The organism is Streptococcus sanguinis SK355 (genome assembly GCF_000212855.1).
Taxonomy (GTDB): domain Bacteria; phylum Bacillota; class Bacilli; order Lactobacillales; family Streptococcaceae; genus Streptococcus; species Streptococcus sanguinis_A.
Genome location: NZ_GL890993.1, coordinates 653,580 through 697,089 on the forward strand (window position 1 = coordinate 653,580; position 43,510 = coordinate 697,089).

Below are 43,510 nucleotides of genomic sequence, written 5' to 3' on the forward strand. Positions count from 1 at the left end.
GGCCATGGCTTTGCCTAAGCAAGTAGTGCTGGTACCACTAGTGCGTATTGTGAATTTCATGGGAATTCACGATACCTTGGCTGCGGTAATCTTACCGTTAGTTGGCTGGCCTTTCGGAGTTTTTCTAATGAAGCAGTTCAGTGAAAACATTCCGACAGAACTTCTTGAGTCTGCTAAAATCGACGGTTGTGGCGAAATTCGGACTTTCTGGAGTGTTGCTTTCCCGATTGTCAAACCGGGCTTTGCGGCTCTAGCTATTTTTACCTTTATCAATACTTGGAACGACTACTTTATGCAGTTGGTTATGTTGACATCTAGACAGAATCTGACAATATCTCTCGGGGTTGCGACCATGCAGGCTGAAATGGCAACCAACTATGGTCTAATTATGGCTGGAGCTGCTTTGGCTGCAGTGCCAATTGTGGCAGTCTTCCTCATCTTCCAAAAATCCTTCACACAAGGAATCACTATGGGAGCTGTTAAAGGATAGAAATATGATTTTTGATCAATTAGAGAATCTCGTTCGCTATCGAGGGATTCACAAAAATATCGATACAGCCATTGATTATCTCCTGAGTCACGATGTATCTAATCTAAACTCAGGGCGCTATGAAGTAGATGGTGATAGGGTCTTCTTCTTTTTGCAGGAAAATACTCTCAGTCAGCAGCAAGAGGAAAGCTTTGAATTTCACCAGAAATACTTGGACTTGCACTTTCTTTTGGAAGGGCATGAACTAATCCAATATGGCTGTCAGATTAGAGAAGTTCAGGAAGCCTATGATGAAGGTCGAGATATTGGTTTTGTTGTTTGCGAACAGACTTATCCGCTCTTATTAGACGGTTTCAATTTTGCTGCTTTTTTGCCAGAAGAAGCCCACCAGCCTAATCAATTTGCTGGCAGAGAAGAGACAGTTAAAAAGTGTGTATTTAAAGTTTTGTTGGATTAATATTTGAAAAGGAGGCTAGCAATGGATAAAAGAGGTACCCGATTGATAGAGACTATTTTTGATACGGATAATTTCTTTATGCAGATTTGTGAGAAAATCCTTGATTTAGCGACAGTAAACTTGCTTTTTCTGCTGACATCTCTGCCTCTTCTAACCATCGGTATTGCTAAGCTAAGCCTCTATCAAACTCTTTTTGAGATCAAAGGCGGTCGTCGTGTAAAAGTAACGGCTGTCTATATCAAGGCCTTCCGAGAAAATTGGCAGTTGGGTTTCAAACTTGGCCTGTTGGAGCTGATGCTGTCTGCTATCAGTATTTTTGACCTTCTTCTTATCTGGGGTCAGGAGGCTCTGCCTTTTCAAATACTGAAAGTTGCCTGCTTTGCTCTTCTTATCTTTACAACAGCGCTCTTTCTGTGTGTTTATCCACTGGCTGGCCGATTTGAGCAGTCTCTTATAGGTGGGTTACAGACTAGTCTAGTTTTGCTCAGTCTTAACTTTCCCTGGTTTTTCCTGATGATAGCCATTCTAGTAGCAATTTTGACAGTGCTTCTTAGTTCAGGACTTCTACTTTTACTAGGGTTATCGCTCTTTGTTTTAATCGGTTTTGCTGGATTGGCCTTCACGCAGATTACTGTTTTAGAGAAGATTTTTGCCAAATACGAAAAGCCTTAATTTATAGAAATTCTAGATTTGGAGATAAAAGAAAATGAAAAATATGACCAAATACCAAGGTGTCATTCCTGCTTTCTATGCCTGCTATGACGAGGGAGGTGAAATCAGCCCGGAGCGGACTCGCGCTTTAGTGGAATATTTCATCGCCAAGGGCGTGCAAGGTCTTTATGTCAACGGTTCTTCGGGCGAGTGTATCTATCTGAGCGTGGAAGATCGAAAACGGGTTCTAGAAGAAGTGATGAAAGTTGCTAAGGGGCGTCTGACCATCATTGCCCATGTGGCTTGCAACAATACTAAAGACAGCGTGGAGCTGGCTCGTCATGCGGAAAGTTTGGGAGTCGATGCTATTGCAGCTATTCCGCCGATTTATTTCCGTTTGCCAGAGTATTCGGTTGCCCAGTATTGGAATGACATCAGTGCGGCGGCGCCTAATACTGATTTCGTGATTTACAATATTCCTCAGCTGGCTGGTGTAGCATTAACTCCTGGCCTTTATAAGGAAATGCTCAAGAATGAACGTGTGATCGGTGTGAAGAACTCTTCAATGCCAGTGCAGGATATTCAGACCTTTGTAGCTCTTGGGGGAGAAGATCATGTAGTCTTTAATGGTCCAGATGAGCAATTCTTAGGTGGCCGTATTATGGGTGCTGCAGCCGGTATCGGTGGTACATACGGAGCTATGCCAGAGCTCTTCCTCAAACTCAATCAACTGATTGCTGACAAGGAATTGGAACGTGCTAAAGAGTTGCAATATGCGATTAATGAGATTATCGGAAAATTAACTAGTGCGCATGGCAATATGTACGCTGTTATTAAAGGTGTTTTGGAAATTAACGAAGGCTTGACCATCGGATCTGTCCGCTCTCCTCTGACACCGCTGCAGGAAAGTGATCGGCCGATTGTGGAAGAAGCAGCTCAGTTGATTAGACAAACCAAGGAGCAATTTTTATAAGCAACAGGATAAACACTAGAGAGAAGGTGTGCTATGAAACACTATGTTGCTATTGATATTGGCGGTACCAATATCAAGTATGGCTTAATCAACGAGGCGGAAACCTTGGTGGAAGCACATGAAATGCCGACAGAGGCCCACAAAGGCGGCCCGGGAATTATGCAAAAGGTTAAAAGCATTGTTGCAAGCTATTTAGAAAAAGGACCTCTGGCTGGAATTTGTATTTCTTCGGCTGGTATGGTGGATCCAGACAAGGGTGAAATTTTCTATGCTGGGCCGCAGATTCCTAATTACGCCGGGACCCAGTTCAAAAAAGTGTTGGAAGAAAAATTTTCCTTACCTTGTGAGATTGAAAATGATGTCAACTGTGCTGGTCTGGCGGAGGCTATGTCGGGCAGTGGCAAGGGAGCGAAGATCGCCCTTTGTTTGACGATTGGTACAGGTATTGGAGGCTGTCTGGTAGTAGATGGTCAAGTCTTCCATGGCTTTAGTAACTCCGCCTGTGAAGTTGGCTACCTGCATCTACCGGATGGAGCTTTCCAAGATGTGGCATCGACAACTGCTCTGGTCAATTATGTGGCTGAGCTACACGGAGAAGACGCTGAGCATTGGAATGGCCGTCGGATTTTCAAAGAAGCAACTGAGGGCAATAAGCTCTGTATCGAGGGCATCGATCGCATGGTTGGCTATCTGGGTCAAGGAATTGCCAATATCTGCTATGTCGTTAATCCGGAAGTTGTTATTCTAGGAGGCGGTATCATGGGACAAGAAGCAATTCTTAGACCGCGTATTCAGGCGGCTTTGCAGGACGCCTTGGTTCCAAGTATTGCTGATAAAACCAAACTAGCCTTTGCTCATCATCAAAATACTGCGGGTATGTTTGGAGCCTATTATCATTTCAAAAATAGACAAGTTTAACCTGAGATTTTTCTCAGGTTCCTTGTCTTTCAAGAGGAAAATCAAATGACAGAAAGAAGTTTCATTCAGGACGCCGCTCAGCTTCTAGGTTCTTTGATGGAAGATTTTCAAAAGAAGGCAATTCGGTCAAGAGATGAAATCCGCTTTTACGAGTGCTTAGAAGAAGTTTTGAGGAGTTTGGAGAAAACCAAAGTCCTGGATAATCGTCTATTAATTGCTCTTGAAAGCTTCCATAAAAGCGCTAGTTTTTTAATTGGTCTTAGTAGCCTCAAACTGGAGCAGACTACGTATCAAAAGTGGCGTGCCTACGATACCTTTCATATGGAAAAAGTTCAGCCCCAATTAGAAATCTACGGGCCAATCCTTCCCTTGTGAAAGAAAAAGGAAAAAGTTAGACCAAAAAAGAAAACGAGTCAGAAAATCCTGATTCGTTTTTATCTTTTGTGGGTATTGCGACGGTAGTAGCCATTTAGTTTCTGATTCTCCCAATAGCTGTTAAAGATTCTTTCTTTCTTCTCGCGGTTAATCTCGAGGAAAAAGGCATAGATGAGGTCAATCATAAGAAGCATGGGGAATTGTGCGGAAATCCGCAAGATAAACTCAGGCTTGCTTTGAAGAGCAACAGGAACGACTTCAGTGAAGTCTTCTTGAATCTTTTCGGGCTGTCCTGTCACCAAGATGGTTTTTGCTCCCATATTTTTAGCGTCAATCAAGCTGTCAATGATGGACTGGGTCTGTCCGGATAGAGAAAATCCGATAACGAGGCAGTTCTTGTCCAGAATACTAGTTGTCCAAGCGAAGCCATCTTGGTCAGTTAGGGCTTCACAAACGACTCCCAGTCTCATGAAGCGTAGCTTCATATCACGTGCTACTAAGCCTGAGCTCCCTGTTCCAAAGAAATAAACACGGTCTGCCTCTTCTATGATTTGAGCTACTCGCTCCAGCTTTTCCTCATCTATCAGTTCTTTCGTCTGTTGGTGGATTTGGTTGTAGTTGTACAAGACATGACGGGATAAGCTGCTTTGCATATTATCCGCCTCGGTTTGCGCCTTTTGTAGATCCTGTAAATATTGAAAGCTAAATTCCCGATAACCTTTAAAGCCGCATTTTTTGGCGAAACGGGTCAAGGCTGCTTGAGAAATGTGCAAGGTTTGAGCGACTTGCAAAGAGGATAAATCCTCTTGAATACTATTTGGATCCAAAAAATAGTGACCAATCCTCTGTTCCAAGTCGGTCATCTTGTCAAGATGGCTCTCAATGATGGCCAAGATATTCTGCTGACTCATAAAATCACTTTCTTCATGGGATAATGTTTAGTAAAAGTTTAAGGGCTGTTCTGGCTGGAAAGTACATTTGAAGCCACTTTTACTTTTCTGCTATTCTATATTTGTCTTAGAATTTGTTTATATTATAACATAGTTATAGACAAATAAACCGTTTGCAAGACTGAAACTTATCAAGAGTGTACAGCTGAGACTGATTTGTAAGTATTGAAATGAATCAAATCTATATCGGCTTTTCCTATCAGTTTGAGATAGATGTTTAGCAATCTCTGACTGTTTTTCTGAAAATATGTTATAATTTATGCAAGTACGAAGCTGTACTCCAGAAGATGACTTGCCAGAAGGTTGGCTAGTTAGCTAGGAATGCAGATTTTAAAATCCGTTTTCGAAGGTTTTTGAAAACGAGGGGGTGAATAGATGGCCAATGAAACACTTGAAAAAATGCAGGAAATTGAAACTGCTGCAGAAGAAGTTTTGATGGGCTACAGGACGCAGGCTCAGGAGCTGCGGCAGCAGGTAGATGAAAATCTCAGGCAGCTAGGTCTGACTTATGACGATGAAACGCAGAAGCTGGCAGAGGAATTAACCTCGACTTCCCAGCAAAAGTTGGTGCACCTGCAGCAAGGCTTGGAGCAGACAACCCAGCAAAATGAGGACAAGGTTGCGGCTGCGCTGACGGACAAAAAAGCAGACTTGGCGCGAGCCATTGTAGAGAAGGTGGTAGAAGCCTATGGCCATTAGTCAAATGCGGCAGCTGTCTATGCTTCTGCCCAAGGAACTGCTGGATCAGCTTCTCTTTTACCTACAGGGTTTAGAGTCGGTTCAGATTCATGACTTGCGGCAGGAAGAGGACTGGCAGGCAGCCTTTGAGCAGGCTTTAGTCGGCCGGCCAGATCAGCAGCTATCTCAGCAAGATTTGCTCAGTCGTCAAGAAAAGCTTGAGAAACTGATTGCAGATCTAGAGCCTTTTATGCCCAAAAAGAAACTGCTGGAAGCCTTAAAAGAAGAGCCTTTGGAGTTGTCCTTTACTGCTTTGGAGCAGGCGGGGAAAGCCCGAGATGAGATTGCGCTCTTAGAAGGAATCAGCAAGCAGCTCAAGGTCTTGCAAGAGGCCAAGGATCAGATAGAAGACGACCGCTTGGAAGTGGCTGCGCTGGAGAAGTGGGAGCCGCTGGAGCTAACACCGCAATCGGCTGCGACTTTCAGTCATCTGGGAGCGTTGATTGGGACGATTCCCAATACAGACGACGATGCTCTGCGCCTGACTCTGGGAGCACATCCTGACCTGAAGTTTCAGGAAGTCTTTACCGATGATACCGAGCATGGGGTTCTTATTTTTTACAAGGCAGGCTCTCTGGAAGAAGTCCGCAAAATCTTGAAAGAGTACGGCTTTAAGCCTTTTGAGTATGACCATGAGGAACTGCCTGCTGATCGGGTAGCCCAGCTCAAGGCCAATATTCGACAGCAGGAGGCTGTGGCAGAAGCTATGACAAAGAGTCTGGCAGCTTCTAAGAATGAATTGGACCAGCTCAAGGTTCAGCTGGACTATCTCTGCAATCTCTCCTCCCGCCAAGAAAGTAAAAATCAGTTAGCCAGCACGCAAAATCTGGCAGCTTTGGAAGGTTGGATCGAAAGCAATCAGGTTCAAGATCTTGAAGCTTGCTTGAAGGAGCAGTTTGGCCAGAGCATTCTCATCCAGACCAGAGAGATTAGAAAGGACGAGGAAGATAAGGTTCCGACCAAGCTAAAAAACAATGCCTTGGTGGAGCCTTTCGAGCTAGTGACGGAGATGTATTCCTTGCCTAAGTACGGTGATAAGGATCCAACCCCTGTCGTTTCCCTCTTCTATTTTGTATTCTTTGGCATGATGGTTGCCGACATTGGTTACGGCCTCTTACTCTTTGTGGGCACCAGTCTGGCGCTGCACTTCTTGCATGTCAAGCCAGGATTGGCTAAGAATCTGCGATTCTTCCGCTTGCTGGGTGTGGCAGTCATCATCTGGGGACTGGTTTATGGTTCTTTCTTTGGCTTTGAACTGCCCATCGCTCTGATTAGCACCAGCTCCGACGCCATGACGATTCTGGTTATTTCGGTCGTCTTTGGCTTTGTTACAGTGCTGGCGGGCCTCTTCCTCAGCGGTCTGAAAAATATCCGCCTCAAGGATTATGCAGAAGCTTATAATGCAGGCTTTGCTTGGGTGCTGATTTTGCTGGGGCTGCTACTCTTGGCCTTGGGAAATTTCTTCCCATCCTTGGCCTTTGCAGCAACGATTGGTCAGTGGCTGGCCATCATCAATGCTCTAGGCATACTGGCAGTGTCTATTGTCAGTGCTAAGAGCTTGGCAGGATTGGGGTCAGGTCTCTTTAATCTCTACAATGTTAGCGGCTATGTAGGAGACCTTGTCAGCTTTACACGGCTGATGGCTCTGGGACTTTCTGGGGCCAGCATTGGCTCGGCTTTTAACTTGATTGTCAGCCTCTTTCCACCTGTCGCTCGCTTTAGCATTGGCATTCTGCTCTTTATTGCCCTGCATTTGGTCAATATGTTTCTATCTTTTCTGTCCGGTTATGTGCACGGAGCGCGTTTGATTTTTGTGGAATTCTTCGGAAAATTCTACGACGGCGGCGGCAAGCCTTTCACTCCGCTCAAGCCTAGTGAAAAATACGTTCAGCAAAGCAAGAAATAAAGATTAGGAAGCTGTGTTTAACGAGCAGAAATTCATCTTTTAAGATACAGTTTCTACAACATCAGAACAAGCAACATTCATTAAACTAGCTGTTGGTTTTACGACGATTACAGCATTTTCATAGGAGTAAATCATGGAACATTTAGCATCATATTTTGGAACTTATGGCGGCGCCTTTTTTGCAGGTCTGGGAGTAGCTTTGGCGGTCTTTCTCAGCGGAATGGGCTCAGCTCTGGGTGTCGGAAGCACGGGTCAGGCAGCGGCAGCCCTTTTGAAAGAGCAGCCGGAAAAATTCGCTCAAGCATTGATTTTACAGCTTTTGCCAGGTACCCAAGGTCTCTACGGCTTTGTTATCGGGATTACCGTCTTCTTTAATATCAAGCCAGAATTGGCTCTGCAATCAGGCGTGGCTTATTTCCTAGCAGCTTTGCCAGTTGCGATTGTTGGTTACTTTTCAGCCAAGCATCAAGGACGAGTTGCGACAGCTGGTATTCAGATTTTGGCCAAGCGCCCGGAAGAGGTCATGAAAGGGGTTATCCTAGCGGCCATGGTTGAAACCTACGCCATTTTGGCCTTCGTTGTTTCCTTCATCATGGTTCTGAATGTGAAGTAAGGAGGCTTTTATGTCTGACATATCAGATCTCAAAGCTTCTGTCTTGGAGCAGGCTCACGAGAAGGGGCGTTTGCTTTTGGCCGAGGCTACTGAGAAAATAGAACAGGAAGCCAAGGAACGTGAGACCCAGCTGGTTCGGCAAAAGCTTGGACAGCGGGAGCAGCAGCTGAAAGAAATCAGCCGGCGCAGTCAGCGTGAAATCCAGCAATTGGAAAATCAAAAACGTCAATCTACCTTGGTCATCAAGCAGCGGGTTCTCAGAGAGCTTTTTGAGGAAGCCTATGCTCAGATGGCGGCTTGGTCACAGATTGAGGAAGAGCATTTTCTGAAGAGTGTCCTGGCTAAATACCCAGAGGAAGAGATGACACTGGTTTTCGGTGCTCTATCAGCTGAGAAATTCAGCTCCAGCCAGTTAGAAGGCTTGAAAAAGGCCTTTCCAAAAGTGTCTTTTTCAGACCAGTCCATAGCCGGTCAGGCAGGTTTTGTACTAAGCCAGGGACGGGTGGATGACAGTTATCTCTATCGTGACTTGCTGGACTCTGTCTGGCAAGAGGAAAGCTACCGTCTGGCTCAGGATATTTTCAAAGACCAGGCAGAATAGGAGGCGGACCATGGGTGAAACAAGCTTCTCTCAAGTCAATACAGCCATTAGTGTACAGGAGGCTTCCTTTTTGACGCCCCAGCAATATGAACAGTTGCTGCAGGCTGACAATCCTGCCAGCCGCTCTGCAATCTTGCAGGGAACGGTCTATGCCATGGATGCTGAAGCTATCAAGGATCTCAATGCCATTGAGCAAGTACTGATGAAGCATTTGTATTCCGTTTATAATTGGGCGCTTGAGATTAGTCCAAGTAAGGAGCTGGTGGAGATTTTCACGCTCCGCTACACCTACCACAATCTCAAAGTTTTTCTCAAGGGTCGGGCGACAGCTCAGTCCTTGGAGCATTTGCTGATGCCGGTGGGGACTTATTCGCTGGAGGTTTTGGAGCACTTGGTCATGGCCTTTTCGGCTGAGTATTGTCCAGATTTCATGCTGGACGAGGTGCTTGCGACTTGGCAGGAATACCAGGATTATCAGGATGTGCGCGTGCTGGAGATTGGCATGGACATGGCTTACTTCCAGCATCTCAAGCGTCTGACACAGGAGTTGGAAGATGAGAGCCTGCTGCAGCTGGTGAATCTGACTATTGATTTTTATAATGCCATCACCGTCAAGCGGGCTGTTGGTTTGGGCAAACCGCGCAGCTTTATGAGGCAACTCTTGTCTGATGAAGGAAGTCTTTCTGCTGCCAACTGGATTGCCATGGCAGAGCAGGGAGATTTCTTGACTTGGTTTAGCCAGATCAATCCCTGTGGTTACGATCTGGAACTGCGCTCCTATGAGGAAAAAATGCGGAACCAGACCTTGACGACAGTAGAGTTAGAATATCTAGCGGACCTCTTGCAGGCTAAGTTGCTGGCGGCTGGTCAGTTTGAGACAGATGGCCCGCTTCCTCTCGCCCGCTATCTGCTGGGTAAGGAGCTGGAAGTCAAGAATCTGCGGTTGATTTTGACCGGAATGGACAATCAGCTGCCCGTAGAGCTTATCAGAGAAAGGATGCGACCGATTTATGGACAAGACTAGCTACAAGATTGCGGTCGTGGGGAATCGCGATACCATTCTCCCTTTTAAGCTGATTGGTTTTCAGACCTTTCCAGTGAAGGAAGCTCAGGAGACAATCAATACTCTGCGTCGGCTCGCCCGCGAAGATTTCGGCATTATCTATCTGACGGAGGATATGGCTGCGGATATTCCAGAAACCCTGGCCTACTATGACCAGCTGGAGATTCCTGCTCTTGTGCTCATTCCTACTCATAAGGGGAGCACGGGACTGGCTCTTTCGCGGATTCATGAAAATGTCGAAAAGGCTGTCGGACAAGATATATTGTGAGGTTTTTATGCGAATCAATCAACTAGGTCAGCCCATTGGGGATGCTCTGTCGGATTTTCAACCGGGAGACTTTCCCAACTTGGAGCGAATCGAAGGCCAGTATGTTATTATCGAGCCTTTGTCCAAGGACAAGCATGGAGCGGATTTGTATGAAGTGTATGGCCCGGAATCTCCTGCGGATATGTGGACCTATCTTTTTCAAAATCCTGCCCAAAGTCAAGAGGAATGGTCCCAGAAGCTAGATCAGATGCTGGCGGCTCAGGATCGTTTTCACTATGCGATTGTGGACAAGGAGAGCGGTAAGGCTCTAGGAACTTTTGCCTTGATGAGAATAGATCGGGGCAACCGTGTCATCGAAGTGGGAGCTGTGACCTATTCGCCCAAGCTGAAGCGCACCAGACTGGCTACGGAAGCCCAGTACTTGCTGGCACGCTATGTCTTTGAAGAGCTGGAGTATCGCCGCTATGAATGGAAATGCGATGCACTCAATCAGCCGTCAAGGCGGGCAGCAGAGCGGCTTGGTTTCACCTATGAAGGCAGATTTCGTCAGGTCCTTGTCTATAAGGGGCGCAACCGAGATACTGACTGGCTATCTATGATTGACAAGGATTGGCCGGCCGTCAAGAGCCGTCTAGAAAAATGGCTCAGCCCAGATAATTTCGACGAAAAGGGCCAGCAAATAAAATCCTTATCTGATTTTTAAAATAAAAAGAAACAATCCTTGCCCTAGAGTTAGCTAAGAAGGATTTCAAACTCGCGGCAAGGATCAAAAAATACTCTTTGGAAATGAAATTCAAACTACTACTTGGTTTGAGCTTTGATTTTCATTGAGAAACAACAAAAATCTCCCAAGAATGGAGGAAGATTGTGAGTCAAGGAAAGATTGTCAAAGTTTCTGGTCCTCTGGTGTTGGCATCGGGGATGCAGGAAGCGAATATTCAGGATATCTGCCGGGTTGGCGATTTGGGGTTGATCGGTGAAATTATTGAAATGCGGCGGGACCAAGCCTCTATTCAGGTTTATGAAGAAACTTCTGGCTTGGGGCCAGGAGAGCCGGTCATCACGACTGGAAGCCCTCTGTCTGTTGAACTGGGACCAGGTCTGATTTCTCAGATGTTTGACGGGATTCAGCGGCCTTTGGAGCGTTTCCAGACCATCACGGCGAGTGATTTCCTCGTCCGCGGTGTCCAATTGCCAAATCTAGACCGTGAGATAAAGTGGGATTTTGTTCCAGGTCTGTCTGTCGGAGATGCGGTTGAGGCTGGCGATATTCTGGGAACGGTCCAGGAGACCAATCTGGTGGAGCACCGCATCATGGTGCCAGTCGGCGTCAGTGGACGCTTGGCCAATATCTCAGCTGGCAGTTTCACTGTTGAAGAGACTGTTTACGAGATTGAGCAGGCGGATGGGTCTATTTTTAAAGGGACTCTGATGCAAAAATGGCCGGTCCGTCGTGGGCGTCCTTTTGCTCAGAAGCTGATTCCGGTTGAGCCTTTGGTGACAGGTCAGCGGGTCATTGATACCTTCTTCCCAGTGACCAAGGGTGGAGCAGCTGCCGTACCAGGACCATTCGGGGCTGGTAAGACTGTGGTTCAGCACCAGGTGGCCAAGTTTGCCAATGTTGACATCGTTATCTATGTTGGCTGTGGTGAGCGTGGCAATGAGATGACTGACGTACTCAATGAATTCCCAGAACTAATTGACCCTGCTACTGGCCAATCCATCATGCAGCGGACGGTGCTGATTGCCAACACCTCCAATATGCCGGTGGCGGCCAGAGAAGCATCAATTTACACAGGGATTACGATCGCCGAATACTTCCGTGACATGGGCTACTCCGTGGCTATCATGGCAGATTCTACCTCTCGCTGGGCAGAAGCATTGCGGGAAATGTCCGGCCGTCTGGAAGAAATGCCGGGTGATGAAGGCTATCCAGCCTATCTTGGCAGCCGGATTGCGGAGTATTACGAGCGGGCGGGTCGGGTCAAGACGCTCGGTTCGACTGCGCGAGAAGGATCTATTACTGCTATCGGGGCCGTATCACCTCCGGGTGGAGATATTTCTGAGCCGGTGACGCAAAACACCCTGCGGATTGTCAAGGTCTTCTGGGGCTTGGATGCCCAGTTGGCTCAACGCCGGCATTTCCCAGCTATCAACTGGCTGAGTTCTTACTCTCTCTACCTAGACGAAGTGGGAGCCTATATTGACCAGCATGAGAAGATTGCTTGGGCAGAAAAGGTGACTAAGGCCATGAATATCCTGCAAAAGGAAAGCGAACTACAGGAAATCGTTCGTTTGGTGGGCTTGGATTCCTTGTCTGAGAAGGACCGGCTGACCATGAATGCGGCTAAGATGATCCGCGAGGACTATCTGCAGCAGAATGCCTTTGATGATGTGGACACCTATACTTCTTTCAAAAAGCAGGTGGCTTTATTGAGCAATATCCTGACCTTCGATGCGGAGGCCAATCGTGCCTTGGAGCTGGGGGCTTATTTCCGAGAAATCATGGAAGGAACGGTGGAGCTGCGTGACCGAATTGCCCGCAGCAAGTTTATCCATGAAGACCAGTTGGAAAAAATTCAGGATCTCAGTCAGACCATTGAGGAAACCCTGCATCAGATTCTTGCCCAAGGAGGACTAGACAATGAGCGTCATTAAAGAATACCGCACCGTCAGTGAAGTTGTCGGCCCTCTGATGATTGTCGACCAAGTTGCTGGCGTGCATTTCAATGAATTGGTAGAAATCCAGCTGCATGACGGCAGCAAGCGTCAGGGCCAGGTTCTGGAAGTCCAAGAAGACAAGGCTATGGTCCAGCTTTTTGAAGGCTCCAGTGGGATCAATCTGGAAAAAGCCAAGGTTCGCTTTACTGGGCGTCCGCTAGAGTTGCCAGTGTCAGAAGACATGGTGGGACGGATTTTCAATGGAATGGGCAAGCCAATTGATGGCGGCCCAGCTATCTTGCCAGAAAAATATCTGGATATTGACGGTCAAGCTATCAATCCAGTTGCTCGCGACTATCCGGATGAGTTTATTCAGACTGGAATTTCAGCCATTGACCACCTCAATACCTTGGTTCGGGGACAAAAACTGCCAGTATTTTCTGGCTCTGGTCTGCCCCACAAGGAATTAGCTGCTCAAATCGCCCGTCAGGCCACAGTGCTTAACTCTGATGAAAACTTCGCCGTGGTCTTTGCGGCCATGGGGATTACCTTTGAAGAAGCCGAATTCTTCATGAATGACTTGAGAGAAACAGGCGCTATTGACCGCTCGGTGCTCTTTATCAATCTAGCCAATGACCCAGCCATCGAGCGGATTGCGACGCCTCGGATTGCCCTGACAGCAGCCGAGTATCTAGCTTATGAAAAGGACATGCACGTTCTGGTCATCATGACCGACATGACCAACTACTGTGAAGCCCTGCGGGAAGTTTCCGCAGCTCGTCGTGAAGTGCCGGGCCGTCGCGGGTATCCGGGCTATCTATATACTAACCTGTCCACCCTTTATGAGCGGGCTGGACGTCTGGTTGGCAAGAAAGGCTCGGTGACGCAGATTCCGATCCTGTCCATGCCAGAGGATGATATCACCCATCCGATTCCGGATTTGACGGGTTATATTACGGAGGGGCAGATTATCCTTTCGCGTGACCTTTATAACAGCGGCTATCGTCCGCCCATCAATGTCCTGCCATCTCTGTCTCGTCTCAAGGACAAGGGCTCAGGTGAGGGCAAGACTAGAGGAGACCATGCCGCCACCATGAACCAGCTATTTGCCGCCTATGCCCAAGGCAAGCAGGCCAAGGAGCTGGCTGTCGTTCTGGGGGAATCCGCCCTGTCCGAAACGGACAAGCTCTATGTGCGCTTTACTGACCGCTTTGAGCAGGAATACATCAATCAAGGTTTCCAGACCAATCGAACCATCGAGGAAAGCTTAGATCTAGGCTGGGAACTCCTATCCATTTTACCTAGAACAGAGCTTAAGCGGATCAAGGACGATATGATTGACCAATACCTGCCGCAGACCAAGGAGGAAGAAAGATGACACGACTCAATGTCAAGCCGACTCGGATGGAGCTGAATAACTTAAAAGCCCGTCTCAAAACGGCTGTTCGTGGGCATAAGCTGCTCAAGGACAAGCGGGATGAGCTGATGCGGCGCTTCATTGAGTCGGTCCGTGAGAATAATCAGCTCCGCCAAAAGGTCGAAGCAGCTCTAGTCGGTCACCTACAGGATTTTGTCATGGCCAAGGCATTGGAGAGTGATCTCATGGTCCAGGAAATCTTTGCTGTGCCCATGCGGGAAGTCAATCTGCATGTGGAGACGGAGAATATCATGAGTGTGCGCGTGCCCAAGATGCATGCCCATATTGACAATCCCTACGGTGATGACGAGGGAGACGTAGTTTATAGCTATGTGGCGTCTAACAGTCAGATGGATGAAACCATTGAAAGCATGAGCGATCTGCTTCCTGACCTGCTGAGATTGGCTGAGATTGAAAAAAGCTGCCAGCTCATGGCGGATGAAATCGAGAAAACCCGCCGTCGGGTCAACGGACTAGAGTATGCTACCATCCCTGACCTCAAAGAAACCATCTACTATATCGAAATGAAGCTGGAAGAAGCCGAACGGGCTAGCCTCGTCCGAATGATGAAGGTGAAATAAGATGCGTAGGCGTTAAAAAAACGACTGAAAAATAGGAACTGGACGATGGATTCGATGAATCCAAGTCCAGTTCTCTTTTTTCCGAGTTTTTAGCCGTAGCTCGATTTAGCTAGACTAACCCAGAGTGAATAGATATATTCACAGCAAAAATAGATGAAGAAGCAACAACAACTTCTAGGAGATCTTATCTTTTTTGCCCAGAGCTTAGGTCGGGTTTAGTTCACCAGAGTAGAAAAAATTCAAATAAGTCCAAAAGAAAAAATAGAACCTCTCTAAATGGGGTTCTTTTGCTTGCTACCAGTTTTTATATGTTACAAACAAATCTCCATATTACAGGGGGCAGACAGTTCTGTTAAATAGGTCGAAAAAGGCTTTTTTCTTAGAAAATTTATGGTAAGATGGATTTCGTATCATGAATGATTAGGAAGGTGCATTTTGCATATGAAAATGAATAAGAAATTACTTTTGGCTTCAACTGTTGCTTTGTCAGCATTGCCTTTGTTTACAACAAAAGCTGAGGAGCAGCCACAAAACTGGACTGCCAGAACAGTTGAGCAAATTAAAGCAGATATTACTAGTAATGAAAACCAACAAACATACACTGTTCAATATGGAGATACTTTAGGAAATATCGCTCAAGCGATGAATATTGACCTTGTTGAATTGGCTAAAATTAATCAAATTGCCAATGCAGACTTGATTTTCCCAGGTACTGTTTTGACCGTTACAACAAATGGACAAAATGAAATTGCCTCTGTAGAAATCCAAAGCTACCAAGCAGGAAATAACGCAGGATATGTAACAGAAAGTTATACAGCTGACGAGATTTTTGGTACTGAGCAAGCCGCTCCAGCGGCACCGGCTCAAGCAGCAGAAACTCCAGCTCCAGCTGTTGAGGAAGCTGTTGCAGCTCCAGCAGACCAAGCACCAGCGCCTGCTGAAGAAGCTCCTGCCCCAGCAGCAGAAGTTGCAAGTGAAGCAGCCCCAGCTGCGGAAGAAAATGCAGCAGCTCCTGTAGAAGCAGCGCCACAGCCAGCAGTAGCTGCAAGTCCAGAAGCGCCAGCAGAGGCAGCTCCAGTTGCAGCTGAATTAGGCCAAGACCAGGTCAGTCAAGCAACTGCCGCTGTTGAGCCAACAACTTACAATGCTCCAGCTGTAACAGATGCTGCTAGCGTGGCAACCAACAACTCTGCTAATGCTGGTCTTCAGCCACAGACTGCAGCTCTGAAAGAAGAAATAGCAGCTAAATATGGCATTACAGAATTCAGTCTCTATCGTCCAGGCGATAGCGGAGATCATGGTAAGGGCTTGGCAGCTGACTTTATCGTTGGTGAGAATACTGAATTAGGAAACCAGGTCGCAGCCGATGTTACTTCTAACATGACTGAAAGAGGAATCTCTTACGTTATCTGGCAGCAACAGTTCTATGCACCATTTGAAAGCATTTATGGACCAGCTAATACTTGGAACCAAATGCCAGACCGTGGCAGCGTAACTGAAAACCATTACGACCACGTTCACGTATCAATGAATGAATAATATGAAAACAAGCCCAGAAATGGGCTTTTTCTGATATTCTCTGTGAAAAAGCGAGAATTTTCTGATAAATTTTGGTATAATAAAGCGAACTACAGATAAAGGATGAGAGAGAATGACCTTAGTTTATCAATCAACACGCGACGAAAAGAATAGAGTAACAGCTAGCCAGGCGATTCTGCAAGGCTTGGCAACAGACGGCGGTCTCTTTACGCCCATTACCTATCCGCAGGTCGATTTGGACTTTGCCAAGCTCAAAGACGCTTCCTATCAGGAAGTAGCCAAGCTGGTTTTGTCTGCATTTTTGGATGATTTTTCTGAAGCAGAGCTGGACCACTGTATCAACCATGCCTATGACAGCAAGTTTGATGATGCGGCGATTGCTCCCTTGGTCAAGCTGGATGGTCAGTACAATCTAGAGCTCTTCCACGGAGCGACCATTGCCTTCAAGGATATGGCTTTGTCTATCCTGCCTCACCTGATGACAACCGCAGCCAAAAAGCATGGCTTGGAAAACAAAATTGTCATTTTGACGGCGACTTCTGGCGACACAGGAAAGGCGGCTATGGCAGGCTTTGCGGATGTTCCTGGGACTGAGATTATCGTCTTTTACCCGAAAGACGGTGTCAGCAAGGTCCAAGAATTGCAAATGACGACACAGACAGGTGCCAATACGCATGTTGTTGCCATTGATGGCAACTTTGACGATGCCCAGACCAATGTCAAGCACATGTTCAATGACACAGACCTAAGAGCTCGTCTCTTGGAGCACAAACTGCAGTTTTCATCAGCTAATTCCATGAATATCGGTCGTTTGGTGCCTCAGATTGTCTACTATGTCTATGCTTATGCTCAGCTGGTGAAGACGGGAGAAATCACAGCAGGAGACAAGGTCAACTTTACAGTTCCGACAGGGAACTTTGGTAATATCCTAGCAGCCTATTATGCTAAGCAAATCGGTCTGCCGGTTGGCAAGCTGATCTGTGCATCGAATGAAAACAATGTCCTGACCGACTTCTTCAAAACTCAGGTTTATGACAAGAAGCGGAGCTTCAAGGTGACGTCTAGTCCGTCCATGGATATTCTGGTTTCCTCTAACTTGGAGCGTTTGATTTTCCATCTGTCTGGTAACAGCGCTGAGAAAACAGCTGCTTTGATGGCGGCTCTGAATGAGCATGGACAGTATGAACTGACGGACTTTGACGCTGAGATTTTGGAGCTCTTTGCAGCTGACTATGCGACAGAAGAAGAAACAGCAGCTGAAATCAAGCGGGTCTATCAAGCGTCTAACTACATCGAAGACCCTCATACAGCTGTTGCGTCTGCTGTCTATCAAAAATACGTGGCAGAAACAGCTGATCAGCGCAAGACTGTTATCGCATCTACTGCTAGTCCTTATAAATTCCCAGTTGTGGCCGTTGAGGCTGTGACTGGTCAAACAGGACTCAGTGACTTCGAGGCTTTGAACCAACTGCACGAACTTTCTGGTGTAGCCCTTCCACCAGCCGTGGATGGCTTAGAAACAGCCCCAGTGCGTCATAAAACGACAGTCGCTGCAGATCAAATGCAGGCAGCAGTTGAGGATTACTTAGGATTATAAAGTTTGCTTAGAAAGCCTAAAATCAGCTGGATATCTGGCTGATTTTTTCTTAGGACATCCAATGAAAGAAAGAGAAGTAGCTGATGCTTAAAAGGAAGAAATTTCTCTATGACGACTTATAAAAAAATCATGAATATCGCCTTGCCGGCTATGGCGGAGAATTTTTTGCAGATGCTCATGGGAATGGTCGACAGCTATCTGGTGGCCAGTCTTGGGCTGATTGCCATCTCTGGTGTCTCGGTGGCCGGCAACATCATTACTATTTATCAGGCAATCTTTATCGCTCTGGGGGCTGCTATTTCCAGTCTTATCTCCAAGACTCTGGCTCAGGGAGACAAGGAGCGTCTGGCCTATCATACAGCCGAGGCTATCAAGCTGACCTTGCTTCTGAGCCTTCTGTTGGGGCTGATTTCTCTGCTCTTTGGCAGGCAGATGCTGGATCTTCTAGGGACAGAAAAGGCGGTGGCTGAAGCAGGCGGTCTTTATCTGGCTCTGGTTGGTGGAACTATTGTTCTGCTAGGCTTGATGACTTCTTTTGGAGCTTTATTGCGGGTCACGCGCAATCCTAGATTTCCCATGTATATCAGTCTTCTGACTAATGTCCTCAATGCCCTCTTTTCCGGTCTGGGGATTTACGTCTTTCAGCTGGGTATTGTCGGTGTAGCGCTGGGGGCGGTGCTGGCTCGTTTGGTCGGTGTGCTGATTCTCTGGCGGGAGCTGGATTTGTCCACAATCCGCTGGCGCTGGGGCTTAGATGGAGAGCTCTTGCGCCTGTCTCTGCCGGCTGCTGGAGAGCGGCTCATGATGCGGGCCGGTGATGTAGTTATTATCGCCATTGTGGTCGTCTTTGGGACGGACGCAGTAGCGGGGAATGCTATCGGTGAAGTTCTGACGCAGTTTAATTATATGCCAATCTTCGGGGTCGCAACAGCAACAGTCATGCTGGTAGGACATGCCGTAGGTGAGGGAGATATGCAAGAGGTCGTTCTGATTCGCAAGCGGGTCTTCTGGCTGTCTTTTGCTTGCATATTGCCCGTGGCTCTAGGAATTTTCGTTTTTGGTCGGCCACTGACCTTGCTCTATACGGATAATAGCGGAGCTATCACAGCCAGTCTTTCAGTCATGCTTTTCTCCCTGCTGGGAACTCCCATGGCAGTCGGAACCGTGATTTACACAGCTATCTGGCAGGGGCTGGGCAATGCCAGACTTCCCTTTTATGCCACAACTGTTGGCATGTGGCTGATTCGCATCATTGCCGGTTACTTGCTGGGTGTGACTTTTGGCTTGGGTCTGCCAGGAGTCTGGACTGGGATGCTCTTGGACAATGGCTTCCGCTGGCTGTTTTTAAAGGTTTTATTTGACAGAAAAATGAGGGAAATCACATGACAAAAGCGTTTATTTGGGATTTGGACGGCACCTTGCTGGACTCCTACGATGCTATTTTGGCGGGGATTGAGGAAACCTACGCTCACTATGGTCTGGACTTTGACAGGGCTAGTATTCACAGCTATATCCTAAAGCACTCTGTGCAGAAGCTCTTGGAAAAAGTGGCATCTGAGAAAGGTCTGGACGCTGCCGAGATGAATGTCTTTCGTGGAGCAAGTCTAAAGGAAAAGAATGCTCAGGTCCATCTGATGAAAGGAGCTGCAGAGATTCTGGCCTGGGCTGAAGAGCAGGGCATTGTCCAGTTCGTCTATACTCACAAAGGACTCAATGCCCATCAAATCTTGCAAGACTTGGGAATTCATGACTATTTTACAGAAATCATCACAACAGCCAACGGCTTTGAGCGTAAGCCTCACCCAGAAGGTGTCGACTATCTGCTTGAGAAATACGGTTTGGACAAGCAGGAAACCTACTATATCGGCGACCGGACGCTGGATGTGGATGTCGCCGTCAACAGTGGCATCCAGAGCATTAACTTCTGTGACTACCGGCCAGAAATTAATCAGAAAATAGAGAAGCTGATGGATATCAAGCAATTATTTACAAGATAAAAAGCAGACTAGAACTGATCTACTTTCAGTCTAGCCTGCTTTTTTTACATATGCTCAATGTGAAGTTCCAGCAAGAACTCAAGAGCCTCGGGAGAACAGTTCTTTTTTTCAATAGGGAAGCCGACATTTGGCCCCAACATGATATAAAAATCTTCCTTAGTATGAAAAACTTTGACGATGTCATCATAGCTATAAAGGAACTCTCCTCGTTTGCTTTTCACAGAAAATTTATCTTTCTCAAATATAAGGGTTTGCTCCATATCCTTCCAGAAAGGAGTTTTTTGATAGGCTTTCTTTATCTGAAAGTCCGTACCAAAGTACATTACTGGGAATATAATCAAAGATGTAAATAGCACGGTAAAGAAAGAAAAACGCCTCAGGTTTTCAGGTAGGAAGATTAGATAGAGAGACAGGATTCCTATCAAAATGAACATATTTAGCAAGAATCTTTTCCCACGTAAGAAAACAGACCATGCAAATCGTTGATAGACTTCCTCAGTCACAAGAGTTGGAATACGGATTGGAAACATCTTTTACCTCCAGTTTCTATATTATAACATAGAGGGGTTATTAAAATCACTTTTTATTTTCCACACCGCCTTTTCTGTCTTTGTCTGCCTTTCGTGTTATAATAAACCTATGGAAAAAAAGAATAAGTTATTATTAATCGACGGTTCGTCCGTTGCTTTTCGCGCTTTTTTTGCGCTTTATAATCAAATCGACCGTTTCAAGAGTCCATCTGGTCTGCATACTAATGCTATTTATGGCTTTCACCTCATGCTCAATCATCTCTTGGAGCGCGTGCAGCCGACCCATGTCCTGGTAGCTTTTGATGCTGGTAAGACGACCTTCCGGACTGAGATGTACGCCGACTATAAGGCTGGTCGAGCCAAGACACCGGATGAATTTCGTGAGCAGCTGCCCTTTATCCGAGAAATGCTGCAGCACTTAGGCATTCACTTCTACGATTTAGCCCAGTATGAGGCAGATGACATCATCGGGACCTTGGACAAGATGGCTGAAAAGACAGTTGTTCCTTACGATGTGACCATTGTCAGCGGCGATAAAGACTTGATTCAGCTGACGGATGACAATACCGTGGTGGAAATTTCCAAGAAAGGCGTGGCCGAGTTTGAGGAATTTACCCCTGCCTACCTCATGGAAAAGATGGGTATCACGCCAGAGCAGTTTATTGACCTCAAGGCGCTGATGGGCGATCAGTCAGATAATATCCCTGGCGTGACCAAGATTGGTGAGAAGACTGGTCTCAAGCTCCTCTTAGAGTATGGTTCTTTGGAAAATCTCTATGAAAATATTGATCAGCTCAAGGCTTCCAAGATGAAGGAAAATCTGATCAATGACAAGGACAAGGCTTTCTTATCAAAAACCCTAGCTACCATCAATACTCAGGCTCCGATTGAAATCGGACTGGATGATTTGGTTTATAAGGGTCCGCAGGTAGAGAATCTGAGCAAGTTCTATGACGAGATGGGTTTCAAGCAACTCAAGGCTCAACTAGGAACGGCTCAGGATCCTGTAGAAGTCAAACCAATTGAATTTACCAAAGTGACTGAGGTCACAGAGGATATGCTTGCACCAGAGCAATTCTTCTATTTTGAAATCTTGGGTGACAACTACCACAAGGAAGAGATTGTTAGTCTTGCCTGGGGTGATAGCCGTCAGATTTATGTCGGCACCAGCGATTTACTGCAGCAACCTCTCTTTCAGGAGTTTTTAACAAAAACAGCTCTGAAAACCTACGACCTCAAGCGGACCAAGGTACTGCTCAGTCATTATGGTATCGAACTACCAGCAGCAGCCTTTGATGCGCGCCTAGCCAAGTATCTGCTTTCGACGGTCGAGGACAATGAGCTGGCGACTATTGCTCGCCTCTACGGTCAAACGATTTTGCCGACGGATGACGAGGTTTATGGCAAGGGAGCCAAGCGCGCTCTGCCAGAGCAAGAGCGGCTCTTTGAGCATCTAGCTCGTAAGGTCCAAGTACTGCTGGAAACAGAAGAGCCGATGCTGGAACAGCTCCGCGCTCACGATCAGCTGAATTTGTTGCTTGAAATGGAGCAGCCATTGGCCTTTGTCCTAGCCAAGATGGAGATTGCGGGGATCAAGGTTGAGCGGGAAACCCTGCAGGGCATGCAGGCAGAAAATGAAAAGACGCTGGAAAGTCTAACGCAGGAGATTTATGACCTGGCTGGTCAGGAGTTCAATATTAACTCGCCGAAACAGCTGGGAACTATTCTCTTTGAGGATATGGGGCTGCCGCTGGAGTACACCAAAAAGACCAAGACAGGCTACTCGACAGCAGTTGATGTGCTGGAGCGTTTAGCACCGATAGCACCGATTGTGTCTAAGATTCTGGAATACCGTCAAATCAGCAAGCTTCAGTCCACTTATATCATCGGACTGCAGGAGGCGATTGCGGCTGACAGTAAGATTCACACTCGCTATGTTCAGGATTTGACTCAGACGGGCCGCCTGTCCTCGGTTGACCCTAATCTGCAGAATATCCCCGTTCGTTTGGAGCAGGGGCGCCTTATTCGTAAGGCCTTTGTGCCAGAGTGGGCAGACAGTGTGCTACTCAGCTCGGATTATTCTCAGATTGAGCTGCGGGTGTTGGCTCACATTTCGCAGGATGAGCATCTGATTGCTGCCTTTCAGCATGGGGAAGACATCCACACGGCAACAGCTATGCGGGTCTTTGGCATCGAGAAGGCAGAGGATGTAACGCCAAATGATCGCCGCAATGCCAAGGCCGTTAACTTCGGAGTCGTCTATGGCATTTCTGACTTTGGACTGGCCAATAATCTAGGCATTTCTCGCAAGGCTGCTAAAGATTATATTCAAACTTATTTTGAGCGTTTCCCTGGTATCAAGAATTATATGGAAACCATCGTCCGCGAAGCACGTGATAAAGGCTATGTAGAGACTATTTACCATCGCCGTCGCTCCTTGCCGGACATCAATTCCCGCAACTTTAATATCCGAAATTTTGCGGAGCGCACAGCTATTAACAGCCCAATCCAAGGATCGGCCGCAGACATTCTCAAAGTCGCTATGATTAATCTGGACCGAGCTCTGACAGAGAAGAATTTCAAATCTCGCATGCTCTTGCAGGTGCACGATGAAATCGTGCTGGAAGTGCCAAATGACGAGCTAACAGCCGTCCGCAAGCTGGTCAAAGCCACGATGGAAGCCGCAATAGAACTGGCTGTTCCCCTAGTCGCAGATGAAAATGCCGGCCAAACTTGGTACGAGGCGAAATAAAACAAGATACAAAGAGCGTCAAAACCGACTGAAAATTAGGCAGCCGGACGAAGGACTCATGCTCCTAGAACGGATTATCTATTTTCTAAGGTTTTAGCTCGGATTCAGTTAAGAAGCAAATACTGCAAAACTATCTAGCTTTATTATGAATGAGGAGGAATCCTATGACTTATCATTTTCAAAATCCCAGTGATGCCATTGTCAAGCATTATCTGGGAAACAGCAAGGTGATTGCTGTTGTTGGCTTGTCTGACCGCGAAGAAACGACCAGCAACCGTGTGTCCAAGGAGATGCAGGAGCGGGGCTATCGCATTATCCCAGTCAATCCTCGTGCAGCGGGCGGTCAGATTTTTGGCGAGACTGTTTATGCCAGTCTCAAAGACATTCCTTTCCCAGTGGATATTGTCGATGTATATCGCCGCAGTGAGTTTTTGCCGGATGTGGCACTGGATTTTCTGCAGACGGATGCCAAGATCTTCTGGGCTCAGTTGGGCTTGGAGAATGAGGAAGCTGAGCAGATTTTGCGGGCAGCTGGTCGGGATGACATTGTCATGGACCGCTGCATTAAACGCGAGCACACTCGCTTGATTCTGGGCGAATAAGATGGCTAAGTTAGTCATCATTCGTGGCAACTCGGGCTCTGGCAAGTCTAGCCTAGCCAGGAAACTGCAGACTCACTATGGCCAAGGGACTCTCCTGATAGCGCAGGATACGGTTAGACGGGATATGCTCAAGGAAAAAGTTGAGCTGGGAAATTTGTCTATTGACCTGACGGAAACATTGGCACGATTCGGTTACGAACATGATTTGTTGGTTCTGGTAGAAGGATTTTATGAGACAGACATTTACGGACAGATGCTAGAGCGGTTGAAAAAACTCTTCGCTCCGCAGGTCTTTGCTTACTACTATGACCTATCCTTTGAAGAAACAGTCCGCCGCCATCAGACCAGAGTTAAACAAGAAGAATTTACTCCAGCCGACATGAAGCGCTGGTGGAATGACCGAGACTTCTTAGGCTGGGAAGAGGAATCCTTCTTCACAGATGAGGATTCACTAGAGGCAGCCTATGATAAAATCTGCTCTGCCCTTGAAAGAACAGACTATAATAGTAAATAAAAAAACAACTCACAAGCTTAGGACAAGGAGTTCTATGCCTGTGGGTTGTTTTCGTTTAGAATAGCTTTTTCTTTTTTCAACTCTTCGTAGAAGAGAATGTAAGCAGTCGCAGTATAAGGGAGAACCATAATATTGAGTATACCATAAGTCATTTTGGCCAATAAATTCCAGCCGATGAAGCTCAGGTCCAGCAGAAATAGCTTTCCTTTATAGCCCTTCATTAGTTTCCGACTTTGACGGATAGCAGAGAAAGCTCCCTGGTAGATATCAGTTTCAAGCTGGTCGTAGAGGATGAGCTTTGCTTGAGAATATGCGTAGTACTGAGGAACGGTGATGCCTAGACCAACCAATATCAAGAGGCTTCCCAGTAACATACCAGGGGTGTATTGAAGAATCTGCTGTCCTGCCTCGCTTTGAGCTGTCACCACTGTATGGGCAGGAATTTTTTCCGAAATGTTGAGAATCTTATAAGCATTGAAGACGGACAGAAGACTCCCGCAAAATATAGGAAGATTCCAAAGGAAAAGCAAGAGCTGCTTGAGCAAAACGGTTTTGAAAACAGGTGTGAAGTTCTTGCTCGTAAACAGATGCCCAATATCTGAAAAGCGGACCTCATTCTTTTTCTTACGGATGACGGTTATCATGGTGTAGCTGGCAGAAAGCAGCAGGAGAGACGTGATAAACTGAATGGTCGTCGGAAAAAGAGTCCGGCTAATCAGAAAATATATGAACTGGCTGAAGGTCAGGTCGGAAACGGAGTCTCTTAAATTCCCAATAAGGGAAAGTAAGATGTTTAAGATACCGGCAAGAGTAGGGGCCGCAAACAAAAGAAAAATCCCCCTCGTTTGACTGCGGACGGTACGAGCCTGAGCTCTAATGTTACTTAGATTCATAATTCCTCCATTTGGATTTGTCTGTTACATTATATCATACCCCGTGACAGATAGAAGTTTTTTTGGTAAAATCATACGGTATCTTGTGAGCCCTTGCTGCTCATTATATAGACGAAAAATCGCTGGGACTGTTTTTCCCAGCAGGAGGAAACATGTCAACATCACCGATTCAGTATCGTTTGATTAAAAAAGAAAAGCACACAGGTGCTCGTTTGGGAGAGATTATCACGCCTCACGGGACTTTTCCGACGCCTATGTTTATGCCGGTTGGGACCCAGGCGACGGTTAAGACCCAGTCACCTGAAGAGCTCAAGCAAATGGGTTCAGGTATCATCTTGTCCAATACTTATCACCTCTGGTTGCGGCCAGGCGATGAGCTGATTGCCCGTGCAGGTGGCCTGCATAAGTTTATGAACTGGGACCAGCCTATTCTGACGGATAGCGGCGGTTTTCAGGTTTATTCTCTAGCTGACAGCCGCAATATCACAGAAGAAGGAGTAACTTTCAAGAATCACCTCAATGGTTCCAAAATGTTCCTGTCGCCAGAAAAGGCCATCTCCATCCAGAACAATCTAGGCAGTGACATCATGATGTCCTTTGACGAGTGTCCGCAGTTCTACCAACCTTATGACTATGTTAAGAAGTCCATTGAGCGGACTAGCCGTTGGGCAGAGCGTGGCCTCAAGGCCCACAGCCGTCCGCACGACCAAGGTCTCTTTGGGATTGTTCAGGGTGCTGGGTTTGAAGATTTACGCCGCCAGTCTGCTCAAGACTTGGTCAGCATGGATTTCCCAGGCTATTCGATTGGCGGCTTGGCTGTCGGAGAGTCTCACGAAGAGATGAATGCAGTTCTGGACTTCACAACGCCTATGCTGCCTGAAAGCAAGCCCCGCTATCTCATGGGAGTGGGAGCGCCAGACAGCTTGATTGATGGGGTTATCCGTGGTGTGGATATGTTTGACTGCGTCCTGCCGACTCGCATTGCCCGAAACGGCACCTGTATGACCAGCGAAGGACGTCTGGTGGTTAAAAATGCTCAGTTTGAGGAAGATTTCACGCCGCTGGACCATGACTGTGACTGCTACACTTGCAGCAACTACACGCGGGCTTATATCCGCCACTTGCTCAAAGCGGACGAAACCTTTGGCATCCGCCTGACCAGCTATCACAACCTCTACTTCTTGGTAAACCTTATGAAGAAGGTTCGCCAAGCTATCATGGATGACAACCTGCTGGAATTCCGTGAAGACTTTATTGAGCGCTACGGCTACAATAAATCCAGCCGAAATTTCTAAGAAGCTCCATTTGAAAGGGGAAGCTATGTCTGATGAAGAGAAATTGCTGAAAAGATTGACAGCGTATCTGTCAGACGACCCAAAACATACTATACGTATATATGGTCATGGTGCTTCAGGCAAGTCAACTTTTGCTCGAAAACTCCAGCTAACCTTGGGTGAGGAACGAGCCAATCTGCTAGCAACAGATCCTTACGTAATTGCTGGAGGGTATCGAGATTTGCTCAGTTCCAAAGATTTTCCTCATCAAAAAGTAACAGCCTGTCTCCCAGCTGTTCATGAACTAAGCAGTCTGGAGCGAGATATTTGTGCCTTGCAGTCTGGTCTGGATATTCTGACCATTGGCACAGCTTGGTCGCCTAGCTTGCGTTTATCGGCCCGAAAGCCGGTTTTAATAGTAGAAGGCATGTCGGCTGCCTTTTTGCCTGAAAGTTTATTTGATTTGTCGATTTGTTTTTACACGGATGATCAGACTGAGTTAGAGCGCCGCTTGGCTCGGGACGTGGCTGTGCGAGAGCGCATGTCAGAGTGGATAAAGCAGACACATCTGGCTCGACGAGAGCAATATAGGCACTTCTATCAGCCCTATCTAGCGGCTGCAGACCTTGTCATCTGCCAGTCAGGAAACAGCTTTCGTATCGAAAAGGACAGCACCTTGTTATAAGACAAAGTAGCCAAGAGTAAATTTTCATTTTTGATCTCACTGATGCTCATGTCAGTGAGATTTTGTATTTTCTGAATACAAACTCGAATAAATAGGTGGAAAAGTCTAAATTTTCTTCTAGATAATGACTTACAAGACTTATAAATTGTTTAGAAAACACTTTCATAAAAAATTATCCTAAAAATCTTTAAAAAATTACTCAAATCCCTTGCAATGACTGGTTCTTTGTGTTAAGATACTATGGTGCTGTAAAAATACAGCGTGTAGCTTTGATGCAAGAGGTTGCGACACGCTCGGTTGCATTGCCACGCAATCCCCTGTCGGTTTTCTTGTGGAGCTAGCCTATTATCTTAAATAGACGAAAAGGAGAAAAAGATGGCAAACAAAAAAATCCGCATCCGTTTGAAAGCTTACGAACATCGTACACTTGATACAGCGGCTGCAAAAATCGTAGAAACTGCTACTCGTACTGGTGCTGAAGTTGCGGGTCCAATCCCACTTCCAACTGAGCGCAGCCTCTACACAATCATTCGTGCGACTCACAAATACAAAGACTCTCGCGAACAATTTGAAATGCGTACTCACAAACGCTTGATTGATATCATCAACCCAACTCAAAAAACAGTTGACGCTTTGATGAAATTGGATCTTCCAAGTGGTGTGAACGTAGAGATTAAACTTTAATCTAAAGCTTGATCTAAACCAGAGCATGAAAAACGCTCGTTAAAAACTTTTTGAAAAAAATTATAGAAAAGGAAACATTTTCTCATGACAAAAGGAATCTTAGGGAAAAAAGTGGGAATGACTCAAATCTTCACTGAAGCTGGCGAATTAATCCCTGTAACTGTTGTTGAAGCAGCTCCAAACGTTGTTCTTCAAGTTAAAACAGTTGAAACAGATGGTTACAACGCAGTTCAAGTTGGTTTTGATGACCTTCGTGACGTATTGAGCAACAAACCTGCCAAAGGCCATGTAGCGAAAGCTAACACAGCTCCTAAGCGCTTCATTCGTGAATTCAAAAACATTGAAGGCTTGGAAGTAGGAGCAGAAATCACTGTCGATACATTCGAAGCTGGTGATGTTGTTGATGTAACAGGAACTTCAAAAGGTAAAGGTTTCCAAGGTGTTATCAAACGCCACGGACAATCACGTGGACCTATGGCTCACGGTTCTCGTTACCACCGTCGTCCAGGTTCTATGGGACCTGTTGCACCTAACCGCGTATTCAAAGGTAAAAACCTTGCAGGACGTATGGGTGGTGACCGTGTAACAATTCAAAACCTTGAAGTTGTACAAGTTGTTCCAGAAAAGAACGTTATCCTTATCAAAGGTAACGTACCAGGTGCTAAGAAATCTCTTATCACTATCAAGTCAGCAGTTAAAGCTGGTAAATAATAAGGAAAGGGGAATACAGTCAAAATGGCAAATGTAACATTATTCGACCAAACTGGTAAACAAGCGGGCGAAGTTGTTCTTAACGATGCAATCTTTGGTATCGAACCAAACCAATCTGTTGTGTTTGATGTGATCATCAGCCAACGTGCTAGCCTTCGTCAAGGAACTCACGCAGTTAAAAACCGCTCAGCTGTTTCAGGTGGCGGACGCAAACCATGGCGTCAAAAAGGAACTGGACGTGCTCGTCAAGGTTCTATCCGCTCTCCACAATGGCGTGGTGGTGGAATCGTCTTCGGACCAACTCCACGTAGCTATGCGTACAAACTTCCTCAAAAAGTTCGTCGCCTTGCGCTTAAATCTGTTTACTCAGAAAAAGTTGCTGAAAACAAATTTGTAGCCGTTGATTCTCTTGAATTTACAGCTCCAAAAACTGCTGAATTTGCAAAAGTTCTTGCAGCTTTGAGCATCGATTCTAAAGTCCTTGTTATTCTTGAAGAAGGAAACGAATTCGCAGCTCTCTCAGCTCGTAACCTTCCAAACGTGAAAGTTGCGACTGCTACAACTGCAAGTGTTCTTGACATCGCAAATAGTGACAAACTTCTTGTTACTCAAGCAGCTATCTCTAAAATCGAGGAGGTTCTTGCATAATGAATTTGTATGATGTTATCAAAAAACCTGTTATCACTGAAAGCTCAATGGCTCAACTTGAAGCAGGGAAATATGTATTTGAAGTTGACACTCGTGCACACAAACTTTTGATCAAGCAAGCTGTTGAAGCTGCTTTCGAAGGTGTTAAAGTTGCAAATGTTAACACAATCAACGTAAAACCTAAAGCTAAACGTGTTGGACGTTACACTGGTTTTACTAACAAAACTAAAAAAGCTATCATCACTCTTACAGCTGATTCAAAAGCAATCGAGTTGTTTGCAGCTGAAGCTGAATAATCTAAGGAGGAAATATCGTGGGAATTCGTGTTTATAAACCAACAACAAACGGTCGCCGTAATATGACTTCTTTGGATTTCGCTGAAATCACAACAAGCACTCCTGAAAAATCATTGCTTGTTGCATTGAAGAGCAAGGCTGGTCGTAACAACAACGGTCGTATCACAGTTCGTCACCAAGGTGGTGGACACAAACGTTTCTACCGTTTGGTTGACTTTAAACGTAACAAAGACAACGTTGAAGCGGTTGTTAAAACTATCGAGTACGATCCAAACCGTTCTGCAAACATCGCTCTTGTACACTACACTGATGGTGTGAAAGCATACATCATTGCTCCAAAAGGTCTTGAAGTAGGTCAACGTATCGTTTCAGGTCCAGAAGCAGATATCAAAGTCGGAAACGCTCTTCCACTTGCTAACATCCCAGTTGGTACTTTGATCCACAACATCGAATTGAAACCAGGTCGTGGTGGAGAATTGGTACGTGCTGCTGGAGCTTCTGCTCAAGTATTGGGTCAAGAAGGTAAATACGTTCTTGTTCGTCTTCAATCAGGTGAAGTTCGTATGATTCTTGGAACTTGTCGTGCAACAGTTGGTGTTGTCGGAAACGAACAACATGGACTTGTAAACCTTGGTAAAGCAGGACGTAGCCGTTGGAAAGGTATCCGCCCAACAGTTCGTGGTTCTGTAATGAACCCTAACGATCACCCACACGGTGGTGGTGAAGGTAAAGCACCAGTTGGTCGTAAAGCACCATCAACTCCATGGGGCAAACCTGCTCTTGGTCTTAAAACTCGTAACAAGAAAGCGAAATCTGACAAACTTATCGTTCGTCGTCGCAACGAGAAATAACTTAAAACTAGTCGCTTAAGCGCTAGATAATCCGCCAGCTCGGTAGCGCTCGTTGAGAGCGCAAGCCGCTGTGGTACTATATTTAAAGGAGAAAATATAAAAATGGGACGCAGTCTTAAAAAAGGACCTTTCGTCGATGAGCATTTGATGAAAAAAGTTGAAGCTCAAGCTAACGACGAAAAGAAAAAAGTTATCAAAACTTGGTCACGTCGTTCAACGATCTTCCCAAGTTTCATTGGTTACACTATCGCAGTTTATGATGGACGTAAACACGTACCTGTTTACATCCAAGAAGACATGGTAGGTCACAAGCTTGGTGAATTCGCACCAACTCGTACTTACAAAGGTCACGCCGCAGACGACAAGAAGACACGTAGAAAATAAGGAGAACATAAATGGCAGAAATTACTTCAGCTAAAGCAATGGCTCGCACAGTACGTGTTTCACCTCGTAAATCACGTCTTGTTCTTGACAACATCCGTGGTAAAAGCGTAGCCGATGCAATCGCAATTTTGACATTCACTCCAAACAAAGCTGCTGAAATCATCTTGAAAGTTTTGAACTCAGCTGTAGCTAACGCTGAAAACAACTTTGGTTTGGATAAAGCTAACTTGGTAGTATCTGAAGCATTCGCAAACGAAGGACCAACTATGAAACGTTTCCGTCCACGTGCAAAAGGTTCAGCTTCACCAATCAACAAACGTACAGCTCACATCACTGTAGCTGTTGCAGAAAAATAAGGAGGTAAAATCGTGGGTCAAAAAGTACATCCAATTGGTATGCGTGTCGGCATCATCCGTGATTGGGATGCCAAATGGTATGCTGAAAAAGAATACGCGGATTACCTTCATGAAGATCTTGCAATCCGTAAATTCGTTCAAAAAGAACTTGCTGACGCAGCAGTTTCAACTATTGAAATTGAACGCGCAGTAAACAAAGTTAACGTTTCACTTCACACTGCTAAACCAGGTATGGTTATCGGTAAAGGTGGTGCTAACGTTGATGCACTCCGTGCAAAACTTAACAAATTGACTGGTAAACAAGTACACATCAACATCATCGAAATCAAACAACCTGATTTGGATGCTCACCTTGTTGGTGAAGGTATTGCTCGTCAATTGGAGCAACGTGTTGCTTTCCGTCGTGCACAAAAACAAGCAATCCAACGTGCAATGCGTGCTGGAGCTAAAGGAATTAAAACTCAAGTATCAGGTCGTTTGAACGGTGCAGATATCGCCCGTGCTGAAGGATACTCTGAAGGGACTGTTCCACTTCACACACTTCGTGCAGATATCGATTACGCTTGGGAAGAAGCAGACACTACATACGGTAAACTTGGTGTTAAAGTATGGATCTACCGTGGTGAAGTTCTTCCAGCTCGTAAAAACACTAAAGGAGGTAAATAACCAATGTTAGTACCTAAACGTGTTAAACACCGTCGTGAATTCCGTGGTAAAATGCGCGGTGAAGCTAAAGGTGGGAAAGAAGTAGCATTCGGTGAATACGGTCTTCAAGCTACAACTAGCCACTGGATCACTAACCGCCAAATCGAAGCTGCTCGTATCGCCATGACTCGTTACATGAAACGTGGTGGTAAAGTTTGGATTAAAATCTTCCCACACAAATCTTACACAGCTAAAGCTATCGGGGTTCGTATGGGATCTGGTAAAGGGGCACCTGAAGGTTGGGTAGCACCAGTTAAACGTGGTAAAGTAATGTTTGAAGTTGCTGGTGTATCTGAAGAAGTTGCTCGCGAAGCGCTTCGTCTTGCAAGCCACAAATTGCCAGTTAAATGTAAATTCGTAAAACGTGAAGCAGAATAAGGAGAAGGCATGAAACTTAATGAAGTAAAAGAATTTGTTAAAGAACTTCGTGGTCTTTCTCAAGAAGAACTCGCGAAGCGCGAAAACGAATTGAAAAAAGAATTGTTCGAACTTCGTTTCCAAGCTGCTACTGGTCAATTAGAACAAACAGCTCGCTTGAAAGAAGTTAAAAAACAAATCGCTCGTATCAAAACAGTTCAATCTGAAGCGAAATAATAGACTAGGGAAGGAGAAATTTCAATGGAACGCAATAATCGTAAAGTTCTTGTTGGACGTGTTGTATCTGACAAAATGGACAAGACAATCACAGTTGTAGTTGAAACAAAACGTAACCACCCAGTCTATGGTAAACGTATTAACTACTCTAAAAAATACAAAGCACATGATGAAAACAATGTTGCCAAAGAAGGCGATATCGTACGTATCATGGAAACTCGCCCGCTTTCAGCTACAAAACGTTTCCGTCTTGTAGAAGTTGTTGAAGAAGCGGTCATCATCTAATCAAACCTGAAAGGAGAAAACTGAAATGATTCAAACAGAAACTCGTTTGAAAGTCGCAGACAACAGCGGTGCTCGCGAAATCTTGACTATCAAAGTTCTTGGTGGTTCAGGACGTAAATTTGCAAACATCGGTGATGTTATTGTGGCATCTGTAAAACAAGCTACTCCTGGTGGTGCGGTTAAAAAAGGTGACGTTGTTAAAGCAGTTATCGTTCGTACTAAATCAGGTGCTCGTCGTGCTGATGGTTCATACATCAAATTTGACGAAAACGCAGCAGTTATCATCCGTGACGACAAAACTCCTCGCGGAACACGTATCTTTGGCCCAGTTGCACGTGAATTGCGTGAAGGTGGCTTCATGAAGATCGTGTCACTTGCTCCAGAAGTACTTTAATCAATAAAAACAAACACAGTCCCCTGGCTTAGCCAGGGTGCCCATTGGGCGTAAGAATAAAAGGAGAAAAAAATGTTTGTAAAAAAAGGCGACAAAGTTCGCGTAATCGCTGGTAAAGATAAGGGAACAGAAGCTGTTGTCCTTACTGCCCTTCCAAAAGTAAACAAAGTTATCGTTGAAGGTGTTAACATCGTTAAGAAACACCAACGTCCAACTAATGAACTTCCTCAAGGTGGTATCATCGAGAAGGAAGCAGCTATCCACGTATCAAACGTTCAAGTTTTGGACAAAAATGGAGTAGCTGGTCGTGTTGGTTACAAATTTGTAGACGGTAAAAAAGTTCGCTACAACAAAAAATCAGGCGAAGTGCTTGATTAATCACGAAGGAAAGGAGAAGTATAATGGCAAATCGTTTAAAAGAAAAATATCTTAATGAAGTAGTTCCTGCTTTGACAGAACAATTTAACTACTCATCAGTGATGGCTGTTCCTAAAGTGGATAAGATCGTTTTGAACATGGGTGTTGGTGAAGCAGTATCAAACGCTAAAAGCCTTGAAAAAGCTGCTGAAGAATTGGCGCTTATCTCAGGTCAAAAACCACTTATCACTAAAGCTAAAAAATCTATCGCCGGCTTCCGTCTTCGTGAAGGTGTTGCGATCGGTGCAAAAGTTACCCTTCGTGGTGAACGTATGTACGAATTCTTGGATAAATTGGTTTCAGTATCACTTCCACGTGTACGTGACTTCCACGGTGTTCCAACAAAATCATTTGACGGACGCGGAAACTACACACTTGGTGTGAAAGAGCAATTGATTTTCCCAGAAATCAACTTTGATGACGTTGACAAAACTCGTGGTCTTGACATCGTTATCGTTACTACTGCTAACACTGACGAAGAGTCACGTGCATTGCTTACAGGCCTTGGAATGCCTTTTGCAAAATAATATAGGAGGTATAACTAATGGCTAAAAAATCTATGATTGCTAAGAACAAACGCCCAGCGAAGTTCTCTACTCAAGCATACACTCGCTGTGAACGTTGTGGACGTCCACACTCAGTTTACCGCAAGTTTAAACTTTGCCGTGTTTGCTTCCGTGAATTGGCATATAAAGGTCAAATCCCTGGTGTAACAAAAGCATCTTGGTAATATCGTGATACAAAGAGTGTAACAACCCTAGCAAAAATACGAGATTTGGTGCAGGAGCGGTGCTCCAAGACAAATCTATCTTTTTTGCCCAGGTTGTAGCTCGTGTTCAAATGGGATTATCTTGTTTGAATGTGTCAATACTATCTGAGCCCAGCTCAATCATTAACTAGCAAGTGCAACTTGCAAACTACTAGTAAGAGGAGAAAAATAAAATGGTTATGACTGACCCAATCGCAGACTTCCTAACTCGTATTCGTAACGCTAACCAAGCAAAACACGAAGTACTTGAAGTACCTGCATCAAACATCAAAAAAGGGATTGCTGAAATCCTGAAGCGTGAAGGTTTTGTAAAAAACGTTGAAATCATTGAAGATGACAAACAAGGCATCATCCGTGTATTCCTTAAATACGGACAAAATGGTGAAAAAGTTATCACTGGTTTGAAACGTATTTCAAAACCAGGTCTGCGTGTTTACAAGAAGCGCGAAGATCTTCCAAAAGTTCTGAACGGACTTGGAATTGCTATCCTTTCAACATCTGAAGGTTTGCTGACTGACAAAGAAGCACGCCAAAAGAATGTTGGTGGAGAAGTTATCGCTTACGTTTGGTAATATTTAGCTCCCAATTTCTGTGTGACTCTTCGTTATCGTCCCTTGCCTAACCCAGAGTTATGCCCGCAAGACGATGCCTTGATTCACTTTGAAATTGAGACCTAAATTTCCCTTTAAATTGAGAAATCGATTTAACCCCCGTGAAAACTGGTCGCTTGCGACCTGACAATCTAACAGGAGAATATATACATGTCACGTATTGGTAATAAAGTTATCGTGTTGCCTGCTGGTGTTGAAATCAGCAACAAAGACAACGTTGTAACTGTAAAAGGACCTAAAGGAGAACTGACTCGTGAGTTCTCAAAAGATATTGAAATCCGTGTGGAAGGAACTGAAGTAACTCTTCACCGTCCAAACGATTCAAAAGAAATGAAAACAATCCACGGAACTACTCGTGCCCTTTTGAACAACATGGTTGTTGGTGTATCAGAAGGATTCAAGAAAGAACTTGAAATGCGTGGGGTTGGTTACCGTGCTCAACTTCAAGGCAAAAAGCTTGTACTTTCAGTTGGTAAATCTCATCCAGACGAAGTAGAAGCACCAGAAGGCATCACTTTTGAACTTCCAAACCCAACGACTATCGTTATCAGCGGAATTTCAAAAGAAGTAGTTGGACAAACTGCAGCTTACGTACGTAGCCTGCGTGCTCCAGAGCCATACAAAGGTAAAGGTATCCGCTACGTTGGTGAATTCGTTCGCCGTAAAGAAGGTAAAACTGGTAAATAATCTTGTCTGGCTGATTTTTTCAGCCAAGCAAGCTGTTTTCCAAGGTTGTGCATAAGCACAAGATTAAAATTAAGAGGTGAAAATTGTGATTACGAAACCAGATAAAAATAAAATCCGCCAAAAACGCCACCGTCGCGTTCGCGGAAAACTCTCTGGAACTGCTGATCGCCCACGTTTGAACGTATTCCGTTCTAATACAGGCATCTACGCTCAAGTGATTGATGACGTAGCGGGTGTAACGCTCGCAAGCGCTTCAACTCTTGACAAAGAAGTTTCAAAAGGAACTAAAACAGAACAAGCCGTTGTTGTTGGTAAGCTCGTTGCTGAACGTGCAGTTGCTAAAGGTATTTCTGAAGTCGTCTTCGACCGCGGTGGATATCTCTATCACGGACGTGTAAAAGCTTTGGCTGATGCAGCTCGTGAAAACGGATTGAAATTCTAAGAGGAGGACACTAGAAAATGGCATTTAAAGACAACGCAGTTGAACTTGAAGAACGTTTAGTTGCCATCAACCGTGTTACAAAAGTTGTTAAAGGTGGACGCCGTCTTCGCTTTGCAGCTCTTGTAGTTGTTGGTGACCGCAATGGTCGTGTTGGCTTCGGTACTGGTAAAGCTCAAGAAGTACCAGAAGCAATCCGCAAAGCAGTTGAAGATGCGAAGAAGAATTTGATTGAAGTACCAATGGTTGGCACAACAATTCCTCACGAAGTTCTTTCAGAATTTGGCGGAGCTAAAGTATTGCTTAAGCCAGCTGTTGAGGGTTCTGGAGTTGCTGCTGGTGGTGCGGTTCGTGCCGTCATCGAGTTGGCAGGTGTAGCAGATGTTACGTCTAAATCTCTTGGCTCTAACACTCCAATCAACATCGTTCGCGCAACTGTTGAAGGTTTGAAACAATTAAAACGCGCTGAAGAAGTTGCTGCCCTTCGTGGTATTTCAGTTTCTGACTTGGCATAAGAAAGGGGATAACATGGCTCAAATTAAAATTACTTTGACTAAGTCTCCAATCGGACGCATCCCGTCACAACGTAAAACTGTTGTAGCACTTGGACTTGGCAAATTGAACAGCTCAGTTATCAAAGAAGATAATCCAGCAGTACGCGGTATGATTACTGCAGTATCACACTTGGTAACTGTTGAAGAAGTTAAATAAGCTTTGCTGGTTTAACAACTTTAAATTAAAATACGTTAGGGGATGGGATTTTCTCAGCCCCTAAAACTAAATATATGTATAGGCGAGTTTATATAGGAGACACCTTTTCTCCTATATGAGCGCTAGCATTTTACAAAAGAGGAGAAATAATATAATGAAACTTCATGAATTACAACCTGCTGCAGGTTCTCGTAAAGTCCGCAACCGTGTTGGTCGTGGTACATCATCTGGTAACGGTAAAACATCTGGCCGTGGTCAAAAAGGTCAAAAAGCTCGTAGCGGTGGCGGCGTTCGCCTTGGTTTTGAAGGTGGACAAACTCCATTGTTCCGTCGTCTTCCAAAACGTGGTTTCCTGAACATCAACCGCAAAGAATATGCGATTGTTAACCTTGACCAACTGAACGCCTTTGAAGATGGCGCTGAAGTAACACCAGTTGTTCTCATCGAAGCAGGTATTGTAAAAGCTGAAAAATCAGGTATCAAGATTCTTGGTAACGGAGAATTGACAAAGAAATTGACTGTTAAGGCAGCTAAATTCTCTAAATCAGCTGAAGAAGCTATCACTGCTAAAGGTGGTTCAGTGGAAGTCATCTAAGCGAGGTGACCTATGTTTTTCAAACTATTAAAAGACGCATTTAAAATCAAACAGGTACGGTCTAAGATACTGTTCACGATTTTTATCATCTTAGTTTTCCGTATCGGTACAACCATAACGGTTCCAGGAATTAATGCCAAAGCTTTGAGCAACTTGAATGATTTGCCATTCTTGAATATGCTGAGCTTGGTCTCTGGTAATGCCATGCGCAACTTCTCTGTCTTTGCACTTGGAGTCAGTCCATACATCACAGCATCTATCGTTGTTCAGCTGCTACAAATGGACTTGCTTCCGAAGTTTGTAGAGTGGGGTAAGCAAGGTGAGGTAGGACGCAGGAAGCTGAATCAAGCGACTCGTTATATTGCCCTATTTTTGGCCTTTGTGCAGGCGATTGGGATTACCGCTGGTTTCGATACTCTCTCAAGAGCTAATCTGGTCGCCAATCCTAATGTGCAGACCTACGCTTTGATTTGTGTTCTTCTAGCAACGGGTTCTATGATTGTGACCTGGCTGGGCGAGCAAATCACGGATAAGGGTTATGGGAATGGCGTTTCCATGATCATCTTTGCTGGTATCGTTTCAGCTATCCCTGATATGATTAAAGGTATCTATGAAGATTACTTTGTCAATATCCCTAGTGATCGTTTGACTTCATCCTTCATTTTTGTAGGGATTCTGATTGTGGCAGTCCTGCTTATCATTTACTTTACAACCTTTGTACAGCAGGCTGAATATAAAATTCCAATTCAGTATACGAAAGTAGCTAAGGGTGCACCTTCTAGCTCCTATCTGCCACTGAAAGTCAATCCAGCTGGGGTTATTCCAGTAATCTTTGCCAGCTCCATTACAGCTGCACCGGCGGCGATTTTCCAAGTTGTCAGTGCCATGGGCTATGACGCAGATTGGGTTAAGACAGCTCAGTCACTTTTGGCAACAACGACCATTAGTGGTATGTTCATGTACGCCTTCCTGATTGTCCTCTTTACATTCTTCTATACTTTTGTACAGATTAATCCAGAGAAGACAGCAGAAAATCTGCAAAAGAGCGGAGCCTACATTCCAGGTGTTCGTCCAGGTAAAGGAACAGAAGACTACATGTCTAAGCTGTTGCGTCGTTTGGCAACAGTGGGTTCTCTCTTCCTAGGTTTCATTTCTATCCTTCCTATCTTGGCTAAAGATGTATTTGGATTGACAGATGCCGTTGCTCTTGGAGGAACCAGTCTCTTGATCATCATCTCAACTGGTATTGAGGGAATGAAACAGCTAGAAGGCTACCTGCTGAAGAGAAAGTATGTCGGCTTTATGAATACTTCAGAGTAAGGGAACTTTTGAATTGCTTTTCTAATGAGAAGCTTGTTCAGATAACCTTTCTTGAACCGAAAATAAACAAAATAAAAGGGGACAGAGTAGACTCACCCCCTTCTATTTTGTTTTTAAACGAGTTTATTAATCGGTTTAATAGATTGCTTTAAAAACAAAAAAGGAGACCAATCATGAATCTTTTGATTATGGGCTTACCAGGTGCTGGTAAAGGAACTCAAGCTGCTAAAATCGTTGAGCGCTTCAATGTTGCACATATTTCAACTGGAGATATGTTCCGTGCGGCGATTGCTAACCAAACAGAGATGGGCATTTTAGCCAAGTCTTATATTGACAAGGGCGAGTTGGTGCCAGATGAAGTCACAAACGGAATCGTTAAAGAACGCCTTTCACAGGACGACATCAAAGAAACAGGTTTCTTGTTGGATGGTTACCCACGTACGATTGAACAAGCCCATGCCTTGGACAAAACATTGGCTGAACTTGGTATCGAACTTGAAGGTGTAATCAATATCGAAGTGAACCCAGACTGTCTCTTGGAGCGTTTGAGCGGCCGGATTATCCATCGTGAAACAGGTGAAACCTTCCATAAGGTTTTTAATCCACCAGCAGACTACAAGGAAGAGGATTATTACCAGCGTGAAGATGATAAGCCTGAGACAGTTAAACGTCGTTTGGATGTCAATATCGCTCAGGGTCAGCCGATTATTGATCACTATCGCAGCAAAGGTCTGGTCCATGATATTCAAGGAAATCAAGATATTAATGATGTCTTCTCAGCTATCGAAAAAGTCTTGACAAATTTGAAATAAAAGCGTTTTTCCTGCTTGCAATATTTGACAAGTAGTGATACAATGAATTAGTCTGACTTATAATTGTTACCTCTGTGCTCAGAGGGATCAAATCGAAATTTATGGAGGTACTTTTGCGTGGCAAAAGACGATGTGATTGAGGTTGAAGGCAAGGTAGTTGATACAATGCCTAATGCAATGTTTACGGTTGAACTTGAAAATGGACATCAGATTTTAGCAACAGTTTCTGGTAAAATTCGTAAAAACTATATTCGTATTTTAGCGGGAGACCGTGTGACTGTAGAAATGAGTCCCTATGATTTGACACGTGGACGGATCACATACCGCTTTAAATAATCGAAAAACTTGGAGGGAAAAAATGAAAGTAAGACCATCGGTCAAACCAATTTGCGAATACTGCAAAGTAATTCGTCGTAATGGTCGTGTTATGGTAATTTGCCCAGCAAATCCAAAACACAAACAACGTCAAGGATAAGATAGAAAGGAGAAAAAATGGCTCGTATTGCTGGAGTTGACATTCCAAATGACAAACGTGTAGTCGTTTCGCTGACTTATGTGTACGGTATCGGACTTCCAACTTCTAAGAAAATCTTGGCAGCTGCTGGAGTTTCAGAAGATATTCGTGTAAAAGATCTTACAATCGAACAAGAAGACGCTATCCGTCGTGAAGTAGATGCGATTAAAGTTGAAGGTGACCTTCGTCGTGAAGTAAACTTGAACATCAAACGTTTGATGGAAATCGGTTCATACCGTGGAATCCGTCACCGTCGTGGACTTCCTGTCCGTGGACAAAACACTAAAAATAACGCCCGCACTCGTAAAGGTAAAGCTGTTGCGATTGCAGGTAAGAAAAAATAATATAAGGAGGTAAAAAGTTTTGGCTAAACCAACACGTAAACGTCGTGTGAAGAAAAATATCGAATCCGGTATTGCTCATATTCACGCTACATTTAATAACACTATTGTTATGATTACTGATGTGCATGGTAACGCGATTGCTTGGTCATCTGCTGGAGCTCTTGGATTTAAAGGTTCTCGTAAATCCACACCATTTGCTGCCCAAATGGCATCTGAAGCAGCTGCTAAATCTGCACAGGAACACGGTCTGAAATCAGTTGAAGTTACTGTAAAAGGTCCAGGTTCTGGTCGTGAGTCTGCTATTCGTGCTCTTGCTGCCGCTGGTCTTGAAGTAACAGCTATTCGTGATGTGACTCCTGTACCACACAATGGTGCTCGTCCTCCAAAACGTCGCCGTGTATAATCACCAACCGTTACACTGCTTTTCGTTTAAGAGGGAGTATAGCAAATGATTGAGTTTGAAAAACCAAATATAACAAAAATTGATGAAAATAAAGATTATGGCAAGTTTGTAGTAGAGCCGCTTGAGCGTGGCTATGGTACAACACTGGGAAATTCTCTTCGCCGTGTGCTTTTGGCTTCACTTCCAGGTGCTGCTGTTACTTCAATTAATATTGAAGGTGTTTTGCACGAGTTTGATACGATTTCCGGTGTCCGTGAAGACGTGATGCAAATTATTCTGAACGTCAAAGGGATTGCTGTAAAATCTTACGTCCAAGACGAAAAGATTATTGAACTGGATGTTGAAGGGCCAGCAGAAGTAACTGCCGGAGATATTTTGACAGACAGTGACATTGAAATTATAAACCCTGATCATTATCTCTTTACAATCGGAGAAGGTGCAAGCTTTAAAGCAACAATGACTGTCAACAGCGGTCGTGGTTATGTGCCTGCAGATGAAAATAAGAAAGATGATGCACCAGTGGGAACACTTGCGGTGGATTCTATCTATACGCCAGTGACAAAAGTTAATTACCAGGTTGAGCCAGCTCGTGTTGGTAGCAACGATGGTTTTGACAAACTAACCCTTGAAATTTTAACGAATGGAACAATTATTCCAGAAGATGCTTTGGGACTTTCAGCCCGCATCCTTACGGAACATTTGAATCTCTTCACTAACCTGACAGAAGTAGCTATCGCTGCAGACGTTATGAAGGAAGCAGAAAAGACTTCTGATGACCGCATTTTGGAACGGACCATCGAAGAATTAGATTTGTCAGTTCGCTCATACAACTGTTTGAAACGTGCAGGTATCAATACTGTATTTGATTTGACAGAAAAATCTGAGCCAGAAATGATGAAAGTTCGTAACTTGGGACGCAAGAGTCTGGAAGAAGTAAAAGTTAAACTTGCTGATCTCGGTCTGGGGTTAAAAAACGATAAATAAAGGAGGAATACATGGCTTACCGTAAACTAGGACGCACTAGCTCACAACGTAAAGCAATGCTTCGCGATTTGACTACTGATTTGCTGATCAACGAATCAATCGTGACAACTGAAGCTCGTGCTAAAGAAATCCGTAAAACAGTTGAAAAAATGATTACATTGGGCAAACGTGGAGACTTGCACGCTCGTCGTCAAGCAGCAGCTTTTGTACGCAATGAAATCGCATCAGAAAACTATGATGAAGAAACAGAAAAGTATACTACAACTACTGCTCTTCAAAAATTGTTCTCTGAGATTGCACCACGCTATGCAGAGCGCAACGGTGGATATACTCGTATCCTGAAAACTGAACCGCGCCGCGGAGATGCTGCGCCAATGGCAATCATCGAATTAGTATAAGATCATCAATCTTTGTTGAGTGTTATGATGATGGAATAGAACTTCTATTCTTAGTCTAGCTCTGGTCTACCGCTAGGATTTTTTCCTAGCGGGAACACTCATCATATAGTTGATAATAGGTAGACGCTTGTTTACGAAATTGCTTTTAAGACAAAAACAATTTCGTAAGCAGGCGTTTTTGTATGAAGCTAGGAAAATATCTAAAATTTTGTTATAATACTCTAACACTATCAAAAATTTATAGGAAATGGAAATGATTGATTCAATCCAAATTTTAAAAGAACGCTATTTAAAGAATATTAAAGAAAATCCAACTGTCTACGTTGGCATTGAGTTAGAATTTCCTATTGTCAATAGCCAGTGCGGAGCGACTGATACAAATGTTGCAAAAAATCTCTTGAAACGTCTGTTGGAAGAGTATGATTTTGAGGCAGAACGATTCGATAGAGATGGGAATCCTATCCAACTGAAATCTACTAAAAACGAAGACAGAATTCTTTTTGAGGTCTCTTACAATACTTTGGAATTCGCTTTTGCCAAGGCTAGCAGAATTCAAGAAGTTGAAGAGCGTTTTAAGAACTATCTGAACATTATTCAACCAATTCTTCGCGAAGAAAACCATGAAATTCAAGGAGAAGGTATTCATCCTTTCTGGGCTGAAAATGATAATAGTCCAGTTAAATATCCAAGATATGAAATGTTGATGCAGTATTTAGCTATGGGAAAAAACATGGAAGGTCTGCACAATTATCCGGAATATGGTGCTTTTATTTGTGGGAGTCAAGTGCAGTTGGATGTTTCAAGAGAAAATTATTTAACTGTTATCAATGTCTTCAATCAAATTGAAGCTGCTAAGGCATATCTCTTTGCAAATTCAGAGTTTTCAGATTCTTCTTGGGATACAAAAATAGCTCGGGATATTTTCTGGGAGCAATCGATGCATGGCATTTTACAGGAAAATGCAGGCGTTAATCAGAAAGATTTTCAAACTGAAGATGAATTTTTTGCATATCTTGATAGATCAGCACTTTTTACTGCCGAACGTGAAGGTACATCCTACTATTTCTATCCGATAGCTGCTAATGAATACTTGAGTCAGAAAACTATCGAAGCTTACAGCCTTTCAGGTGAAAAAGTAAACTTGACTCCAAGGGAAGCTGACTTCAGGAATCACAGAAGTTACCAGTATCAAGATTTGACGACACGGGGGACAGTAGAGTTTCGGAGCGTCTGCACCCAGCCTTTTGAAAAAACCTTTGCTTCTGCCGCTTTCCATCTTGGTATTTTAGAAAACTTGGAAAATGTAAAAGCCTGTTTACAAGACGCTCCCTTCTTTCAAGAGGAAGGTCGAGATTACAAAGCTTTAAGAAGAAAGTTTTCCCAAAAAGAGTTGTCTGCAAGTGAAACAGAGCATATTTATGAATTCACAAAGACTTTGCTTCAGTTGGCAAGAGCTGGTTTATTAGCTCGTCAACTAGGAGAGGAAGTATATCTTCCTACACTCTAATAGATGGAAAGACTTTAATGAATAAAAAAACTTCAAAAAAATGTAA

The 43,510-nt window shown here is 44.6% G+C and carries 58 protein-coding genes (1 of these 58 running past the window's edge); 55 read left to right on the forward strand and 3 right to left on the reverse strand.

What is annotated here, in order from left to right:
• The 6 genes in view from HMPREF9389_RS08095 to HMPREF9389_RS08070 are tightly spaced (at most 45 nt apart) and all read left to right on the forward strand, a layout consistent with a single transcriptional unit that may run on beyond the window.
• Nucleotides 1-490, forward strand: partial view of a carbohydrate ABC transporter permease gene (locus tag HMPREF9389_RS08095; RefSeq protein WP_002905745.1) — the 3' portion only. Its footprint begins 341 nt before the window's first position; only the last 490 of its 831 coding nucleotides appear in the window; its start codon lies beyond the left edge, outside the window; it ends in the stop codon at nt 488-490.
• Nucleotides 491-494: 4 nt separating this feature from the next.
• Complete coding sequence (locus HMPREF9389_RS08090) at nt 495-947, forward strand: YhcH/YjgK/YiaL family protein (protein WP_002928726.1); 453 nt, start codon at nt 495-497, stop codon at nt 945-947.
• Nucleotides 948-968: 21 nt separating this feature from the next.
• Nucleotides 969-1,619, forward strand: a complete 651-nt coding sequence (locus tag HMPREF9389_RS08085; RefSeq protein WP_002928728.1) for a DUF624 domain-containing protein — start codon at nt 969-971, stop codon at nt 1,617-1,619.
• A 34-nt stretch (nt 1,620-1,653) separates the two neighbouring features.
• Complete coding sequence (locus HMPREF9389_RS08080; RefSeq protein ID WP_002928730.1) at nt 1,654-2,571, forward strand: N-acetylneuraminate lyase; 918 nt, start codon at nt 1,654-1,656, stop codon at nt 2,569-2,571.
• Between the two features lie 33 nt (nt 2,572-2,604).
• Nucleotides 2,605-3,489: an ROK family protein gene (locus HMPREF9389_RS08075; protein WP_002928732.1), complete on the forward strand. Its 885-nt coding sequence runs from the start codon at nt 2,605-2,607 to the stop codon at nt 3,487-3,489.
• A gap of 45 nt (nt 3,490-3,534) precedes the next feature.
• Nucleotides 3,535-3,864: a hypothetical protein gene (locus tag HMPREF9389_RS08070; protein WP_002928734.1), complete on the forward strand. Its 330-nt coding sequence runs from the start codon at nt 3,535-3,537 to the stop codon at nt 3,862-3,864.
• A 59-nt stretch (nt 3,865-3,923) separates the two neighbouring features.
• On the opposite strand, the gene HMPREF9389_RS08065 is transcribed toward HMPREF9389_RS08070, so the two are convergent.
• Nucleotides 3,924-4,775: a MurR/RpiR family transcriptional regulator gene (locus HMPREF9389_RS08065; RefSeq protein ID WP_002928737.1), complete on the reverse strand. Its 852-nt coding sequence runs from the start codon at nt 4,773-4,775 to the stop codon at nt 3,924-3,926.
• A 414-nt stretch (nt 4,776-5,189) separates the two neighbouring features.
• On the opposite strand from HMPREF9389_RS08065, the gene HMPREF9389_RS08060 reads away from it, so the two are divergent.
• The 14 genes from HMPREF9389_RS08060 (at nt 5,190) to HMPREF9389_RS07995 (ending at nt 19,795) form a co-directional block, all read left to right on the forward strand.
• Nucleotides 5,190-5,513, forward strand: coding sequence for a hypothetical protein (locus tag HMPREF9389_RS08060; protein WP_002928738.1), 324 nt, complete (start codon nt 5,190-5,192; stop codon nt 5,511-5,513).
• Entirely contained in the window at nt 5,503-7,458 is a 1,956-nt protein-coding gene (locus HMPREF9389_RS08055) for a V-type ATP synthase subunit I (protein ID WP_002928739.1), read from the forward strand. The genes HMPREF9389_RS08060 and HMPREF9389_RS08055 overlap by 11 nt, the downstream gene beginning before the upstream one ends.
• A 133-nt stretch (nt 7,459-7,591) precedes the next feature.
• Nucleotides 7,592-8,071, forward strand: coding sequence for a V-type ATP synthase subunit K (locus HMPREF9389_RS08050; RefSeq protein WP_002898768.1), 480 nt, complete (start codon nt 7,592-7,594; stop codon nt 8,069-8,071).
• A 10-nt stretch (nt 8,072-8,081) separates the two neighbouring features.
• Nucleotides 8,082-8,672, forward strand: a complete 591-nt coding sequence (locus HMPREF9389_RS08045) for a hypothetical protein (protein ID WP_002928740.1) — start codon at nt 8,082-8,084, stop codon at nt 8,670-8,672.
• 10 nt (nt 8,673-8,682) lie between these two features.
• Complete coding sequence (locus tag HMPREF9389_RS08040; protein ID WP_002928742.1) at nt 8,683-9,696, forward strand: V-type ATPase subunit; 1,014 nt, start codon at nt 8,683-8,685, stop codon at nt 9,694-9,696.
• A complete protein-coding gene (locus tag HMPREF9389_RS08035) occupies nt 9,683-10,003 on the forward strand; it encodes a V-type ATP synthase subunit F (RefSeq protein WP_002898763.1) in 321 nt (106 codons plus the stop codon). The genes HMPREF9389_RS08040 and HMPREF9389_RS08035 overlap by 14 nt, the downstream gene beginning before the upstream one ends.
• 7 nt (nt 10,004-10,010) lie before the next feature.
• Nucleotides 10,011-10,706: a GNAT family N-acetyltransferase gene (locus HMPREF9389_RS08030; protein WP_002928745.1), complete on the forward strand. Its 696-nt coding sequence runs from the start codon at nt 10,011-10,013 to the stop codon at nt 10,704-10,706.
• Between the two features lie 164 nt (nt 10,707-10,870).
• The gene (locus tag HMPREF9389_RS08025) at nt 10,871-12,661 is read left to right on the forward strand and encodes a V-type ATP synthase subunit A (protein ID WP_002928746.1); all 1,791 of its coding nucleotides are present in this window, start codon (nt 10,871-10,873) and stop codon (nt 12,659-12,661) included.
• The gene (locus HMPREF9389_RS08020; RefSeq protein ID WP_002902006.1) at nt 12,648-14,042 is read left to right on the forward strand and encodes a V-type ATP synthase subunit B; all 1,395 of its coding nucleotides are present in this window, start codon (nt 12,648-12,650) and stop codon (nt 14,040-14,042) included. The genes HMPREF9389_RS08025 and HMPREF9389_RS08020 overlap by 14 nt, the downstream gene beginning before the upstream one ends.
• Nucleotides 14,039-14,662, forward strand: a complete 624-nt coding sequence (locus HMPREF9389_RS08015; protein WP_002928748.1) for a V-type ATP synthase subunit D — start codon at nt 14,039-14,041, stop codon at nt 14,660-14,662. The genes HMPREF9389_RS08020 and HMPREF9389_RS08015 overlap by 4 nt, the downstream gene beginning before the upstream one ends.
• Nucleotides 14,663-15,103: 441 nt before the next feature.
• Entirely contained in the window at nt 15,104-16,201 is a 1,098-nt protein-coding gene (locus HMPREF9389_RS08010) for a LysM peptidoglycan-binding domain-containing protein (RefSeq protein ID WP_002928751.1), read from the forward strand.
• A gap of 112 nt (nt 16,202-16,313) precedes the next feature.
• Nucleotides 16,314-17,798, forward strand: coding sequence for a threonine synthase (gene thrC, locus HMPREF9389_RS08005; RefSeq protein ID WP_002928756.1), 1,485 nt, complete (start codon nt 16,314-16,316; stop codon nt 17,796-17,798).
• A 108-nt stretch (nt 17,799-17,906) separates the two neighbouring features.
• On the forward strand, nt 17,907-19,184 hold the full coding sequence (locus HMPREF9389_RS08000; protein ID WP_002928759.1) for an MATE family efflux transporter: 1,278 nt from the start codon (nt 17,907-17,909) through the stop codon (nt 19,182-19,184).
• The gene (locus HMPREF9389_RS07995) at nt 19,181-19,795 is read left to right on the forward strand and encodes an HAD-IA family hydrolase (protein ID WP_002928763.1); all 615 of its coding nucleotides are present in this window, start codon (nt 19,181-19,183) and stop codon (nt 19,793-19,795) included. Before HMPREF9389_RS08000 ends, HMPREF9389_RS07995 begins: the two co-directional genes overlap by 4 nt.
• Nucleotides 19,796-19,839: 44 nt before the next feature.
• Here the strand turns inward: HMPREF9389_RS07995 and HMPREF9389_RS07990 are convergent, their stop codons facing one another.
• Entirely contained in the window at nt 19,840-20,325 is a 486-nt protein-coding gene (locus HMPREF9389_RS07990; protein WP_002928765.1) for a YcxB family protein, read from the reverse strand.
• 109 nt (nt 20,326-20,434) lie between these two features.
• On the opposite strand from HMPREF9389_RS07990, the gene polA reads away from it, so the two are divergent.
• From polA to HMPREF9389_RS07975, 3 genes are all read left to right on the forward strand, one after another.
• A complete protein-coding gene (polA, locus tag HMPREF9389_RS07985) occupies nt 20,435-23,077 on the forward strand; it encodes a DNA polymerase I (RefSeq protein WP_002928767.1) in 2,643 nt (880 codons plus the stop codon).
• A gap of 164 nt (nt 23,078-23,241) precedes the next feature.
• On the forward strand, nt 23,242-23,679 hold the full coding sequence (locus HMPREF9389_RS07980; protein ID WP_032906296.1) for a CoA-binding protein: 438 nt from the start codon (nt 23,242-23,244) through the stop codon (nt 23,677-23,679).
• A gap of 1 nt (nt 23,680) precedes the next feature.
• A complete protein-coding gene (locus HMPREF9389_RS07975) occupies nt 23,681-24,193 on the forward strand; it encodes a kinase (protein ID WP_002905778.1) in 513 nt (170 codons plus the stop codon).
• Nucleotides 24,194-24,225: 32 nt separating this feature from the next.
• Here HMPREF9389_RS07975 and HMPREF9389_RS07970 read toward each other — a convergent pair whose 3' ends face one another.
• Nucleotides 24,226-25,086 carry a DUF975 family protein gene (locus tag HMPREF9389_RS07970; RefSeq protein WP_002928769.1) on the reverse strand — a complete coding sequence of 287 codons (861 nt, stop codon included), beginning with the start codon at nt 25,084-25,086 and terminating at the stop codon, nt 24,226-24,228.
• 152 nt (nt 25,087-25,238) lie between these two features.
• Between HMPREF9389_RS07970 and tgt the strand changes: the two genes are divergently transcribed.
• The 32 genes from tgt (at nt 25,239) to HMPREF9389_RS07820 (ending at nt 43,464) form a co-directional block, all read left to right on the forward strand.
• Nucleotides 25,239-26,381 carry a tRNA guanosine(34) transglycosylase Tgt gene (gene tgt / locus HMPREF9389_RS07965; RefSeq protein ID WP_002928781.1) on the forward strand — a complete coding sequence of 381 codons (1,143 nt, stop codon included), beginning with the start codon at nt 25,239-25,241 and terminating at the stop codon, nt 26,379-26,381.
• A 25-nt stretch (nt 26,382-26,406) separates the two neighbouring features.
• Nucleotides 26,407-27,045 (forward strand): uridine kinase family protein, encoded by a 639-nt coding sequence (locus tag HMPREF9389_RS07960; protein ID WP_002928784.1) that lies wholly within the window; start codon nt 26,407-26,409, stop codon nt 27,043-27,045.
• A gap of 375 nt (nt 27,046-27,420) precedes the next feature.
• The gene (gene rpsJ / locus HMPREF9389_RS07955) at nt 27,421-27,729 is read left to right on the forward strand and encodes a 30S ribosomal protein S10 (RefSeq protein ID WP_002894478.1); all 309 of its coding nucleotides are present in this window, start codon (nt 27,421-27,423) and stop codon (nt 27,727-27,729) included.
• An 84-nt stretch (nt 27,730-27,813) separates the two neighbouring features.
• Nucleotides 27,814-28,440: a 50S ribosomal protein L3 gene (gene rplC, locus HMPREF9389_RS07950; RefSeq protein ID WP_002928788.1), complete on the forward strand. Its 627-nt coding sequence runs from the start codon at nt 27,814-27,816 to the stop codon at nt 28,438-28,440.
• 24 nt (nt 28,441-28,464) lie between these two features.
• Complete coding sequence (gene rplD / locus HMPREF9389_RS07945; protein WP_000024549.1) at nt 28,465-29,088, forward strand: 50S ribosomal protein L4; 624 nt, start codon at nt 28,465-28,467, stop codon at nt 29,086-29,088.
• On the forward strand, nt 29,088-29,384 hold the full coding sequence (locus HMPREF9389_RS07940) for a 50S ribosomal protein L23 (protein ID WP_001055347.1): 297 nt from the start codon (nt 29,088-29,090) through the stop codon (nt 29,382-29,384). Before rplD ends, HMPREF9389_RS07940 begins: the two co-directional genes overlap by 1 nt.
• Before the next feature lie 17 nt (nt 29,385-29,401).
• A complete protein-coding gene (gene rplB, locus HMPREF9389_RS07935) occupies nt 29,402-30,235 on the forward strand; it encodes a 50S ribosomal protein L2 (RefSeq protein WP_000512910.1) in 834 nt (277 codons plus the stop codon).
• A gap of 102 nt (nt 30,236-30,337) precedes the next feature.
• Nucleotides 30,338-30,619: a 30S ribosomal protein S19 gene (gene rpsS, locus HMPREF9389_RS07930; RefSeq protein WP_000533766.1), complete on the forward strand. Its 282-nt coding sequence runs from the start codon at nt 30,338-30,340 to the stop codon at nt 30,617-30,619.
• A gap of 11 nt (nt 30,620-30,630) precedes the next feature.
• A complete protein-coding gene (gene rplV / locus HMPREF9389_RS07925) occupies nt 30,631-30,975 on the forward strand; it encodes a 50S ribosomal protein L22 (protein ID WP_000818137.1) in 345 nt (114 codons plus the stop codon).
• 12 nt (nt 30,976-30,987) lie between these two features.
• Nucleotides 30,988-31,641 (forward strand): 30S ribosomal protein S3, encoded by a 654-nt coding sequence (rpsC, locus tag HMPREF9389_RS07920; protein ID WP_000529936.1) that lies wholly within the window; start codon nt 30,988-30,990, stop codon nt 31,639-31,641.
• 3 nt (nt 31,642-31,644) lie between these two features.
• Nucleotides 31,645-32,058 (forward strand): 50S ribosomal protein L16, encoded by a 414-nt coding sequence (rplP, locus tag HMPREF9389_RS07915; protein ID WP_002928793.1) that lies wholly within the window; start codon nt 31,645-31,647, stop codon nt 32,056-32,058.
• A gap of 9 nt (nt 32,059-32,067) precedes the next feature.
• Nucleotides 32,068-32,274, forward strand: coding sequence for a 50S ribosomal protein L29 (gene rpmC, locus HMPREF9389_RS07910; RefSeq protein ID WP_000772918.1), 207 nt, complete (start codon nt 32,068-32,070; stop codon nt 32,272-32,274).
• 24 nt (nt 32,275-32,298) lie between these two features.
• Nucleotides 32,299-32,559: a 30S ribosomal protein S17 gene (rpsQ, locus tag HMPREF9389_RS07905; RefSeq protein ID WP_000440801.1), complete on the forward strand. Its 261-nt coding sequence runs from the start codon at nt 32,299-32,301 to the stop codon at nt 32,557-32,559.
• Nucleotides 32,560-32,584: 25 nt separating this feature from the next.
• Nucleotides 32,585-32,953: a 50S ribosomal protein L14 gene (gene rplN, locus HMPREF9389_RS07900; RefSeq protein ID WP_002928796.1), complete on the forward strand. Its 369-nt coding sequence runs from the start codon at nt 32,585-32,587 to the stop codon at nt 32,951-32,953.
• Nucleotides 32,954-33,025: 72 nt separating this feature from the next.
• Nucleotides 33,026-33,331 carry a 50S ribosomal protein L24 gene (rplX, locus tag HMPREF9389_RS07895; RefSeq protein ID WP_000497691.1) on the forward strand — a complete coding sequence of 102 codons (306 nt, stop codon included), beginning with the start codon at nt 33,026-33,028 and terminating at the stop codon, nt 33,329-33,331.
• Nucleotides 33,332-33,354: 23 nt separating this feature from the next.
• On the forward strand, nt 33,355-33,897 hold the full coding sequence (gene rplE, locus HMPREF9389_RS07890) for a 50S ribosomal protein L5 (RefSeq protein WP_000013542.1): 543 nt from the start codon (nt 33,355-33,357) through the stop codon (nt 33,895-33,897).
• Between the two features lie 17 nt (nt 33,898-33,914).
• Nucleotides 33,915-34,100 (forward strand): type Z 30S ribosomal protein S14, encoded by a 186-nt coding sequence (locus HMPREF9389_RS11600; RefSeq protein WP_001085699.1) that lies wholly within the window; start codon nt 33,915-33,917, stop codon nt 34,098-34,100.
• Nucleotides 34,101-34,312: 212 nt separating this feature from the next.
• A complete protein-coding gene (rpsH, locus tag HMPREF9389_RS07885; protein ID WP_002928800.1) occupies nt 34,313-34,711 on the forward strand; it encodes a 30S ribosomal protein S8 in 399 nt (132 codons plus the stop codon).
• A 189-nt stretch (nt 34,712-34,900) separates the two neighbouring features.
• A complete protein-coding gene (gene rplF / locus HMPREF9389_RS07880) occupies nt 34,901-35,437 on the forward strand; it encodes a 50S ribosomal protein L6 (protein ID WP_002928801.1) in 537 nt (178 codons plus the stop codon).
• Between the two features lie 85 nt (nt 35,438-35,522).
• Complete coding sequence (gene rplR, locus HMPREF9389_RS07875; RefSeq protein ID WP_009659213.1) at nt 35,523-35,879, forward strand: 50S ribosomal protein L18; 357 nt, start codon at nt 35,523-35,525, stop codon at nt 35,877-35,879.
• 17 nt (nt 35,880-35,896) lie between these two features.
• Nucleotides 35,897-36,391 (forward strand): 30S ribosomal protein S5, encoded by a 495-nt coding sequence (gene rpsE / locus HMPREF9389_RS07870; RefSeq protein ID WP_002894506.1) that lies wholly within the window; start codon nt 35,897-35,899, stop codon nt 36,389-36,391.
• Between the two features lie 13 nt (nt 36,392-36,404).
• A complete protein-coding gene (gene rpmD, locus HMPREF9389_RS07865; protein ID WP_002894509.1) occupies nt 36,405-36,587 on the forward strand; it encodes a 50S ribosomal protein L30 in 183 nt (60 codons plus the stop codon).
• 154 nt (nt 36,588-36,741) lie between these two features.
• Nucleotides 36,742-37,182 (forward strand): 50S ribosomal protein L15, encoded by a 441-nt coding sequence (gene rplO, locus HMPREF9389_RS07860; RefSeq protein ID WP_002901833.1) that lies wholly within the window; start codon nt 36,742-36,744, stop codon nt 37,180-37,182.
• A gap of 12 nt (nt 37,183-37,194) precedes the next feature.
• A complete protein-coding gene (gene secY, locus HMPREF9389_RS07855; protein ID WP_002928804.1) occupies nt 37,195-38,502 on the forward strand; it encodes a preprotein translocase subunit SecY in 1,308 nt (435 codons plus the stop codon).
• A gap of 173 nt (nt 38,503-38,675) precedes the next feature.
• On the forward strand, nt 38,676-39,314 hold the full coding sequence (locus HMPREF9389_RS07850) for an adenylate kinase (RefSeq protein ID WP_002928809.1): 639 nt from the start codon (nt 38,676-38,678) through the stop codon (nt 39,312-39,314).
• Nucleotides 39,315-39,431: 117 nt separating this feature from the next.
• Nucleotides 39,432-39,650 (forward strand): translation initiation factor IF-1, encoded by a 219-nt coding sequence (gene infA / locus HMPREF9389_RS07845; RefSeq protein WP_001029883.1) that lies wholly within the window; start codon nt 39,432-39,434, stop codon nt 39,648-39,650.
• A 22-nt stretch (nt 39,651-39,672) separates the two neighbouring features.
• On the forward strand, nt 39,673-39,789 hold the full coding sequence (rpmJ, locus tag HMPREF9389_RS11605; protein ID WP_001808836.1) for a 50S ribosomal protein L36: 117 nt from the start codon (nt 39,673-39,675) through the stop codon (nt 39,787-39,789).
• Between the two features lie 17 nt (nt 39,790-39,806).
• Nucleotides 39,807-40,172 (forward strand): 30S ribosomal protein S13, encoded by a 366-nt coding sequence (rpsM, locus tag HMPREF9389_RS07840; protein ID WP_002894516.1) that lies wholly within the window; start codon nt 39,807-39,809, stop codon nt 40,170-40,172.
• Nucleotides 40,173-40,191: 19 nt separating this feature from the next.
• The gene (gene rpsK, locus HMPREF9389_RS07835; RefSeq protein ID WP_001118385.1) at nt 40,192-40,575 is read left to right on the forward strand and encodes a 30S ribosomal protein S11; all 384 of its coding nucleotides are present in this window, start codon (nt 40,192-40,194) and stop codon (nt 40,573-40,575) included.
• A 45-nt stretch (nt 40,576-40,620) separates the two neighbouring features.
• The gene (locus tag HMPREF9389_RS07830) at nt 40,621-41,559 is read left to right on the forward strand and encodes a DNA-directed RNA polymerase subunit alpha (RefSeq protein WP_002894519.1); all 939 of its coding nucleotides are present in this window, start codon (nt 40,621-40,623) and stop codon (nt 41,557-41,559) included.
• Nucleotides 41,560-41,570: 11 nt separating this feature from the next.
• Nucleotides 41,571-41,957, forward strand: a complete 387-nt coding sequence (rplQ, locus tag HMPREF9389_RS07825; RefSeq protein WP_002928810.1) for a 50S ribosomal protein L17 — start codon at nt 41,571-41,573, stop codon at nt 41,955-41,957.
• A gap of 247 nt (nt 41,958-42,204) precedes the next feature.
• A complete protein-coding gene (locus HMPREF9389_RS07820) occupies nt 42,205-43,464 on the forward strand; it encodes a glutamate-cysteine ligase family protein (protein ID WP_002928811.1) in 1,260 nt (419 codons plus the stop codon).
• Nucleotides 43,465-43,510: the final 46 nt, after the last annotated feature.

Bases quoted from the DNA above. Each gene is read 5' to 3' on its own strand.
- HMPREF9389_RS08090 (WP_002928726.1), top strand. From the start codon at position 495: ATGATTTTTGATCAATTAGAGAATCTCGTTCGCTATCGAGGGATTCAC.
- HMPREF9389_RS08085 (WP_002928728.1), top strand. From the start codon at position 969: ATGGATAAAAGAGGTACCCGATTGATAGAGACTATTTTTGATACGGAT.
- HMPREF9389_RS08080 (WP_002928730.1), top strand. From the start codon at position 1,654: ATGAAAAATATGACCAAATACCAAGGTGTCATTCCTGCTTTCTATGCC.
- HMPREF9389_RS08075 (WP_002928732.1), top strand. From the start codon at position 2,605: ATGAAACACTATGTTGCTATTGATATTGGCGGTACCAATATCAAGTAT.
- HMPREF9389_RS08070 (WP_002928734.1), top strand. From the start codon at position 3,535: ATGACAGAAAGAAGTTTCATTCAGGACGCCGCTCAGCTTCTAGGTTCT.
- HMPREF9389_RS08065 (WP_002928737.1), bottom strand. From the start codon at position 4,775: ATGAGTCAGCAGAATATCTTGGCCATCATTGAGAGCCATCTTGACAAG.
- HMPREF9389_RS08060 (WP_002928738.1), top strand. From the start codon at position 5,190: ATGGCCAATGAAACACTTGAAAAAATGCAGGAAATTGAAACTGCTGCA.
- HMPREF9389_RS08055 (WP_002928739.1), top strand. From the start codon at position 5,503: ATGGCCATTAGTCAAATGCGGCAGCTGTCTATGCTTCTGCCCAAGGAA.
- HMPREF9389_RS08050 (WP_002898768.1), top strand. From the start codon at position 7,592: ATGGAACATTTAGCATCATATTTTGGAACTTATGGCGGCGCCTTTTTT.
- HMPREF9389_RS08045 (WP_002928740.1), top strand. From the start codon at position 8,082: ATGTCTGACATATCAGATCTCAAAGCTTCTGTCTTGGAGCAGGCTCAC.
- HMPREF9389_RS08040 (WP_002928742.1), top strand. From the start codon at position 8,683: ATGGGTGAAACAAGCTTCTCTCAAGTCAATACAGCCATTAGTGTACAG.
- HMPREF9389_RS08035 (WP_002898763.1), top strand. From the start codon at position 9,683: ATGGACAAGACTAGCTACAAGATTGCGGTCGTGGGGAATCGCGATACC.
- HMPREF9389_RS08030 (WP_002928745.1), top strand. From the start codon at position 10,011: ATGCGAATCAATCAACTAGGTCAGCCCATTGGGGATGCTCTGTCGGAT.
- HMPREF9389_RS08020 (WP_002902006.1), top strand. From the start codon at position 12,648: ATGAGCGTCATTAAAGAATACCGCACCGTCAGTGAAGTTGTCGGCCCT.
- HMPREF9389_RS08015 (WP_002928748.1), top strand. From the start codon at position 14,039: ATGACACGACTCAATGTCAAGCCGACTCGGATGGAGCTGAATAACTTA.
- HMPREF9389_RS08010 (WP_002928751.1), top strand. From the start codon at position 15,104: ATGAAAATGAATAAGAAATTACTTTTGGCTTCAACTGTTGCTTTGTCA.
- thrC (WP_002928756.1), top strand. From the start codon at position 16,314: ATGACCTTAGTTTATCAATCAACACGCGACGAAAAGAATAGAGTAACA.
- HMPREF9389_RS08000 (WP_002928759.1), top strand. From the start codon at position 17,907: ATGACGACTTATAAAAAAATCATGAATATCGCCTTGCCGGCTATGGCG.
- HMPREF9389_RS07995 (WP_002928763.1), top strand. From the start codon at position 19,181: ATGACAAAAGCGTTTATTTGGGATTTGGACGGCACCTTGCTGGACTCC.
- HMPREF9389_RS07990 (WP_002928765.1), bottom strand. From the start codon at position 20,325: ATGTTTCCAATCCGTATTCCAACTCTTGTGACTGAGGAAGTCTATCAA.
- polA (WP_002928767.1), top strand. From the start codon at position 20,435: ATGGAAAAAAAGAATAAGTTATTATTAATCGACGGTTCGTCCGTTGCT.
- HMPREF9389_RS07980 (WP_032906296.1), top strand. From the start codon at position 23,242: ATGACTTATCATTTTCAAAATCCCAGTGATGCCATTGTCAAGCATTAT.
- HMPREF9389_RS07975 (WP_002905778.1), top strand. From the start codon at position 23,681: ATGGCTAAGTTAGTCATCATTCGTGGCAACTCGGGCTCTGGCAAGTCT.
- HMPREF9389_RS07970 (WP_002928769.1), bottom strand. From the start codon at position 25,086: ATGAATCTAAGTAACATTAGAGCTCAGGCTCGTACCGTCCGCAGTCAA.
- tgt (WP_002928781.1), top strand. From the start codon at position 25,239: ATGTCAACATCACCGATTCAGTATCGTTTGATTAAAAAAGAAAAGCAC.
- HMPREF9389_RS07960 (WP_002928784.1), top strand. From the start codon at position 26,407: ATGTCTGATGAAGAGAAATTGCTGAAAAGATTGACAGCGTATCTGTCA.
- rpsJ (WP_002894478.1), top strand. From the start codon at position 27,421: ATGGCAAACAAAAAAATCCGCATCCGTTTGAAAGCTTACGAACATCGT.
- rplC (WP_002928788.1), top strand. From the start codon at position 27,814: ATGACAAAAGGAATCTTAGGGAAAAAAGTGGGAATGACTCAAATCTTC.
- rplD (WP_000024549.1), top strand. From the start codon at position 28,465: ATGGCAAATGTAACATTATTCGACCAAACTGGTAAACAAGCGGGCGAA.
- HMPREF9389_RS07940 (WP_001055347.1), top strand. From the start codon at position 29,088: ATGAATTTGTATGATGTTATCAAAAAACCTGTTATCACTGAAAGCTCA.
- rpsS (WP_000533766.1), top strand. From the start codon at position 30,338: ATGGGACGCAGTCTTAAAAAAGGACCTTTCGTCGATGAGCATTTGATG.
- rplV (WP_000818137.1), top strand. From the start codon at position 30,631: ATGGCAGAAATTACTTCAGCTAAAGCAATGGCTCGCACAGTACGTGTT.
- rplP (WP_002928793.1), top strand. From the start codon at position 31,645: ATGTTAGTACCTAAACGTGTTAAACACCGTCGTGAATTCCGTGGTAAA.
- rpmC (WP_000772918.1), top strand. From the start codon at position 32,068: ATGAAACTTAATGAAGTAAAAGAATTTGTTAAAGAACTTCGTGGTCTT.
- rpsQ (WP_000440801.1), top strand. From the start codon at position 32,299: ATGGAACGCAATAATCGTAAAGTTCTTGTTGGACGTGTTGTATCTGAC.
- rplN (WP_002928796.1), top strand. From the start codon at position 32,585: ATGATTCAAACAGAAACTCGTTTGAAAGTCGCAGACAACAGCGGTGCT.
- rplX (WP_000497691.1), top strand. From the start codon at position 33,026: ATGTTTGTAAAAAAAGGCGACAAAGTTCGCGTAATCGCTGGTAAAGAT.
- rplE (WP_000013542.1), top strand. From the start codon at position 33,355: ATGGCAAATCGTTTAAAAGAAAAATATCTTAATGAAGTAGTTCCTGCT.
- HMPREF9389_RS11600 (WP_001085699.1), top strand. From the start codon at position 33,915: ATGGCTAAAAAATCTATGATTGCTAAGAACAAACGCCCAGCGAAGTTC.
- rpsH (WP_002928800.1), top strand. From the start codon at position 34,313: ATGGTTATGACTGACCCAATCGCAGACTTCCTAACTCGTATTCGTAAC.
- rplF (WP_002928801.1), top strand. From the start codon at position 34,901: ATGTCACGTATTGGTAATAAAGTTATCGTGTTGCCTGCTGGTGTTGAA.
- rpsE (WP_002894506.1), top strand. From the start codon at position 35,897: ATGGCATTTAAAGACAACGCAGTTGAACTTGAAGAACGTTTAGTTGCC.
- rpmD (WP_002894509.1), top strand. From the start codon at position 36,405: ATGGCTCAAATTAAAATTACTTTGACTAAGTCTCCAATCGGACGCATC.
- rplO (WP_002901833.1), top strand. From the start codon at position 36,742: ATGAAACTTCATGAATTACAACCTGCTGCAGGTTCTCGTAAAGTCCGC.
- secY (WP_002928804.1), top strand. From the start codon at position 37,195: ATGTTTTTCAAACTATTAAAAGACGCATTTAAAATCAAACAGGTACGG.
- HMPREF9389_RS07850 (WP_002928809.1), top strand. From the start codon at position 38,676: ATGAATCTTTTGATTATGGGCTTACCAGGTGCTGGTAAAGGAACTCAA.
- rpmJ (WP_001808836.1), top strand. From the start codon at position 39,673: ATGAAAGTAAGACCATCGGTCAAACCAATTTGCGAATACTGCAAAGTA.
- rpsM (WP_002894516.1), top strand. From the start codon at position 39,807: ATGGCTCGTATTGCTGGAGTTGACATTCCAAATGACAAACGTGTAGTC.
- HMPREF9389_RS07830 (WP_002894519.1), top strand. From the start codon at position 40,621: ATGATTGAGTTTGAAAAACCAAATATAACAAAAATTGATGAAAATAAA.
- rplQ (WP_002928810.1), top strand. From the start codon at position 41,571: ATGGCTTACCGTAAACTAGGACGCACTAGCTCACAACGTAAAGCAATG.
- HMPREF9389_RS07820 (WP_002928811.1), top strand. From the start codon at position 42,205: ATGGAAATGATTGATTCAATCCAAATTTTAAAAGAACGCTATTTAAAG.